General features: G+C 38.4%; 49 protein-coding genes (2 of these 49 cut by a window edge). 14 read left to right on the top strand and 35 right to left on the bottom strand.

Going from position 1 to position 57671, the window contains the following annotated elements; translation table 11 throughout:
* Window positions 1–837 carry the 5' portion of a diacylglycerol/lipid kinase family protein gene (locus VZD24_RS09285; RefSeq protein ID WP_342687461.1) on the bottom strand. Its footprint begins 84 nt before the window's first position, so the window shows 837 of its 921 coding nt (coding positions 1–837); its start codon is at window positions 835–837; the stop codon falls past the left edge of the window.
* Window positions 838–902: 65 nt separating this feature from the next.
* Here VZD24_RS09285 and VZD24_RS09280 point away from each other — a divergent pair, with 65 nt between their 5' ends.
* Window positions 903–1868, top strand: coding sequence for an App1 family protein phosphatidate phosphatase (locus tag VZD24_RS09280; RefSeq protein WP_342687462.1), 966 nt, complete (start codon window positions 903–905; stop codon window positions 1866–1868).
* Window positions 1869–1872: 4 nt separating this feature from the next.
* Here VZD24_RS09280 and VZD24_RS09275 read toward each other — a convergent pair whose 3' ends face one another.
* Window positions 1873–3813 (bottom strand): S9 family peptidase, encoded by a 1941-nt coding sequence (locus VZD24_RS09275; RefSeq protein ID WP_342687463.1) that lies wholly within the window; start codon window positions 3811–3813, stop codon window positions 1873–1875.
* A 159-nt stretch (window positions 3814–3972) separates the two neighbouring features.
* Here VZD24_RS09275 and VZD24_RS09270 point away from each other — a divergent pair, with 159 nt between their 5' ends.
* The 3 genes from VZD24_RS09270 to VZD24_RS09260 all read left to right on the top strand — a co-directional run bounded on the left by VZD24_RS09270 (window position 3973) and on the right by VZD24_RS09260 (window position 7061).
* Entirely contained in the window at window positions 3973–5094 is a 1122-nt protein-coding gene (locus tag VZD24_RS09270; RefSeq protein WP_279448295.1) for a vWA domain-containing protein, read from the top strand.
* A gap of 102 nt (window positions 5095–5196) precedes the next feature.
* On the top strand, window positions 5197–5553 hold the full coding sequence (locus VZD24_RS09265; protein ID WP_279448293.1) for a four helix bundle protein: 357 nt from the start codon (window positions 5197–5199) through the stop codon (window positions 5551–5553).
* A gap of 44 nt (window positions 5554–5597) precedes the next feature.
* Window positions 5598–7061 (top strand): MoxR family ATPase, encoded by a 1464-nt coding sequence (locus VZD24_RS09260; RefSeq protein WP_279448292.1) that lies wholly within the window; start codon window positions 5598–5600, stop codon window positions 7059–7061.
* 69 nt (window positions 7062–7130) lie between these two features.
* On the opposite strand, the gene VZD24_RS09255 is transcribed toward VZD24_RS09260, so the two are convergent.
* Window positions 7131–7508, bottom strand: a complete 378-nt coding sequence (locus VZD24_RS09255) for a LysM peptidoglycan-binding domain-containing protein (protein WP_279448290.1) — start codon at window positions 7506–7508, stop codon at window positions 7131–7133.
* Window positions 7509–7716: 208 nt separating this feature from the next.
* Between VZD24_RS09255 and VZD24_RS09250 the strand changes: the two genes are divergently transcribed.
* A complete protein-coding gene (locus tag VZD24_RS09250; RefSeq protein ID WP_279448288.1) occupies window positions 7717–8349 on the top strand; it encodes a fasciclin domain-containing protein in 633 nt (210 codons plus the stop codon).
* Window positions 8350–8397: 48 nt separating this feature from the next.
* Here the strand turns inward: VZD24_RS09250 and VZD24_RS09245 are convergent, their stop codons facing one another.
* From VZD24_RS09245 to VZD24_RS09175, 15 genes are all read right to left on the bottom strand, one after another.
* Complete coding sequence (locus VZD24_RS09245) at window positions 8398–11688, bottom strand: amidohydrolase family protein (protein ID WP_342687465.1); 3291 nt, start codon at window positions 11686–11688, stop codon at window positions 8398–8400.
* A 35-nt stretch (window positions 11689–11723) separates the two neighbouring features.
* Window positions 11724–13346 carry a M1 family metallopeptidase gene (locus VZD24_RS09240; RefSeq protein ID WP_342687522.1) on the bottom strand — a complete coding sequence of 541 codons (1623 nt, stop codon included), beginning with the start codon at window positions 13344–13346 and terminating at the stop codon, window positions 11724–11726.
* A gap of 116 nt (window positions 13347–13462) precedes the next feature.
* Window positions 13463–14812 (bottom strand): M28 family peptidase, encoded by a 1350-nt coding sequence (locus tag VZD24_RS09235; RefSeq protein ID WP_342687466.1) that lies wholly within the window; start codon window positions 14810–14812, stop codon window positions 13463–13465.
* A 131-nt stretch (window positions 14813–14943) separates the two neighbouring features.
* A complete protein-coding gene (locus tag VZD24_RS09230) occupies window positions 14944–15807 on the bottom strand; it encodes a TolB-like translocation protein (protein WP_342687467.1) in 864 nt (287 codons plus the stop codon).
* A 121-nt stretch (window positions 15808–15928) separates the two neighbouring features.
* Window positions 15929–17740 carry an acyl-CoA dehydrogenase FadE gene (locus VZD24_RS09225; RefSeq protein ID WP_279448281.1) on the bottom strand — a complete coding sequence of 604 codons (1812 nt, stop codon included), beginning with the start codon at window positions 17738–17740 and terminating at the stop codon, window positions 15929–15931.
* A gap of 184 nt (window positions 17741–17924) precedes the next feature.
* Complete coding sequence (locus VZD24_RS09220; protein ID WP_279448280.1) at window positions 17925–18284, bottom strand: four helix bundle protein; 360 nt, start codon at window positions 18282–18284, stop codon at window positions 17925–17927.
* 66 nt (window positions 18285–18350) lie between these two features.
* Window positions 18351–19547 (bottom strand): acetyl-CoA C-acyltransferase, encoded by a 1197-nt coding sequence (locus VZD24_RS09215; protein ID WP_342687468.1) that lies wholly within the window; start codon window positions 19545–19547, stop codon window positions 18351–18353.
* 84 nt (window positions 19548–19631) lie between these two features.
* Window positions 19632–20018: a four helix bundle protein gene (locus VZD24_RS09210; RefSeq protein WP_342688792.1), complete on the bottom strand. Its 387-nt coding sequence runs from the start codon at window positions 20016–20018 to the stop codon at window positions 19632–19634.
* 63 nt (window positions 20019–20081) lie between these two features.
* Window positions 20082–22490 carry a 3-hydroxyacyl-CoA dehydrogenase/enoyl-CoA hydratase family protein gene (locus VZD24_RS09205; RefSeq protein ID WP_342687469.1) on the bottom strand — a complete coding sequence of 803 codons (2409 nt, stop codon included), beginning with the start codon at window positions 22488–22490 and terminating at the stop codon, window positions 20082–20084.
* 53 nt (window positions 22491–22543) lie between these two features.
* Window positions 22544–22996, bottom strand: a complete 453-nt coding sequence (locus VZD24_RS09200) for a MarR family winged helix-turn-helix transcriptional regulator (protein ID WP_279448276.1) — start codon at window positions 22994–22996, stop codon at window positions 22544–22546.
* Window positions 22997–23177: 181 nt separating this feature from the next.
* On the bottom strand, window positions 23178–23711 hold the full coding sequence (locus tag VZD24_RS09195) for a DUF488 domain-containing protein (RefSeq protein WP_342687470.1): 534 nt from the start codon (window positions 23709–23711) through the stop codon (window positions 23178–23180).
* Between the two features lie 69 nt (window positions 23712–23780).
* Window positions 23781–24107, bottom strand: coding sequence for a DMT family transporter (locus VZD24_RS09190; RefSeq protein WP_279448274.1), 327 nt, complete (start codon window positions 24105–24107; stop codon window positions 23781–23783).
* A gap of 6 nt (window positions 24108–24113) precedes the next feature.
* On the bottom strand, window positions 24114–25895 hold the full coding sequence (locus tag VZD24_RS09185; protein ID WP_279448273.1) for an AMP-dependent synthetase/ligase: 1782 nt from the start codon (window positions 25893–25895) through the stop codon (window positions 24114–24116).
* Between the two features lie 133 nt (window positions 25896–26028).
* A complete protein-coding gene (purL, locus tag VZD24_RS09180) occupies window positions 26029–29709 on the bottom strand; it encodes a phosphoribosylformylglycinamidine synthase (RefSeq protein WP_373693824.1) in 3681 nt (1226 codons plus the stop codon).
* 217 nt (window positions 29710–29926) lie between these two features.
* Complete coding sequence (locus tag VZD24_RS09175) at window positions 29927–31138, bottom strand: RsmB/NOP family class I SAM-dependent RNA methyltransferase (protein WP_279448272.1); 1212 nt, start codon at window positions 31136–31138, stop codon at window positions 29927–29929.
* 223 nt (window positions 31139–31361) lie between these two features.
* Here VZD24_RS09175 and VZD24_RS09170 point away from each other — a divergent pair, with 223 nt between their 5' ends.
* Window positions 31362–32405, top strand: a complete 1044-nt coding sequence (locus VZD24_RS09170) for a WD40/YVTN/BNR-like repeat-containing protein (RefSeq protein ID WP_279448271.1) — start codon at window positions 31362–31364, stop codon at window positions 32403–32405.
* Between the two features lie 73 nt (window positions 32406–32478).
* Window positions 32479–33099 (top strand): hypothetical protein, encoded by a 621-nt coding sequence (locus tag VZD24_RS09165; protein WP_279448270.1) that lies wholly within the window; start codon window positions 32479–32481, stop codon window positions 33097–33099.
* 21 nt (window positions 33100–33120) lie between these two features.
* On the opposite strand, the gene VZD24_RS09160 is transcribed toward VZD24_RS09165, so the two are convergent.
* Window positions 33121–33687, bottom strand: a complete 567-nt coding sequence (locus VZD24_RS09160) for a GNAT family acetyltransferase (RefSeq protein ID WP_279448269.1) — start codon at window positions 33685–33687, stop codon at window positions 33121–33123.
* A 175-nt stretch (window positions 33688–33862) separates the two neighbouring features.
* Between VZD24_RS09160 and VZD24_RS09155 the strand changes: the two genes are divergently transcribed.
* The gene (locus VZD24_RS09155) at window positions 33863–34786 is read left to right on the top strand and encodes a mechanosensitive ion channel family protein (protein ID WP_279448268.1); all 924 of its coding nucleotides are present in this window, start codon (window positions 33863–33865) and stop codon (window positions 34784–34786) included.
* Between the two features lie 199 nt (window positions 34787–34985).
* Here VZD24_RS09155 and VZD24_RS09150 read toward each other — a convergent pair whose 3' ends face one another.
* The 10 genes from VZD24_RS09150 to VZD24_RS09105 form a co-directional block, all read right to left on the bottom strand.
* Complete coding sequence (locus tag VZD24_RS09150; RefSeq protein WP_342687471.1) at window positions 34986–36689, bottom strand: sodium:solute symporter family protein; 1704 nt, start codon at window positions 36687–36689, stop codon at window positions 34986–34988.
* A 122-nt stretch (window positions 36690–36811) separates the two neighbouring features.
* On the bottom strand, window positions 36812–39304 hold the full coding sequence (locus VZD24_RS09145) for a PIG-L family deacetylase (RefSeq protein WP_342687472.1): 2493 nt from the start codon (window positions 39302–39304) through the stop codon (window positions 36812–36814).
* A gap of 55 nt (window positions 39305–39359) precedes the next feature.
* Window positions 39360–39923 (bottom strand): mechanosensitive ion channel domain-containing protein, encoded by a 564-nt coding sequence (locus VZD24_RS09140; protein ID WP_279448265.1) that lies wholly within the window; start codon window positions 39921–39923, stop codon window positions 39360–39362.
* 12 nt (window positions 39924–39935) lie between these two features.
* The gene (locus VZD24_RS09135; RefSeq protein WP_342687473.1) at window positions 39936–40871 is read right to left on the bottom strand and encodes a septum formation inhibitor Maf; all 936 of its coding nucleotides are present in this window, start codon (window positions 40869–40871) and stop codon (window positions 39936–39938) included.
* A gap of 31 nt (window positions 40872–40902) precedes the next feature.
* Complete coding sequence (locus VZD24_RS09130) at window positions 40903–41490, bottom strand: Maf-like protein (protein ID WP_342687474.1); 588 nt, start codon at window positions 41488–41490, stop codon at window positions 40903–40905.
* A 93-nt stretch (window positions 41491–41583) separates the two neighbouring features.
* Window positions 41584–42255, bottom strand: coding sequence for a VOC family protein (locus tag VZD24_RS09125; RefSeq protein ID WP_342687475.1), 672 nt, complete (start codon window positions 42253–42255; stop codon window positions 41584–41586).
* Window positions 42256–42309: 54 nt separating this feature from the next.
* Window positions 42310–43224: a geranylgeranylglycerol-phosphate geranylgeranyltransferase gene (locus VZD24_RS09120; RefSeq protein ID WP_342687476.1), complete on the bottom strand. Its 915-nt coding sequence runs from the start codon at window positions 43222–43224 to the stop codon at window positions 42310–42312.
* Window positions 43225–43266: 42 nt separating this feature from the next.
* Entirely contained in the window at window positions 43267–43794 is a 528-nt protein-coding gene (locus VZD24_RS09115; protein WP_342687477.1) for a KdsC family phosphatase, read from the bottom strand.
* Between the two features lie 109 nt (window positions 43795–43903).
* Window positions 43904–44653, bottom strand: a complete 750-nt coding sequence (locus VZD24_RS09110) for a Rossmann-like and DUF2520 domain-containing protein (RefSeq protein ID WP_342687478.1) — start codon at window positions 44651–44653, stop codon at window positions 43904–43906.
* Between the two features lie 107 nt (window positions 44654–44760).
* Window positions 44761–45348, bottom strand: coding sequence for a Crp/Fnr family transcriptional regulator (locus VZD24_RS09105; RefSeq protein WP_342687479.1), 588 nt, complete (start codon window positions 45346–45348; stop codon window positions 44761–44763).
* 81 nt (window positions 45349–45429) lie between these two features.
* Between VZD24_RS09105 and VZD24_RS09100 the strand changes: the two genes are divergently transcribed.
* From VZD24_RS09100 to VZD24_RS09090, 3 genes are all read left to right on the top strand, one after another.
* Window positions 45430–45717: a hypothetical protein gene (locus tag VZD24_RS09100; protein ID WP_279448257.1), complete on the top strand. Its 288-nt coding sequence runs from the start codon at window positions 45430–45432 to the stop codon at window positions 45715–45717.
* A 2-nt stretch (window positions 45718–45719) separates the two neighbouring features.
* Window positions 45720–46124 carry a group III truncated hemoglobin gene (locus VZD24_RS09095; RefSeq protein ID WP_279448256.1) on the top strand — a complete coding sequence of 135 codons (405 nt, stop codon included), beginning with the start codon at window positions 45720–45722 and terminating at the stop codon, window positions 46122–46124.
* A gap of 65 nt (window positions 46125–46189) precedes the next feature.
* The gene (locus tag VZD24_RS09090) at window positions 46190–49381 is read left to right on the top strand and encodes a cytochrome c biogenesis protein CcsA (protein WP_342687480.1); all 3192 of its coding nucleotides are present in this window, start codon (window positions 46190–46192) and stop codon (window positions 49379–49381) included.
* A 153-nt stretch (window positions 49382–49534) separates the two neighbouring features.
* Here the strand turns inward: VZD24_RS09090 and fumC are convergent, their stop codons facing one another.
* A complete protein-coding gene (gene fumC / locus VZD24_RS09085; RefSeq protein ID WP_342687481.1) occupies window positions 49535–50920 on the bottom strand; it encodes a class II fumarate hydratase in 1386 nt (461 codons plus the stop codon).
* A 226-nt stretch (window positions 50921–51146) separates the two neighbouring features.
* Here fumC and VZD24_RS09080 point away from each other — a divergent pair, with 226 nt between their 5' ends.
* A complete protein-coding gene (locus VZD24_RS09080) occupies window positions 51147–51317 on the top strand; it encodes a hypothetical protein (protein WP_279448253.1) in 171 nt (56 codons plus the stop codon).
* Window positions 51318–51392: 75 nt separating this feature from the next.
* On the opposite strand, the gene VZD24_RS09075 is transcribed toward VZD24_RS09080, so the two are convergent.
* The 5 genes from VZD24_RS09075 to VZD24_RS09055 all read right to left on the bottom strand — a co-directional run bounded on the left by VZD24_RS09075 (window position 51393) and on the right by VZD24_RS09055 (window position 55901).
* Window positions 51393–53885: a TonB-dependent receptor gene (locus VZD24_RS09075; RefSeq protein ID WP_342687482.1), complete on the bottom strand. Its 2493-nt coding sequence runs from the start codon at window positions 53883–53885 to the stop codon at window positions 51393–51395.
* Window positions 53886–53969: 84 nt separating this feature from the next.
* A complete protein-coding gene (arsC, locus tag VZD24_RS09070) occupies window positions 53970–54311 on the bottom strand; it encodes an arsenate reductase (glutaredoxin) (protein ID WP_279448251.1) in 342 nt (113 codons plus the stop codon).
* A 69-nt stretch (window positions 54312–54380) separates the two neighbouring features.
* A complete protein-coding gene (locus VZD24_RS09065) occupies window positions 54381–54860 on the bottom strand; it encodes a hypothetical protein (RefSeq protein WP_279448250.1) in 480 nt (159 codons plus the stop codon).
* 142 nt (window positions 54861–55002) lie between these two features.
* Window positions 55003–55365, bottom strand: coding sequence for a plastocyanin/azurin family copper-binding protein (locus VZD24_RS09060; protein ID WP_342687484.1), 363 nt, complete (start codon window positions 55363–55365; stop codon window positions 55003–55005).
* Window positions 55365–55901 carry a DUF4142 domain-containing protein gene (locus VZD24_RS09055; RefSeq protein WP_279448248.1) on the bottom strand — a complete coding sequence of 179 codons (537 nt, stop codon included), beginning with the start codon at window positions 55899–55901 and terminating at the stop codon, window positions 55365–55367. Before VZD24_RS09055 ends, VZD24_RS09060 begins: the two co-directional genes overlap by 1 nt.
* Window positions 55902–56123: 222 nt before the next feature.
* Between VZD24_RS09055 and VZD24_RS09050 the strand changes: the two genes are divergently transcribed.
* Window positions 56124–56846: a hypothetical protein gene (locus VZD24_RS09050; protein ID WP_342687485.1), complete on the top strand. Its 723-nt coding sequence runs from the start codon at window positions 56124–56126 to the stop codon at window positions 56844–56846.
* A 27-nt stretch (window positions 56847–56873) separates the two neighbouring features.
* On the top strand, window positions 56874–57671 hold the 5' portion of the coding sequence (locus VZD24_RS09045) for a carboxypeptidase-like regulatory domain-containing protein (protein ID WP_342688790.1). The gene runs 1962 nt beyond the window's last position; 798 of the gene's 2760 nt are visible here — the first part of the coding sequence; it begins with the start codon at window positions 56874–56876; the stop codon falls past the right edge of the window.

The following is a 57671-nucleotide window of genomic DNA, read 5'->3' as shown; positions in this document are numbered from 1 at the left end:
TGCCGTTACTGATGTAATTTCTTCTAAAAATTCACCATCAATTTGGAACGGAATTTTTTTCTTGCAACTAATTTTTGCGGCTTTGGTAGAAATTACGCGAACAAAATCGGAAGACATTTCTGGCTTTTCCTGAATGGTTTTAACTATTTCAAAAAAATCTAGATTTTTAAAAATTAACACTTCAAATTTACCGTCGTTTATTTTGCCGTGGGGATTAATCGTGGCGCCGGTACCAAATTTATTGGCATTGGCAATAGCCAGTAAAATACCGCTTTCTTCTATAATTCCTTCTTCGGTTTCTATTGAAAAATAAAAGGGGTGTTCCGAATTTATAAGCGTAGGTATTGATTGTAAAAAATATCCCAGCTTTCCTCGTATTCCCGAGTTTTCGTAATTTTTAATCAATTCCGCATTAATACCTAAATCGGCAATGTGCAGGCAAATTCTTTCATTGATAATTAAAATATCTATTGCGAGTGCAATATCTGAAAATGCAATCTCAATTTGTTGGGAAAGGGTTTGTGGAAGTTCAAAATTTGCCGCCATGCCATTCGCAGATCCGGCGGGGATAATTCCTAAAATTATGTCTTTTTTAAGTACGCAATCTGCCACCATTGAAATGGTTCCGTCGCCACCGGCAACCAAAACACGCGTTGGTTTTAATTTTTCGATTAAAGCGTTAATAGCTTTTTTATCTGCCTTTCCCGAGGTTTTGTATAGTTGAAAACTATAGTTTCTTTTTATAGCTTCGCTTTCAACAGCTGCAATTATTGTGTCCTTTTCTGAATCGCCAGCTATCGGGTTAACAACCAGCAAAATATAATTTTCTGATTTCATTAGTAAAGATTGATTTTAAAAATACCTATTTTGGAAATACAAAACCGTTAACGAAATCTCAATAAGTGAAACTAGATTTAAAATTGTATCGAGGCTACGCCAATGCCGATGAATTGGTGGTATTCGGGCATGTTTTTAAGTCGTGGGCACCAGATAAGTATCGATTGGATCGGAAGGGAATTAGGCACGCAGCATCGGTTATACATATGTTTAGAATAAAACCTTTGGAAAATGTTGAGGTAAAATTAAAATTTAAAAACCTAGAAGTTACCACCAAAACCTTAGCCGACGGTTATTTTCGATTTACAATTCCGTATACCGAAAAGCTCAAAAGCGGTTGGCATCCGTATGAAGTTGTTTGTAAATATTACGATTACGGCATCGTAGAAAATTCAGAATTATTGAAACCTTTTGAAAGCAAGGTTGGGGTTATTTCAGACATTGACGATACTTTTTTAGTTTCGCACAGCGGAAATTTTTTAAAAAAACTCTATGTTCTTCTTCTTAAAAATATCAATAAACGCAAGGTTTTTGAAGACGTGGTGCCGCACTACCAAGCATTGAGTCGGGCAGGACAGGAAAACGAAACGGCTTCCAATTCATTCTTTTATGTTTCTAGCAGCGAATGGAATTTATATGAATTTATAGATGCTTTCGCACGTTTGCACGAACTTCCAAAAGCAGTGATAAAACTAAAAAAAATTAAAACCGGAATCTCCGATTTTCTATTTACCGGTAGGGGAAGCCACGACCATAAATTTGAAAAAATTAAGGATATTATAATGTTTTACCCCAATCTACTCTATGTATTATTGGGCGACGATTCGCAAAAAGATCCCTATTTATATGAAAGGATCGTAAAAATATTTCCTCAGAATATAAAGGCTATTTACATTCGGCAGACTGCAAAACACAAAAAGTCCTCAACCCAAAAAATTTTAAATAACATTGAATCTATGAATGTGGCAACATGCTACTTTAGCACCAGTGAAAAGGCCATTGCTCATTCCGAAAAAATAGGAATTGCATAACCGTTTAATTTACTTCGGTCGAATCCGCTTTTTCAGCTTCCGAATTCAATTTGTTTTCACCTTTTAAATATTTGTCCAAAAACTTTAAAATTCTTCCGTAGGCAACTATTTCATTTTCCTTTTTTACAAAGCCATGGCCTTCATCGTCAAATACAACATATTCTACGGGAACACCATTCTTTTTAACGCCTTCCACAATTTCATCCGATTCAATTTTAAGCACCCGTGGATCCTGTGCCCCCTGCAATACCATTAAAGGTTTGGTAACATTTTCGGTATGGAATAAGGGTGAAATTTGCTTTAAACGCACGGAATCTGCAGTATTTGGATCGCCCATTTCTAAGTAAAGTGCATCTTTGAATGATTCCCACCACGGCGGAATACTGTTTAACGTTCTAATCCAGTTGGTAACCCCAAAAATATTTACGCCTACTTCAAACTCCTCGGGGGCATAGGTAAGTGCTGCCATCGTCATATAGCCTCCGTAAGAGCCACCTATAATTCCTATTTTATCTTTATCAATATAGTCTTGGCTTGCCAACCAATCTTTTCCGGCAATGCAATCCTTTAAATCCTTATCGCCGTGGTTTTGATCGTCCATCTGGAAAAATGTTTTTCCGTAACCGCTACTGCCACGATTGTTTACAGCCAAAATTGCATAACCGTGATTTACAAGATATTGAATAAAAGAGCTAAAACCTTGTCGAGATTGACCGCCCGGCCCCCCGTGAACCCAAACCAACGCCGGAACTTTATTAGTTGCACTCGCTTGTTTTGGCTGGTAGTAAATTGCTGGAATTTCCAATCCATCAAACGATTTATAACGAACAACCGTAGCTTCTACCAAATCGTCTGGATTTATTTCATTGTTTAAAACATCGGTAAGTTTGTGATATTCTCCCGAAGCAATATTGTACGAATACGTATTTGTTGGAAGCTGGGAGCTGCCCACGGTCAAAAGTGCCATCGTTTCGTCCCTCGAAAAACTTGCTCCATTTATTGCCTGTCCGTCTATTTCAGGGAAATCCACTTCTTTTCCCGTGGCAACTTCGGTTACGTACATTTTAGTTTTGGCATCTTCGTTGGTAAACATAACTTGATATTTGCCGTTATGGGTGAAATAGAAAGCATTGATGTCCCAATCTTTCTCCAAAACTTTTTCTTTGCTGCCATCTTCAATGTTGTATTTCATTAAATAACTGAATTCAGCATCGGCATCGGTAGTGTAGTAAAATGATTTATTATTTGGCGAAAAATCGGCGGGCGAATTCTTACTCACCGTTTCATTAATCTTAGTTTTTTCGTTCGTTTTTAGATTCAAAAGAAACAAATCACTATCGTTTGTATTGATGGATTTAGAAAGCAACATATAATTTTTATCGGCTGAAATCCCGCCAAAATCCATTGCATCCACATTCTTGAAAATTAGCTTCGTATTAAAGGAGGCAACGTCCATTTCAAATATATCCATCGCCTGTGGATCGCGCTCGTTGCTACTGTAGTAAAAACTTTTTCCGTCTTTTGCCCAACCCTGAAATAGTGCTCTAACATTTTTCTCCGGCGTCAACCTTTTAATTCCACTGCTGTCTTTCAGAAAGATTTTAAAAATTTCATCGCCATTGCCATCCATTCTAAAGAGAATTCTTTCATCTTCCGGAAAGTACGAGATTCCATAAACCGATGCACTATCAGATTGGGTTACGGGCAAAAACTCGCCACCTTCGGTAGGCACGGTGTACATATTGTAAATTCCAGATCGGTTGCTGGTCATTAAAACCCGCGATTTATCTGGCGAAAACCCATTTGCGAACGCATTTTCATTCGCCATAAATTGGTTAATGGTGTAGGTTTTTACTTCAGCAGTTTCTTTAATGTCGTCTTTCGGGGTGTCCTTACACCCAACAAAAAATACAAGTGCTAACAGAATTAAACTATAATTTTTCATAATGCTGATTTTTAATAGGCATTTAGTTGATTTTCAAAACAAATCTACTGAATTTTTATTTTGCTCACATTAAATTTTTTATTTCATAAATCGCTTTTTTTGGTAGGAGTTTAACGTTTCGACTTTTTTTTTAAACAAGGATTGTTTTATTTTTAGATTATGAATAGAAAAGAGGCAAAGAGCGGATTTATTTTCACAAAACACACTCCCAAAGACCAATCGCCATTCGAGAAACTTTTTGATGTTTTTCAGGAACTAATTACCCATACCTCCGGTGATTTTGATGAAGCGATGGACTGGCTAAAGCAGTTAGATGAAGAATATAATCTTACTACAGACGATTATACTTTAGACGATTTTGTGGAAGATTTAAAAAAGAAAGGCTACCTGCGCGAAGAAATTAAAATTGATGGTAAAAGCGGTTTGGCAATCACCGAAAAAACCGAAAGAGCACTCCGGAAGCGGGCTTTGGAACAAATTTTCGGGAAACTCCGAAAAAGCGGGGCAGGCAACCACCGAACAAAACAAACGGGCAGGGGAGATGAGCAAGCCGGCGAGTTTCGCGACTACCGTTTTGGCGATTCGCTGGAACAAATTTCAATGACCGAAAGTTTTAAAAACGCACAGATAAATCACGGTTTGGGCGATTTTACACTGTCTGAAAACGATTTGGTGGTTGAAGAAACCATGTATAAAACCCAGATGAGTACAGTGCTGATGATTGATATAAGCCACAGCATGATTCTTTACGGCGAAGACCGCATAACGCCCGCAAAAAAAGTGGCGATGGCACTTTCAGAATTTATTACCACGCGCTACCCAAAAGATACGTTGGATATTTTAGTCTTCGGAAACAATGCCTGGCCCATTAAAATTAAGGATTTGCCGTATTTAAATGTGGGGCCGTATCACACAAATACGGTTGCGGGACTTCAATTGGCAATGGATTTATTGCGAAGAAAACGAAACACCAATAAACAGATTTTTATGATAACCGATGGCAAGCCAAGTTGTGTAAGGCTTCCCAATGGGCGCTATTATAAAAACAGCAATGGTCTGGACAGTTATATTGTGAATAAATGTTACTCCATGGCTGCGCAAGCGCGAAAACTCCATATTCCGATTACAACTTTTATGATTGCTGAAGACCCTTATTTAATGCAGTTTGTAGAAGAATTTACCGCAGCCAATAAAGGCAAAGCTTTTTACACAGGATTAAAAGGTTTGGGCGAAATGATTTTTAGTGATTATGAAACCAACAGAACAAAACGATTGCGTTGAAAAATAAAGGAGAAAGAATAAAGAGGAAAGAATAAAGAAGAAAGAATAAAGAGGAAAGAAAAAGTGAAAAACAGATTTATTTAATTCTAAAATATGCATCCTATGAAAATCAAACACAATTATAAAAATTTAAAAATATGGCAGAAGGCCTTGAATATTGCTTTTGATACATCGGATATCTTAGAAGCTTTTCCGCAGAAAGAACAGTATAACTTGACTTCTCAAATGAGTCGATGTTCAATCTCAATTCCAAGTAATATCGCAGAGGGATCTTCCCGAACCGATAAATCTTTTAATCATTTTCTAGATATTTCTTTGGGATCATCTTATGAATTAAGTACTCAATTATTAATCGCACATCACAAAAAATATATTAATGATGCAGAATTGGAAAAGTTGGAAAATAATATAACAGAATTGCAAATGATGACCTCAGGTTTTCAAAAAACATTGCGTTAGTAGTCTTTTATCTTTCTTCTTTTCTCTTATATCTAATAAAACTTATGAAAATAGAAAAAATTAAAACCTTCGGCGACCTAAAAAAAGCAGGTTACGAATCAAAATCAATCAAAGAAGAATTGCGTAGGAATCTACTTCAAAAAATAATGAAGAAAGAAACGCCCTTCGTAGGTATTCACGGCTACGAACTTACCGTAATCCCTGAGTTGGAGCGCGCAATCCTTTCAAAACACAACATCAATCTATTAGGACTTCGCGGGCAAGCAAAAACCCGGTTGGCACGCCAAATGGTTGGGCTTTTGGACGAGTATATTCCCGTTGTTGAAGGCAGTGAGATTAACGACGATCCTTTTAACCCAATTTCGCGTTATGCCAAAAATTTAATGCAAGAAAAGGGAGACGATACGCCAATTAGTTGGCTTCACCGCAACGATCGTTTTTCAGAAAAACTTGCAACGCCAGATGTAACAGTTGCCGATATTATTGGCGATGTTGACCCCATAAAAGCGGCAAATCTAAAACTGACTTACGCTGATGATCGTGTGATTCATTTTGGAATGATTCCGCGAAGTAATCGTTGCATTTTCGTAATTAATGAATTGCCCGATTTACAACCGCGAATTCAAGTGGCACTTTTTAATATTTTGCAGGAAGGCGACGTTCAGATTCGCGGTTTTGCCGTACGCTTGCCGCTGGATATTCAATTTGTTTTTACCGCCAATCCAGAAGATTATACCAATCGCGGAAGTATTGTTACACCGCTAAAAGATAGAATTGGCTCCCAGATTTTAACGCATTATCCCGAGGATATTGAAACAGCCCGAACGATTACGGAACAGGAAACTGCCGAGGCCATTAAAGCTAAAGAAAATGTTTATGTGCCCGATTTGGCCAAGGATATTTTAGAACAGATAAGTTTTGAGGCCCGCGAAAATGATTTTATAGATGCCAAAAGTGGGGTAAGTGCCCGATTAAGTATTACCGCCTTTGAGAATCTATTGAGCACGGCGGAAAGACGAGCCCTTCACAATGGCGAAGAAAATACCAGCGTGCGGTTAGGCGATTTTGTAGGTATTATTCCATCCATCACCGGGAAGATTGAATTGGTTTATGAAGGAGAGCAGGAAGGCGTTTCGCAGGTTGCACAACAGTTAATTGCCGATGCCGTGGATACTATTTTTAAGAATAAGTTTCCAAAAATTGAAAAGCTAACCAAGGAAAATGATCCAGACCCGTATACCGAAATAGTTGCTTGGTTTTTTGAGGAGAATGATTTTGAATTGCTAGATTCCTATTCCGATGAGGAATATAAGAATGAACTGGACCGAATTATTCCATTGCAACAATTGATAGAAAAATACCAGCCCGAGACCTCAAAAAATGATAGTTATTTTTTAAAAGAAGTTGTTTTGTGGGCATTGGCCGAAAATAAAAAACTGAGCAAATTCAGTGTAGGCAATGGTTTGCACTTCAAGGATTTATACGGAAGTTATATAAGCAAACTTTAATTGAAAATTTCAATAAATAAAAAACCGCCAGAACTATACAAAGCTGGCGGTTTTTTATAGTAAGAAATATTAAATATTCGGAATAACCAACTCGTCTCCAGGATGAATTAAATCTGCAGACTTCAACTTTCCTTTGTTGGCTTCAAAAATAGCATTGTATTTATTGGCATTGCCGTAATACTGTTTTGCAATTTTACTAAGCGATTCACCGCTTTTTACGGTATGGTGGGCAAAGGCAGAAGTATCGGCAACTTTAATATCTGCCATTATATCGGTTGGATTTTCGCCACCCACACGTTTAATTTCATCCCAAAGAAGATTTTTTTCGTATTGATTTTTAGCTGTACCCCAAACTTTTAGTTGGCCGTTTTCTTCTTTTACATCGCCATTTTGGATGTTCAGTTTTTCTCCTAAATCGAGAACACTTTGGTATTTTGATTTGATCATTTTGTAAAAAATTTAAAAATTAATTATTAAAGATAGTATTTTATGGCTTCCAATTTCTGAATTAGCAAAACTTTAGTAATAGGGGTGTTATATTGAACTTCTTCTTGAAAATTTACAAAATATTTAACTAAAGATTAATCTCAATTGTGAAAAAGTTACCGGCACTTGAAATATCTTTGATGCAAACTTTAAATCAACAAAAACTATTATGAAACTAAAAACAATTGTAATGTCTCTTGCAGTAGTAACAATGCTTTTTGCAAGCTGTGAAGACTCGAAAAAGAAAGAAGCTGAAGCGCAAGCACAAGCAGAACAGATGCGTATGGAGCGCGAAAAGGATTCATTAATGCAAATTGAAGCCGATAACCAAGCTAAAATGGCAGAAATGGAAGCCAATTCAATTGCTGCAAAAGCGATGGGTAATTCAGATTTATCAACATTGGTTAGCGCACTTCAAGCAGCCGATTTGGCACAGACGTTAAAATCTGAAGGCGAGTACACCGTATTTGCTCCAACTAATGAAGCTTTTAATAAAGTACCCAAGGCAACTATGGATAATTTAATGATGCCAGAAAACAAAGAGCAGCTTCAAGGTTTATTAAAGTACCACGTACTTCAAGGTAAATTGCCTGCTGCCGACGTATTGGCGAAAATTAAGGAAGCTAATAACAAGTTAGAGGTTACTACTTTAAACGGTGAAGTTTTAACTTTATCCGAAAAAGGAGGTAAAGTGATGATTAAAGATGCCAAAGGAAATACAGCTACAGTAACAAGTGCTGATATGGAAGCGTCTAACGGTACAGTACACGTAATTGATAAAGTGCTAATGCCAAAAATGTAACTCAATATTATATATAAATTAAAAAGCCCCAGTTTGGGGCTTTTTTTATTAATGACAGCTACAACCACCATCCATAAAACCGTGCGTTTCTTGATGCCACGGAAATGCTTGGTTGTAATTGTCCATTTCCCAGAAAAATGGCAAACGTTCTTTAGGATTGTTGCCTATTTCATTCATGGTCGCGGCATCGTACAATCTGCCGTTTATCATTACCATTTTTATAGATTCGGTGTTTTCTATATCTTCCAACGGATTTTTGTCCATTACAATTAAATCGGCAAGCTTGCCAACCTTCAACGATCCAATATCGTTACCTGCTCCAATGTATTCGGCCGAATTAATGGTGGCAGCCTTTAATGCTTCCAAGTTGCTCATTCCGCCTTGTTGCAACATCCACGTTTCCCAGTGTGCACCCAAACCTTGCAACTGTCCGTGTGCGCCCATATTTACTTTTACTCCCGCATCACTCAAGCTTTTCACGGTTTCAGAGACTAAAATATGACCGTTTTTATATTCCTCCTGCGGGGTTTTCATTCGGTGGCGAGAGCGACTATCTATAATACTACGTGGACTAAACGTAAGTAGCTTTTTATTTTCCCAAACGTTATCGCGTTCATAATAGTAAAATTCGCCATTCATTCCGCCGTAATTTACAATTAGGGTTGGTGTGTAGCCAGTGCCACTTTCACCCCAAATTTCCAGAATATCCTTATAAACAGGAGCTACCGGAATGTTGTGTTCAATACCGGAATGGCCATCAATTACCTGGGTAATATTGTGATAAAATGTTGACCCACCTTCTGGAACCACGTTAATTCCTAATTCACGGGCGGCCTGCAATACTTGCTGGCGTTGATCCCTGCGGGGTTGATTGTAACTTTTTACACTTTTTGCACCAAATGCTTTTGTACGGCGAATACTGCTACGCGCATCTTCCAAATTATTGATTACCGCTTTAAAATCGCCATCGGCACCGTAAAGAATAAAACCTGTTGAAAACAAACGCGGCCCCACTAATTGTCCGCTCTTTTGAAGCTCGGAGAGTGTAAATACCGTTTCAGTATTTGCCGAAGGATCGTGCGAGGTAGTTACTCCAAAAGCTAAATTTGCCATAAACGGCCAGTATTGTTGCGATGGCAACCCATAACGGAAAGCGCCCACGTGTGCGTGTGCATCTACCATTCCGGGCATAATGGTTTGCCCTTCTGCGGAATATACCTTGGTGCCCGCGGGAACAGAAACTTTATCGGCTGCACCAATAGCTTCAATGATATTACCATTAATTACAATGGTTCCATTCTCAATTACATTATCGCCTTCCATAGTAATGATGCGCGCATTGGTAAAGGCTATTTTTCCACTGGGTTTGTCAACTTTGGCTTGCAGACCAATTTTTGTTCCTTCTAACGTTATTTCGGGTACTTTTTCAGGCGAACCAGATAAAAAAGTAAAGCGGTTTTTGAGTTCATTGCTAAAATATTCATCACCCAACGTCCACATTATTTTTTTGCTCGTTGGCGACCAATGAATATTTATTCCCGCGTCTTTCGCAAGCTGGGAAACTGGAAGTGCTTTTGTTTTATCGTCCAAATCTATTGTATGCCCATTTAGCAACAATGGTGCAACAAACAACTTGTGAAGGTTGGTAAATGCGATCCACTCATTATCGGGGCTGGGTATTAATCTATTTGCATATTTAGAGGTAAGGTGTGTTTTTTCATCATTACCATTTAAATTTACACTAATTAGTTTTTTTTCAATATCTCCAAAATAGGTTCCGCCGGTTTGTAGAAAAATTCGTTTTCCATCCTTCGTAAACATTGGGTATTCGCCTTTGTCTATTACAAATTTTATATCACTGCCATTGGCATTCATGGTGTAAATACCGGGATTTTTGGTGTAAGTAAAACCTTGGTCCGTGTTACCTTTTTCTTTTCGGAAAACTATTTGCGTACCGTTTTGCGAAAACGACGGCGTTCTGTAAATTCCTTTTTCTGAAGTCAATTTTACCGGGGTCCCGCCATTTGCCGAAATTTTATTTATGGCTCCTTTTTCCAAATCGCTCCAACTAACGTAAACTATATCAGTTCCGTTGGGGGAGAAGGTGGGCTCAAATTCAAAGTGGGTACTTTGCGTTAATCGTATTGGCTCACCATTTGGCAAGGTTTTTTTATAAAGATGACCCAATGCGCTGAAAACAATAAATTCGCCATCTGGCGACGTTACAGCATGGCGAATCATTTTAGGCGTAAAAGTTTCGGTTTCAATTTTATTGTTGAAATGAACTGTTTCCGCTAAATCAATGTTTACTTCGGCGGTAAACGGAATAGCTGTTACCGCCAAAGTGGTAACATCAATTTTATTGATTTTTCCACCGCTCCAAAAAATAATTTCTTGGTCGTTGGGCGTCCAACTAAAATTTGGATATACTCCGAAAAGAGCCCAAGCTTCCTGCTGATCTTTATTCAATTTATCATAAATAGGATATTCTTCCCCTGTTTCTAAATCGTGGAGAAACAATACACTTTTGGTACGTACTCTTTTTATAAATGCCAATTTTTTGCCGTCGTGGGAAATTGTTGGTCGCACGGCGCCTCCGGGACCTCCGGTAATAGTTTTGGTTTCGCCGGTTTCAAATTCGTACCTCTTTATAACATATATCTGACTGTTTGGGTCTTTGTTGTACTGAAAATAGCCGCCCGGGTACATATCTTCACTGTAATACAGATATTTTCCGTCTGGCGATACAAAAGGTTCATTTACATCCTGTTGGTCGTTTTTTCGTTTTGTTAGTTGTAAGCCTGTGCCGCCAGTTTTGTGATATTGCCACATTTCGCCTGCACCCAGGCTTCTACTTGAAGAAAAATGCTTTCGGGCAATTAAATACTTGCCATCTGCGCTCCAAACGGCGTTGTTTAAAAGCCTAAAATCTTCCTTGGTAATTTGCTTTGCATCGCTTCCATCGGCGTTCATTACCCAAATATTGTCTCCGCCACCGGCATCGCTTGTAAAGGAAATTTTAGTGCCATCGGGACTAAATCTGGGCTGGATTTCAAAGGGAATTCCAGTTCTAATGGCTTTGGCCGTGCCGCCCGAGATAGGCAAAGTGTAAATATCGCCCACCATATCAAAAACGATGGTTTGCCCATCTGGGCTCACGTCTAGGTTCATCCACGTACCTTCGTTTGTAGTGAAAGTATGTGTTTTGTAATTAAAATCTTTCCCGGGATTGGCCACTTCCCATTTGGTGGTTTCCTTTTCTGGGTCCTTTTTGTTTTTCTTTTGTGCGGTTAATGTTAACGAACAGGCAAGAAGGGCAATAGTTGTAAGTAATTTCATTGTTTTTCGGATTCTATATTCTGGACAATTGGGTTTTATTTTTTCACGTGTATGGTATTTACATAAAAATCTTTTTTAATCTGAAATGTTTTAATTGTAGTAGGAAGTTCCTTGGTTTGCCATTGGACGGTAGGGGTAATCCAAGTTTCAGTTTCATTGACTAGTGCAATTATAGGCATTTTGAAGTTTTCTACCGTTTCAACATAGCGAAATTTCAAGGTATTTCCATCTATTAAATATTCTACCGTGGGAATCATCGTGGTGCGTAAATATTGATTCCAATAGGTTGATAAGTCAATTCCACTTTTGTCACTGATATAATTTTCAACTTGCTGGGTAGTTACATTTTGATGGTAAAACTCTTTATTTAATCCCCTTAAAATCTGCCGCCATTTTTCATCGTCTGCAATCAATTGCCGCACTGTATGCAGCACATTTGCACCTTTGTAATACATATCGCTACTGCCAGATTTATTTACGTTGTAATAACGACCAACGATGGGAGTGTCGTTAACCACATTATTGCGAACACCAATTACATATTCCGAAGAAGCTTTTTTTCCGAAGTGATAATCTAAATAAATATTCTCCGAATAACTGGTAAAACCTTCATGCACCCACATATCGGCTACGTCTTTATTGGTGATGTTATTTGCAAACCATTCGTGCCCACTTTCGTGAATTATAATAAAATCAAATTTCATTCCCCAGCCACTACCAGACACATCACTGCCTAAATAACCGTTTTTAAAATTGTTGCCATAAGTTACGCTACTTTGGTGTTCCATTCCCAAATAGGGCGCTTCCACGAGTTTGTAGCCGTCTTCGTAAAAAGGGTAAGGCCCAAACCAGTGTTCAAAAGCTTCCATCATCATTGGGGCTTGTTTAAATTGCTCACGTGCTTTAGCTTCATTTTCACGAAGTACGTAATAATCCATGTCCAGCATTCCTTTTTCGCCTTTATACTTTTCGCCAAAATGTATATAATCGCCTATATTTATATTTACGCCATAGCTATTTATAGGGTTTACAACTTCCCATACCCACGTTTTGGAATCGTTGTTTTCAATTACATTCTTTAAGCGGCCATTACTAACATCCATTAGGTTTTTAGGTGTTGTAACTGCAATTGTAACTCCGTTATCGGCTTCTTCGGAAGGGTGATCTTTTAGCGGCCACCAAACACTGGCACCAATACCTTGGTTAGACGTTGCAATAAAATGTTTGCCGGTGCTGTCTTTGCTCCAAGTGAAACCGCCATCCCACGGTGGGCGCTCGGCTTCTCTCGGCTTCCCTGAAAAATAGATGGTTATTTCGTTTTCCTCGCCTGGTTCTTGCTTTTGTTGCAGTTTTAAAAAATGTGCATCTCCTTCGGAAGTAACTGGAATTTCCTTTTTATTTTGAAGTACTTTGTCAATCGTCATCGGGCTTTGCAGGTCTATTTGCATAAGGTCGTTTTCGTCTAAAACTTTATACGTAATCGTATTACTGCCTTTAATGGTTTTTTCGGAAGGGTTTACAGTTACCTTTAAATCATAATGGGTAACGTCCCACCACGCACGTTCGGGGGTTATACTACCGCGGAGGGTGTCGGCATGGGTTAATTCTTGGGCAATGGAAATAGTGGAAATTAGGAGTAGGGTCACTAGTGTGCACATCCCCCTTAATCCTCCTTCAAAGGGGGAAATGGTTCGTGCTTTGATTAAAATTTTTGTCATATTTGTTTTGCATTTCTATTTTAATTTCGTGAGGTAAATAGCGCACGTTGTTCATTTCACCTAAAAACCGAATTAGGGAAAACAACCACACTTTCAAACCCATTTTCTCCAATGGCTGCAACCCCAAAAAAGTAGTTGTCTATTACAATTCCTTCCAACGTAAATTCTGAAACATTACCTACGTAACGGCTGTGGTCCCAAGTGGGGCTGGTGGTGTCCCGCCAATAGATTTTATAGCCAATGGCACCGTCAACTTTGTCCCATTTCAATTTTGCTGAAGGTTCTACAACACCACCAATGGCCACATTTTTTGGTGCAGGTGGTGCCCAGGCAAGGCTTGCTAAATTTATAGCATTTACTGCGGTTAGTTTTGCGGCGTAATCAAAGTTTACGAATTTTAGTTTATCGCCGTATTCAATGCCGTTTTCGGTGCGTATGTCCTGATGTTGCTGATTGTAGTTTTCGTGGGCCTCCATAATTCTGATTCCTGCCCAACCCAAATCGTTAAACGGGCGGTGGTGCCCGCCACGGCCAAAACGATCTAAACGATAGACCATCATCGGATTCATTTCTGGCATAAACTTTTTGGTGGTTTTATACACATAGCGCGCTAATTGCCGCGAAACTCCATCCACCTCGCCGCCGTAAAAACGTCGCATTTGCCGCTCCCGCTCTGTTTCCGTTGGAGGGACGGGTTCGCTAAAAATTCTAAAATCGCGATTGCTAATTACCCCGTCAACGCCTTTAATGTTTCCAATCATATCATTATTAAAAACGCCTATGATTTCCCAGCCTTGGGCTTTTGCATAGTCTGCGAAACCTTTGCCGCCAAAAAGTCCCTGTTCCTCGCCGCTCAATCCTAAATAAATAATACTGCTTTCAAATTTATATTTTGAAAGTACGCGGGCAGCCTCAATAGTACCCGCCATTCCGCTGGCATTGTCGTTGGCGCCGGGTGCATCTTTGGTAAAATCGCTGCCGTCGCTGTTTCGGGAGTCTATATCGCCGCTCATGATGATGTAACGGTTTGGATATTTACTTCCTTTTTGAACAGCGGCCACGTTTACAATCCAAGTATCTTGGGGAACACGGTCATTGCCTTCAGCTTTTACGAAATCTTTTTGATAAAAAACATTTAAACAGTTATTGCAATCTTTTGAAATAGTTTCAAATTCATTTTTTATAAATCTTCGGGCTGCGCCTATTCCGCGAGTATTGCTTACGGTGTCACTAAACGTATTTCGGGTGCCAAAGTTGGCAAGCGTGGTTATATCGGCTTCAATTCTCTCTGAAGAAACTGAATTTATTATATCGTACAATTTTCCGTCTGAAAGTGTTCTCTGACTGGTTTGTGAAAAAGAAGCAAAAGAGAGCATTAATAAAAGAAGTAAACAGAGTATTTTCATAGGGAAGAAAATTTTGGCTAAAAATAGCAAAAAGAAAATAAAGACCTGCGTGGTTAAAATAAAACCTAACAGGTTTTAAAAACCTGTTAGGTTTGCAATATCGAGCATATTGAAATTATATAAACTTACATCTATTCTTCCCCCACGACGGCCAGTATTTTTCCGTTAGGGCTGATCGCCATTCGCGAAATATTTTTCAATCCATATTCTTCAAGGGATGCGACTCGAGCCCATTCAGAATTACCCAAAGTATCGTACATGTAAAGTTTGTTGCCACTGCCAATAAGTATTTGCGTGTCGTTTAACCATACGTAATCTTGAATTCCGATGGGAAGCTGGGTAACGAAATAATTTTCTGAACTGTTCATATCTAGCAGGTATAAATCTAAATTACCCTCTTCATTTACCAATGTATAGCTCATCGATTCGGTTTTGGGAACCTTTTGAAGGGACCTTCCAGCCTTTTGAAATAATGTATCGGCAGTTTTTGATTTCAAGTTAATTAGCACCAAATCTAGATTGTCGCCATTGAGAACGGTGGCTACTATTTTCTGCTCGTCATAAAACGCAAAATAAGCAATTTGTAAATCTTCAATTATTTCAGAAGAAGCACCCGTTTTAGCATTGTAACGGTATAAACGCTGTAAACCGTCCTCGTCTAATCTAACGGCAGCAAAATCTTCGCTGGTGGGGAATTTCTGCGGTGAATATTCGCCGCCTTCGGTTTTGTTATTAACCCACTTTTGAAGTTTTGACGTTAAGTTGTATTCCGAAATATCTGTTTGCCCATCATTATTCCCCGCAAAAACGAGTGTTTCGTTCGATATAAATGACGGCTGATTGTCATAACCTTCGTTGTTAGAAATATTTCGGGCATTGCGCAATTCTAATCCTTCGTATGCAGGAGCAATATCGAATACATAAATTTCGGTGTTGGTTTGCGTGAAAGCGAATTGGGTTACGAATATAAAAAGTAATAAAAGGAGCTTTTTCATTATTATTCAGTTTTTCTTCAAAAATAGCAAACTCTGCGCCATAAAAAAGGAAACCACGAATTCACAATAACTTTAAAGTTTATTTGTGAATTCGCGGCTTAAACATTTAGGAGCCGGTTATTTAAAACGGATACTTGTTTTCTGCAATTACCTTGGCGGCAATCGTTCTTCTCAATTCGCCAATATTTGGCATGTTTTGATATTTAGTGAATCGTTTTAAGCCCATTAACATAGCGCGTTGTTCGTCGCCTTCTGCAAATGAGAGGATAGATTCCTTGGCCTTAACCGTAATGATATCTACAGCGTGGTATAAGTATAATTTAGACATTGCAATTTGCTCTACCTGCGACTCTTCACCAAAGCGTTTTGCGTTCTTTTCAGTTCGTAAAATTGTACTTTCAGCCATATAGATTTCAATTAAAATATCTGCAGCGGCCAATAATGTTTGTTGGTGCTCTTCAAGCTCAGTACCATATTTTTGAACAGCGCTTCCGGCAACCATTAGAAAAACTTTTTTCAGTTTGGCAATCATTGCTTTTTCTTCGGAAAGTAATTCGGAGAAATCGGGAGTTTCAAAAGAAGGAATTCCCATCAATTCTGAAGCTACGGCTTGTGCAGGTCCTAAAAGATCTACGTGGCCTTTCATTGCTTTTTTAACAAGCATGCCAACGGAAAGCATCCGGTTAATTTCGTTTGTGCCTTCGTAAATACGTGTAATTCGCGCATCTCTCCAAGCAGACTCCATGGGGGCTTCGGCACTGTAACCCATTCCGCCATAAATCTGGATTCCTTCATCTGTACAATGTTGAATGTCTTCTGAAACAGCTACTTTTAAAATTGAACATTCAATAGCGTATTCCTCTACGCCTTTTAGCTCGGCTTCTTGATGACTATTACCAGCTTTAATACGAAGAGCGATTCTGTCTTCAATATTTTTAGCGGCTCTATACGAAGCACTTTCATCTACATAGGCATTGGTTGCCATCTCGGCCAACTTGAGTTTAATGGCACCAAAGGATGAAATTGGCACATCAAATTGAATTCTTTCGTTCGCGTATTCCACCGCTTTTGAAATTACTCTACGTTGCCCGTCAAGACCTGCAGCAGCAAGTTTAATACGACCAACGTTAAGTGCATTCATCGCTATTTTAAAGCCTTCACCACGTTCCCCTAACATATTTTCTGTGGGAACTTTAGTATCGTTAAAGAAAACCTGACGGGTAGAGGAGGAGTGAATACCTAATTTCTTTTCTTCCTCGCCAAATGTAATTCCGTTTGAAGCGTCGTTTTCTACAATAAATCCGGTTATGTTTTTGTCGTCTTCAATTCTGGCAAAAACGATGAAAGTATTACAAAAGCCTGCATTAGAAATCCACATTTTTTGACCGTTAATGGAATATGTTTTTCCATCTTCCGAAAGCACGGCTTTTGTTTTTCCGCTATTGGCATCGCTTCCTGCTCCCGGTTCGGTTAGGGCATATGCTCCAAACCATTCGCCTGTTGCAAGTTTTGGCACGTATTTTTTCTTTTGTTCTTCGGTACCGTATAGGGTTATTGGCAATGTTCCAATACCGGTGTGCGCGCCAAAAGCTGTTGCCACCGAACCGCTTGCTCCCGAAATATAGTCGCAAACCAACATTGTTGTTACGAAACTCATTCCAAGGCCGCCATATTCTTCAGGAACGGCAACCCCCAAAAGGCCCATTTCTCCAGCCTTTCGCATAATTTCTTCGGTTAGGGCGTAATCGTGTTGTTCAAAACGTTCCTTATTTGGCCAGATTTCGCGATCTACAAATTCCTTTACAGAGTCGCGCATCATTTTTTGTTCTTCGGAAAAATCTTCTGGTGTGAAGATGTCTTCGGCTTTTGTTTCTTTTACTAGAAATTGTCCGCCGCGGAGAAGTTCGTTATTTTTTGTTTCAGTTGTGCTCATATTTTTTATTTGATTCGGGAATCAGGACTCAAGAAACAGGACAGATTGTGCTGTTATTAAACTGATTCGGGTTATTTAATATTTTTACCTTTTCATTTAGACTCAGGGCTCAGTACGTTTTACACTAATTTTGTGGCTGTTTTCTTTGCCTTGTTTCTAGCTTCACTTATGTCTTGATTCTTTTTTAGATATCAAGACTTTCTATGAATTTTGAAATTTTCTTTTGCAATATGTTTATTTCTTTTTCTAATTCTTTAAAAAGTTCTTCGGAAATATAATTCTGTCGATATGCAACTATCAACTGTGTTTCCCATTCAAAAGCTGAACCTAAACTATCATCTAAATATTTAGCGAAATGAGTGTCGGTTCTCTTGCTACTTCCTTCGGAAATATTTGAAGCCATTGAAACTGAACATCTGTTCATTTGAGTACGCAATCCGAATCTTTCAAAATCTGGAAAACTACAAGTAAACTTATAGGTACGATCAATAATTGACATACTATCATTCCAAATTTGAAGTTTTTTAAAATTATGCCGTTTCATTTATTCACTTTTAGTCTTATTTGTACTTTAGTCTTGGTTCCTGTTTCCCTTTATTCCTGAGTCAAATTACTTCAGAAACTCGTAAACTCCCGCAGCCCCTTGCCCGGTTCCCACACACATTGTAACCATTCCGTATTTGCCTTGCATATCTCGTTTTCGCATTTCATCGAATAATTGAACGGACAGCTTGGCGCCGGTACAGCCTAGCGGATGCCCCATGGCGATTGCGCCTCCGTTTACATTTACAATTTCTTTGTCTAAACCAAGTCCGCGAATAACGGCTAAGGATTGCGAAGCGAAAGCTTCATTTAATTCAATTAAATCTAATTGATCCTGTTTTAAACCTGCTTGCTTTAATGCTTTTGGAATTGCATAAAGCGGCCCGATTCCCATTATACTGGGTTCTACACCCACAGCTGCATAACTCACTAAACGAGCTATAGGTTCTAAGTTTAGCTCCTTTACCATTTCTTCACTCATAATAACGGCGAAAGCTGCACCATCGCTCATTTGAGAGGAATTACCCGCGGTTACACTTCCGCCTTGGGCGAAAACAGGACGCAGTTTTGAAAGCGCTTCAATATTGGTTCCTTTTCGAGGACCTTCGTCTTTGGTTACCGTATATTTTCTGGTTTCTTTTTTACCTGAATCATTCACAAAAGTTTCTTCAATCTCTATAGGAACTATCTGATCTTGAAAACGATCTTCATCTTGCGCTTTTAAAGCACGCATCTGACTTGTATAGGCAAATTCGTCTTGGTCTTCACGAGAAACATTGTACTTTTTTGCAACAGCTTCGGCGGTTAACCCCATATTCCAGTAATAGTCTTCATTACCTTCTTTGGCAACTTTATAGTCGGGAACAGGTTTGTACCCACCCATAGGAATAAAGCTCATGCTTTCTGCACCACCGGCAATTATACAATCTGCCATTCCACTTTGAATTTTTGCTGTTGCAATTGAAATTGTCTCCAATCCCGATGCGCAATAGCGGTTTACCGTCATTCCGGGGATATCAACAATATCAAGCCCCATCAACGAAATCAACCTACCCATATTCAGACCTTGCTCGGCTTCGGGCATTGCATTGCCCACGATTACGTCGTCAATTCGTTTTTTGTCGAGTTGCGGCAATTCGTTCATTATATATTTAATAGTTTCCGCAGCCAGTTCGTCTGGTCTTTTAAAACGGAAAACTCCGCGGGGTGCTTTACCCACTGCGGTTCTGTATGCTTTAACAATATAAGCAGTTCTTTGTTTCATAGTTTTAATTTTTGACTTAAGACGGTAAGACGTAGGACGTAAGACTAAACTATACAATCCTTTGTTTTAAGTCTTAAATTTATATTAGTGATTTGACAGACTTTCCATAAAACGCGTTAACATTCCTTGGATTTTCTGAATTTTAGTTTCTAAATGTGTAAACGTTTCCTCCGAAATATATCCTATTTCATAAGATATAATTAGTTGTGTTTCCCATTCAAAGGCTGAGCCCAAAGCTGTTTCTAAATATTGAAGAAAATGTTTATCGGAGCTTTTAGCAGTTCCTTCTGCAATATTTGAAGGTACAGATACTGCGCATCGCTGCATCTGATTAGACAATCCATAAGTTTCAGATTTTGGAAATATTTTAGTGGTGGCATATGTTTCTTTCGCCAATTCAATACCTTCATTCCAAATAGTAAGTTTTCTAAAATTATGTTTTGCAGCCATATCTTCTATATTTATTAACAAATTAAACCTCAGTTTTAAAGGGTTTTAAGTCCTATATCTTACGTCATATAGTCTTAAGTCTTTTTAATTACGCAACGGTTTCCCTTTCTGAATCATATGTTGTAATCTTTCCAAAGTCTTTCTTTCACCCGTAAGGCTCAAGAACGCTTCTCTTTCAAGATCTAGCAAATATTGCTCGCTTACGTAACTTGCTTCGCTTAAATCGCCACCCGCCATCACGTAGGCAAGCTTATTTGCAATTTTCTTGTCGTGCTCGCTAATGTAATTACCGGCAACCATTTGGTCGGTCCCTACGAGGAACATTCCCAAGGCCTGTTTTCCGAGTACTTTTACATCGGTTCTTTGTATTGGTTTCGTATATCCTTGATCTGCCATAAAACGCGCTACTTCCTTCGCTGCGGCTATTTGTCTGTTTTGATTAACAATTACGATATCTTTTCCTTTTTTAAGAATTCCCGTATCGTAAGCTTCGTAAGCCGAAGTGGAAACTTTTGCCATTGCAATGGTCAGGAAATATTCCTGAAGTCTGTTTAACTCCACATCGTCTTTCATAAATGTATCGCTCGCACGCATTGCCATTTCTTTAGAACCGCCTCCGCCGGGAATAACCCCAACGCCAAACTCAACCAATCCAATGTAACTTTCGGCTGCTGCAACCACACGATCTGCGTGTAATGTAAACTCACAACCTCCGCCCAATGTCATTCCGTGCGGCGCAACCACAACGGGAATCGACGAATAACGAAGTCGCATGCTTGTATCCTGAAAGTATTTTACCGCAGCGTTCAATTCATCATATTCCTGCTCTACGGCCATCATAAATATCATTCCAATATTGGCGCCAACTGAAAAGTTTTTGCCGTTATTGGCAATTACCAAACCGTCGTAATCTTTTTCGGCCAAATCAATTGCTTTATTTATTCCAGCCAAAACGTCGCCACCTACGGCGTTCATCTTACTTATAAATTCTACGTTTAAGATACCGTCGCCCAGATCCTCAACTATAACCCCGTTATTTCTAAAAACTTCGGAAGTTTTACGGATGTTGTCTAAAATTATAAACGAATCCTGTCCGGGAACTTTTACATGTTTTTTCTGTGGAATATCGTAATAATAGGTGTTTCCGTCTTTTACGGTATAGAATGACTCTACGCCAGCGTCAAGCATTTCATTAACCCAAGCGGCTGGTTCTTTCCCTAAATCTTTTATTAATTCAATTCCCTTTTTAACGCCAACGGCATCCCAGATTTCAAATGGACCGTTATCCCAGCCAAAACCTGCTTTCATGGCATCATCAATCTTGTAAAGCTCGTCGGTTATTTCAGGAATTCGTTTTGAAACATAGGCGAACATTGCGCCGAAGTTTTTTCGGTAAAATTCGCCAGCTTTATCTTCACCTTTAATAAGAATTGGAAAACGGTCTGTAACTTTATCAACCGATTTTGTTTTTTCCAAAGTGCCGAAAGATGCTTTTTTGCTTTTTCGATATTCCATGGTATCGAGATCAAGCGATAGAATTTCGCTACTTCCGTCGTCATTTTTTACCTTTTTGTAGAAACCTTGTCCGCTTTTGCTACCCAACCATTTTTTTTCCATCATGGTATCGATAAAACCGGGAATTTGGAAAATGCCGTGCTCCTCGTCATCGGGTACGTTGTCATAAATACCTTTTGCAACGTGTACCAATGTGTCTAAACCTACAACGTCTACCGTACGGAAAGTTGCGGATTTTGGACGACCAATTACCGGGCCGGTTAATTTATCTACTTCTTCAATGGTGAGCCCCATTTCCTTCACTTGATGAAACAGACTTTGGATTCCGAAGATTCCAATTCTGTTTCCTATAAATGCAGGGGTGTCTTTTGCGACAACGGAAGTTTTTCCGAGAAATTTTTCACCGTAACCATTTAGGAATTCCAACACTTCGGGTGAAGTTTTTGGACCTGGAATAATTTCAAATAATTTTAAATATCTCGGTGGATTAAAAAAGTGTGTTCCGCAGAAGTGTTTCTGGAAATCCTCACTTCGCCCTTCACTCATAAATTTTATAGGAATACCGGAAGTATTGGAAGTAATTAGCGTGCCCGGCTTTCTGTGTTTGTCTAGATTTTCAAAAACTTGTTTTTTGATATCCAAACGTTCAATTACCACTTCAATTATCCAATCGGCAGTTTTTACTTTCGATATATCGTCTTCTAAATTTCCGGTGGAAATTCGTTTTGCAAAATCCTTGTGATAGAGTGGAGCAGGGTTGCTTTTTATTGCTTTCTGCAAATCGTCGTTTACAATACGGTTGCGCACCACTTTATCTTCCAGGGTTAGCCCTTTCTTTTTTTCGGCATCTGTAAGTTCGCGTGGAACAATGTCTAGTAAAAGCACTTCCACACCAATATTGGCGAAATGGCAAGCTATGCCGCTTCCCATTATTCCGGAACCGATTACCGCTACTTTGTTAATTCTTCTTTTTGACATTTTTTCTAGTTATATATTATGAGTTCAGTGCGTAAAATACTGCCCTCCAGTTCCTAATCTTGTTCGTATATTTTTTTTGAATTTATCAATTCGTTTATTGTATTTGCTACTTTTTTAAAGGTTTCCAGTTCTTCGGTCGATACGTTTTTTTGAACCGCTTCATCAAAACCTAAAACAACACCTTTAGAAAATTCGCGCATTTCTTTTCCGAATGGCGTTAAATGTATGAGCACGCCGCGTCCATCATCTGGATTGGGTTTGCGTGTTATCAATCCCTTTTGCTCCATAGATTTTAGGGTGCGCGAAAGGCTGGTGGCCTCCATCCCCATTTTGGGTCCGAGCGCGGTAGAAGGTGTTCCTGCTTCCGGATCTATACTTATTAATGCAAAACCCGTGGCCATGGTGCTTCCTTTTTTTCCTGCTTCTTCATTGTACATTTTTGAAACATTTATCCAAGTAGAACGCAGTATATAATCTATGGTTTTCTCTTTATGTTTTTCTTGCATTTAATATTCCTGAAAAAAGTGGAAAACCAAAGATACAAAATTTTATTATGCACGCATAGTATATGTGAAAAATGTTTGACTTAAAACTGTAGGACTTAGGACGTAGGACTAATTATTAAATATATAAGAAGTAAACTTTATCTGATACGTACACGAGTCTCACGTCTTACATCATCGCGTCTCACGTCTTTATTTCTTTTTCCTTCGAATAATCTAACTTCCCATTTATCACTTTTGCGGGGGCGGTGTAGGGGTGCTCTGTTGCATTATTTTCACCCATAATGTGCAAAACTTTCCAACCGTCTGCTTTTAAAATATCTGCAATTAAAGAGCGATGGCAGCTCCACCAAACCGCTTCGGCACACATTATTGAGGTTTGTTTTACTGTGGCAATTTCCTTTAATGATTTTAACGCTTGCTTAAACTGTTCGGTTTCCATATAATCTGCATAGCCTTTAAACGAATCTAATCGCCAGGCATCGTTGTTTGAGTCTGGCATCGGTTTTCTACGACCCCCTAAATCTACCAAATGTTCATACTCAACACCGTTTTCAGGAAGTGATATTTCTAAACTGTCTTTGTTGTACTGCGGAAATTTTCTGGAACCGGGATAATGGCGTACGTCAACGAGTGTCTTAATATTGAAGGTGGTCAATAATTTTAAAAACTCGTCGATGCTACGGGTGGAATGGCCTATGGTCCAAATGGTTTTCATTTTAAAAAGAAAGCTTTTCTTTTAAAGATATAAAAATGTGTAGAGGTAAGAAAATAGTTTAACGGAACTTTAATTGGCTACAAATTTCAATCCCACTATGGAAGCAATTAGCGTAGTAAGAAAGAAAACCCGCCAGAAAGTTGCTGGTTCGTTAAAATAGAAAATTCCTACTAAAACAGTTCCCACAGCACCAATGCCGGTCCAGACTGCATAGGCGGTACCAATGGGAAGTGTTTTTGATGCTTTTATAAGAAAAGCCATACTTATGGCGAGACAAATCAGGAACCCAAGGAACCAAAATTTAGCTTCCCAGCCTGTGGTTTCCTTTACTTTACCGAGGCAAGCTGCAAAGCCAACTTCAAAGAGGCCGCCGATAATTAGGAGGAGCCAATTCACTTTAAATTATGAGGTGTGTTCGTAAATCTTGTTATACAAATCTATATAATCCGCTTTAATTATTTTGCGTTTCATTTTCATCGTTGGGGTTAATTGTCCGCCCTCGATGCTCCAAACCTCGGGAGTTAATTCAAACTTTTTCACTTTTTCCCAATGCCCGAACTTTTCGTTGTAATGGTCTACTTCTTCTTGTATGCGGGCAATTACTTCTTTGTTCTTTACCAATTCCTTTGGGTCTGAAGGTAGGTTGTGGTTTTTTAGTGCGCCCCATTCTTTTACAAACTCAAAATCGGGCTGGATGAGGGCGGCAGGCATTTTTTCGCCTTCGCCAATTACCATTATTTGTTCTATAAAACGCGATTGTTTCATCACGTTCTCAATTACTTGTGGAGCCACGTATTTTCCCCCGCTGGTTTTAAACATTTCTTTTTTACGATCGGTGATCTTTAAAAAGCCGTCGCTGTCAATTTCACCAATATCACCCGTATGGAAATAACCGCCTTCCATTACTTTTTCGGTTTCCTCCTCATTCTTATAATAGCCAACCATTACTTGTGGGCCTTTTACCAAAATCTCGCCATCTTCGGCAATTTTAACCTCCGTTTCCCTTAGAGGCCTGCCCACGGTTCCAATTTTAAAACCTTTGTTACGCATATCGTTTACCGATACCACGGGAGAAGTTTCTGTTAGCCCATAACCTTCCATTACCGGAATTTGCGCTGCATTAAATACGCGTGCCAATCGCGGTTGCAACGGTGCACTACCCGAAGCTATGGCTTTTAAATTTCCACCTAAAGCTTCGCGCCATTTGCTAAAAATAAGCTTGTTGGCCAATTTAAGCTGACTTTCGTACCACCAGCCGTTTTCGTTGTAGGGTTCGTATTTAAGTCCGAGATCTACTGCCCAAAAGAAGAGTTTTTTCTTAATTCCTGTAAGTTCGGCGCCTTTGGCGTAGATTTTATCGTACACTTTTTCCAAAAGTCTGGGTACGGCCGTCATTACTTCGGGTTTTACTTCTTTTAGGTTGTCGCTAATTGTTTCAAGCGATTCGGCAAAATGTAGTTCCACCCCACAATATTGGTACATATAATGCAACATGCGTTCGTAAACGTGGCAAACGGGCAGAAAACTCAAAGCCGACGATTTTCCTAATTCTATGGGCAATCTTTCGGCACTAAACTTTGCATTGCTCGCTATATTTTTATGTGAGAGCATAACGCCCTTTGGCTTGCCAGTGGTACCAGAGGTATATATTAAGGTAGCTACATCGTCTTCGTTAATAGCTTCTTTTCTTTTCTCTACTTCGTCTTGGTTAGACTCGTCTTTACCCTTCTCCAAAACCTCGGCCCAGTTTTTTGCACCTTCAATTTCATCAAATGTATAAACCTCTTTTAAGGTGGGCACGTTGGCCTTAATAGCCATTAATTTGTCGTAAACTTCTTTATCGGAAACAAAACAATACATAGCTTCACTGTGGTTAAGCACATATTCGTATTCAGTTTCCGAAATGGTTGGATAAATAGGTACGTCCTGTGCACCGGTTTGCATAATACCAATATCGCAAATGTTCCATTCGGTGCGGTTGGTGGTGGAGATTAACGCAACTTTATCGTTGGGTTTTACGCCCATCTGTATCAAAGCTCGGCTTATGGCATTGGCTTTATCTATATATTCTTGAGTAGAAGTAGCAACCCAAGTACCGTTGTATTTAGTAACTAGGGCCTTTTCCTGTGGATAATTTTCAAGTTGATAATATGGAAAGTCGAAGAGTCTTTTTGGTTCTGTCATGATAGTAATGTTGAGGAAGTGAAAATAACAAAATTATTTTAGTTTCGCTTTTAAAATAAAAAAGGAATGGCTCATAGCGCCATTCCTTAAAGATACTGAATATTCTAGCAGTTTTTAAAATCTTTCTCGAATTTTACTTTCTCTCAATCCACTCCCGCGCATTCACCAAAGCTTGAACCCAAGGTGAAACCTCGTCGTTCATTCTGTCTTTTGGATAGGTTGCCCAGTTCCAAGGAAAGGTAGAACGCTCTAAATGCGGCATCATTACCAAATGGCGTCCGGTTTTATCGGTCATCATTGCAGTGTTAAAATCACTGCCATTGGGGTTTGCTGGTAATGCATCGTAACCGTATTTTGCTACTATATTATAATGGTTTTCATCCTTGGGAAAACTAAATTTCCCTTCCCCGTGCGCAGACCAAATTCCCAAAGTACTTCCCGCCATGGATGACAGCATTACCGAATTGTTCTCCTGAATTTTTACTGAAGTAAAAACACATTCAAACTTACCAGTGTCATTGTGAAGCATTTTTGGTTTTTCTTCGTCTTCGGGGTTTAATAACCCCAACTCCACAAAAAGTTGACAACCATTACAAATCCCTAGGGAAAGTGTATCGTCTTTTGCGAAGAAATTCTTTAAAGTTGTATTGGCTTTTTCGTTGTATAAAAATGCGCCAGCCCAACCTTTGGCGCTGCCTAAAACATCGCTATTGCTAAAACCACCAACGGCAACGAGCAATTTTATGTCTTCCAAAGTTTCGCGGCCTTCAATAAGGTCGGTCATATGCACATCTTTTACATCAAAACCTGCGAGATGCATCATATACGCCATTTCGCGCTCGCTGTTACTTCCTTTTTCGCGAATAACGGCTGCTTTCGGACGCTTCCCTCCTTTGGATGGGTTGGGGGAGGACTTTCCGGTGAAATTCTTCGGAAACTCAAAATTTAACGGTTGGTTTTTATAATTGCTGAAGCGCTCTTTCGCAAGTTTTTCCCCGCTTTGGTTTCTATCTAATAAATACGAAGTTTTATACCAAGTATCGCGCATTTCAGGAATGCTGAAACTAAGCTCTTCGGAATTATTTTTTAATTGAAGCATTTCATTTTTTGAAACCGTTCCAATCTTTTTAAAATCTATATTTTTTGAAGCAAGTATTTTTTCAACTGAGGCATCTTCCGAAGCTTGAATTACAACTCCTGCATTTTCAGCAAAAAGTAATTTTACCAAATCGCTTTCACCTAAGCCTGAAAGATCTAAATTGGCGCCCAAATTCACATCTGCAAAACACATTTCCAATAAAGTGGTAATCAATCCACCCGAAGCCACATCGTGTCCGGCAAGTATTTTTTTATCGCGAATTAACTGCTGTAATGTGTTAAAAACCGTTTTTACATATTGTGCACTTTTTACTGTTGGAGCTTCATTTCCGATGGAATTCAAAACCTGGCCAAAAGATGAACCGCCCAATTTAAACGTGTCCTGTGAAATATTAATGTAATAAATGCTGCCCCCGTTTCTTTGCAGTACTGGCTCAACAACTTTTTGAATGTCGTTACAATTTCCTGCTGCCGAAATAATTACTGTACCGGGAGAAATTACTTCGCCATCCTTGTATTTTTGCTTCATGGAAAGTGAATCCTTTCCAGTGGGAACGTTGATGCCTAACTCTATTGAAAAGTCTGAAACTGCCTTTACCGCCTCATACAAACGAGCGTCTTCACCTTCATTGTTACAAGGCCACATCCAGTTTGCAGAAAGTGAAATACTTTTCAAACCATCTTTTAATGGTGCCCAAACAATATTGGTCAAAGATTCAGTAATTGCATTGCGCGAACCTGCTGCAGGATTAATCAAGGCGGTTAATGGCGAGTGACCTATTGAAGTGGCAACGCCTTCTTTTCCGTGATAATCCAACGCCATGACGCCGCAATTGTTTAACGGTAATTGCAACGGCCCGGCAGTTTGTTGTTTGGCAACTCGTCCGGTAACGCAGCGATCTACTTTATTGGTAAGCCAATCTTTGCAAGCCACTGCCTCCAATTGAAGCACTTGTGCAACGTATTCTTTTATTTTTGAAACATCGTAAGCCGCGTTTTTATAATTTCTATTAATGGTTTTATCAACCATTACAGTTTTTGGTGAGCTGCCAAACATATCTTCCAAAGCGAAATCCATTGGTTTTTCACCCTTTTCGTTCTCAAAACAGAAACGTTGATCGCCAGTTACTTGTCCCACCTCGTACATTGGAGAACGTTCGCGTTCTGCCACCTTTTGCAGTTGTTGAATATGCGCGTCATTAATAATCAAGCCCATACGCTCTTGGCTCTCGTTGCCCATAATTTCCTTTGCAGATAGGGTTGGGTCGCCAATGGGGAGTTTGTCCAGTTCAATACGCCCGCCGGTGTCCTCAACTAATTCGCTTAAGCAATTTAAATGCCCACCAGCACCGTGGTCGTGAATAGAAACTATCGGATTTACCTCACTTTCCACCATAGCACGGATTGCGTTTGCGGCGCGTTTTTGCATTTCGGGATTGCTTCGTTGTATTGCGTTTAGCTCAATACCACTGTGAAATTCACCCGTATCTGCCGAAGAAACCGCGGCGCCACCCATTCCAATTCGGTAATTATCACCGCCTAAAACAACAATTTTATCGCCTTCTTTAGGCTTATCTTTTATGGCTTGGCTCGCTTTGCCGTAGCCAATTCCACCCGCAAGCATTATAACTTTATCGAAGCCTAATCTTCGAGCATCTTCTTCGTGCTCAAAAGTGAGTACCGAACCGGCAATTAATGGCTGTCCAAATTTATTTCCAAAATCTGATGCGCCGTTACTGGCTTTTATCAAAATATCGAGCGGCGTTTGGTAAAGCCAATCGCGTTCTTTCATTCCCGTTTCCCAAGGGCGCTCTTCATTTAAACGCGAGTAGGAGGTCATATAAACTGCAGTTCCCGCCAATGGCAACGAACCTTTTCCTCCGGCCAGTCGGTCACGAATTTCGCCCCCACTGCCCGTAGCGGCACCGTTAAAAGGCTCTACAGTAGTTGGAAAATTGTGCGTTTCGGCTTTAAGTGAAATAACACTCTCAAAATCCTTTTCTTCGTACCAATCGGGTTTGTCTGCGCTTTTTGGCGCCCATTGCTTTACATTGGGGCCTTTTACAAAAGCCACGTTATCTTTATATGCCGAAACAATATCGTTCGGGTTTTCAGCCGAAGTTTTTTTAATTAATTTAAATAGGGAAGAGGGCATTTCCTTGCCGTCAATTTCAAAAACACCATTAAAAATCTTGTGGCGGCAATGCTCGCTATTAACTTGACTAAACCCGAAAACTTCACTATCGGTTAAATTTCTTTCTAATTTTTTTGAAAGGTTTTCAAGGTATTCAACTTCTTCGGCATTTAATGCCAAGCCTTCTTTTTCGTTGTATTCCGAAATATTTTCAATTTCCAAAACAGGCTCGGGCTGCAAATGGATATCAAAAATATCTTGGTCCAATTGCTTAAATTTCTGCGACAGCATAGGGTCAAAAGTATCTTTCTCTATCGTGCTGTTGTGAAATTCTTCAATTCTAATTATTCCGGGAATACCCATATTCTGGGTAATTTCCACGGCATTGGTGCTCCAGGGAGTAACCATTGCGGCACGCGGGCCAATAAAAAAATCCGTCGCGTTTATAAACAGGACGGATTGCGCTATTTTGGGTTGGTTGCCAAAAAGCCACACTAACTTTTTAGTGTTTTCTTCTGAAATATTGCCGTGGGTTTGGACTGCAAAAACCGTGGTTTCAACGTTCCCAAAAAAGTGAATCATTCTTTTTAATATTTGGTGATTTTTGAAGGTGCAAAAGTAAACAATTCTGAAGGAATTTTAATCATAAAAAATACAGACCCTGTTATTTATATGTATAAAATAATCAGTTCAATTTCTTTACTAGCAAATACAAAACGATGGTTATCTTCTAATTTTGCAGAAATAAAAAAGGAGCAGGTATTTTCCCGCTCCTTTAAAACATTCTGTTTTTAATGGGTTACTCCTTTCGCTGTAAAAGCGAGATATAAAATCCGTCAAAACCGCTTTTGCTCGGCATTATTTTCTCTTCTCTAAAAAGGGTGAAATCTTTTCCCTCGTCTCGTTTAAGAAATGCCTTTACCTGCAATTCATTTTCGGAGGGAAGTATAGAACAGGTCGCGTAAACCAATTGTCCGCCAGGTTTTACCATTCGCGAGTAGCTATCGAGCAGCTCTTTTTGGGTATCGCGGATTTTATCCATAAATTCAGGTTGAAGTTTCCATTTTGCATCGGGATTTCTTCGCAATACCCCTAAGCCCGAGCACGGCGCATCTATTAAAACCTTATCGGCTTTTTCAATTAATTTTTTAATCACTTTTGTAGAATCAATCACCCGGGTTTCAATATTAAAAATATCGTTTCTTCGCGCTCTACGTTTTAATTCGTTCAGCTTATTTTCATAAATATCCATTGCAATTAACTGGCCTTTGTTCTCCATCATTGTAGCGATATGAAGACTTTTACCGCCAGCCCCTGCACACGCATCAATTACGCGTTGTCCTGGTTGCGGATCAAGTATTTCTGCCACCTTTTGCGAAGAGGCATCCTGTACTTCAAAAAGACCATTTTTAAAGGCATCTGTGGTAAATACATTGGCGCGTTCCTTTAGTTTTAAGGCGTGCGGATATTCCTTTAAAATTTCGGTTTCAATTTCTAAGTCGGCTAATTCATTTTTTAGAGCTTCTACGGTGGTTTTTAAGGTATTTACACGCAAAACCACATCGGCTTGTTTGTTTAAAGCGGCTATTTCTTTGTCCCATTTTTTGCCCAATTCTTTTTCGCCCAATTCGTCCAACCAATCTGGGATAGATTCGCGCATTTTTCTTGTTTTTAAAAGCTCGTCGAACCTACCTTTAATTCGGCGTGTTGGGGTATCTTCAAATTGTTTCCAATCTGGGATTGCAATACCATTTAAAGTGGCCCAAACGGTAAACAGCCTAAAAAGATTTGAACGGTCAAAGGGTTCGCGAACTTCAGCAATTTCGGCATATAGGCGTTTCCAGCGCACTATGTCGTAAGTGGTTTCGGCTATAAAGGCACGATCGCGCGCACCCCATCGTTTATCGCGTTTTAGGGTGTTTTTAAGTACTTTATCGGCCTGCTTGTTTTCGTTAAAAATCAAGTGAAGTGAATCTATGGTGGCGAATACCAAATTTCTGTGTAGTTTCATTATGTGCGTTTTGCGGTTGCAAAGGTATCTTTTTAAATCGAAATTGAAATCGAATTTAAAATCGAAAACGTTTTCTAAATCGATAATCATGCAATCCACCGCTGTTTTTTCACGACCCAATCGGAATTAACCGAATTATCCAAGAGCGAATTACCAATCAACGAATCACAAATTAACCTTCCCAAATTTAAAGTTATTGTTACTTTTGGCAAAAAATGAAACTATGCGTCTTTTACTTGTATTTTTAGCCCTCTTGGGCTTTATTTCCTGTACGAATAAATCTAAAGTTGAAATTAATTCAGTTGAAATAACCCCTGTTTTTATTGATAGTTTAAGCATTCGCGCTATTGAGCCGTTAGACGAAAATAGGGTGTGGTTTGCAGCAGATAAAGGTAAAGTAGGACTAATTGACGGCGATACTCCCAAACTGGCAAATATTAAATACGGCGATTCCTTGTTGCATTTTCGTTCAATTGCAGCTACTAATGAAGCCGTTTTTGTATTGAGCATTTCTAATCCTGCAGTGTTATATAAAATAGGTTTTAACGGTACCGAAGCCACCAATATTGAAGAAGTTTACACGGAAAAAGGAGAACGGGTTTTTTACGATTCCATGAAATTTTGGAACGATACCGATGGCATTGCCATTGGCGATCCTGTTGAAAATTGTATGTCGGTAATTATAACCCGCGATGGCGGTAATTCATGGCAAAAAATTTCATGCGAAACCCTCCCAAGAGTTGAAAATGGCGAAGCAGCTTTTGCAGCGAGTAATAGCAATATTGCTATTTTTGGCGACCACGCTTGGGTAGCCACTGGTGGAAAAAAATCGCGCGTAATGCACACTGCCGACAAAGGGAAAACCTGGGAAATTTTTAATACACCTATTGTTCAGGGAAGAACAATGACCGGTATTTACAGTATTGATTTCTTAGACGAAAAAAACGGTATTATTTTCGGCGGAAACTGGGAAGATAAAGCCTTTAACGAGGGCAACAAAGCCATAACCAAAAACGGTGGTAAAACCTGGAAGTTGATTGCCAACGGCAAGGAACCTGGATATCGTTCTGCCGTTAAATATATTCCCGGTACGGAAGGGCAGGGGATTGTTGCCGTAGGTTCGCCCGGAATTTCTTTTAGCGGCAATGGCGGAAAAAGTTGGAAACAACTTTCGAAAGAAGGATTTTTTGCAATTGAATTTGTAAATGATACCCTAGCTTTTGCATCTGGTAACAATCGGATTTCTAAATTAATTTTTAAAAAATAACATTATCGTTTTTAAAAAAAATCCTCTACTTTAGCAACTTTCTAAAAAGAGCCTCAATACAAAATCCTAACCTATGAAATTCTTAAAAATTACCTTACTCCTTCTTGTGGTAATTTCACTTACCAGTTGCGCATCAGGGTACAAAACAATTCAACCCAAAACTATAAACTTTCTTTCCAATACTGTTGAAAAAGGGGTGAAATTGGAATATAAATACGATCTTCTTTATAAAAAATATGAAAAGAACGAAGTAAAGAAGGGAGTAAAATTGGTCGCAATAAAAGTTACCAACGAATCTGATAAAAGTTTAATGTTTGGGAGAGATGTAAAATTGGTTTACGCCAATGGCACCGAAGTACCTGTAATGGAAAACGACCGAGTGTTTAAAAAACTGAAACAGAGTCCCGCTTCCTATTTGCTGTTTTTATTGCTTACCCCTTTAAACTTGTACACTACAGAAACGAACCCTTACGGAGTTCAAGAAACTAATTGGTCCTTTCCGGTAGGGGTGGTTTTGGGCCCTGGCTTAGCAGCAGGAAACTTATTGGCAGCCAGTTCTGCCAATTCAAATTTTAAATCTGAACTAATGATTTACGATTTAAATGGCATGCTTATAAACCCAGGAGAAACAAAGTACGGCCTAATAGGAATAAAAACCGATTCGCCTGAAGCACTAAGATTAAAGGTTGAATAATTTTCTGTACTTCTGTACTTTTTACGTAAGCACGGAGTTTTTCATATTAAAGGCTAAGCCTATATAGTTGTTGTTATTAAACTGAAACTCGTCTATTATTTCCCAGCCTAATTTTAAGGTGTGCGCTTTTTCCGAAATTGTATTTACTTTGTTTATAAAGGTAATGGAAATGGGGTATTTTTTATAAAACTCAATCCGCATTTCTTCAAAAATCTTATTTAACAATCCGCTTCCTCTATATTTTTCAGCAATACAAATGGGGCCGTATTGAAAACTGTTTTCGGTAGTAATTGCAACGCCTTGAAAGGAAAGCTCGGGGAAACGCGAAATCATAAATCTAAAAATTTCCCATTGTTTAAAATACGTCCAGCTTCCTGCGAAAACGTAGGAAACAATGCATTTGCTTGCGTTTTCGGCTACAAAAATTCCATTTTGTTTGCAAATTTCTTCTAATTGAAGCCTCGTAAAAGGCGTTGTTACAAAACCGTTTTTTCGTTCGCTCTCACTTAAATTGCCAAACAGATATTTTTGCTGAAGTGCCAAAATACCATCAAAATCGTTGCTGTTTGCTATTCTCGTTTTTATCATCAAATTATTTATTAAACACAGATTGATTTTTTAAAAGAAGTTGGATTTTAAAATGAAAAAATTAAATTGAAACTTTCAAATACCTAAATTAACCAATAAAATTTTATGTTGAAGATATGCTATTAATTTAAATTGCTGTATTTTTTAAACTTTATAAATATAGCACTTAAGTATTATGAAAAAGAGGAATGATAATCAATGGATTGCAATTTATGGAATAATGACCGTACTGCTAATTGCCATTCATTATTTATTGGATTTAGATTTTTTTGACGCTTATGACGAGTATATTCCCTTTCTAAAAAAACTGAGTTTAAGTTTATTTTTAATTGGTTTAATCTTTTTAATAAGTAGAATTATTTCGAAGGTTGTAAACAATAAAACACATCTAGAAGGCGACAGGTATAATTTATTGCGAATTATTAGATTTCTGTCTATTGTATTCAGTTTTACCGTTGTAATTTCATTTTTATTCGAAAGTTTTTACGCGTCCATAGTAAGCTTCGGATTGTTTTCATTAGTGGTGGGTTTTGCATTGCAAGCTCCCATAACCTCATTTATTGCATGGGTTTATTTAATATTTAGGCGCTCATATTTAGTGGGCGATCGAATTCAAATTAAGGGGTTTCGAGGCGATGTAGTAGAAATTAGTTATTTAGATACCTCGATTTTGGAATGTAGTGGCGATTATTTGGTAAACGATAGACGAAGTGGTAGGATAATTCGATTTCCCAATAGTTTAATCTTAAGAGAAGAAGTAATTAATTATTCGGGTTCTGAAGTACCATTTATTTGGAATGAAACGCCTGTTCAGGTTGCATACACTAGCGATTTGCAATTTGTGGAAGATTCATTATTAACGGCTGCACGTACCGATTTTAAGAATCGTTACCCCCAGTTGGAAGCTCAAAAATATGAAAAATGGCAGCCAGCGGTTTATTTTAGAATAAATGCAAATGCTTGGATGGAAGCAGTTATTTCCTATCCTGTGGAGCCCGAAGATACAACTGGTCGTAGAAACCGTATTTTAAAACATGCCTTGCCAGTATTAAACGCATCTCCCGATAAGGTTCAATTCCCTGAAGGCGCAAAACGATAATTTTGTATATATACGTGTATTAGCGCTTTACGGGTAAGTCTTTTATTACTTATTTATTCTTGGATGCAGTTATACAGACTTTAAAAATTCAACGAAAATCATTAGGGTTATTTAAGGTGGATTTAAATTACATCTACTACCGCTCCCAATTAAGAAAATATAAATTTCTGCGACGCGGTTTATATTTCAGACAGTTAATTTAAACTTCCTGTGCCACAACTGTATCGCCATTGTTTTTTGGCAGCATAATTTGCAATAGTACTGCAATACCCATAACCAAGGCACAACCCACTAAATTGAGCCATAAATAGGGCATCAGGTCTATATACCAAAAATAAATTATGATAATTTGTGTTATTAAGGCCGCAATAAAAACGGCTTTACTGCGTACGTATTTTATAAAAAAGGCCAGAAGGAAAATACCCAAAACATTACCGTAAAATATGGAGCCAATAATATTCACCAACTGAATTAGATTGTCGAATAAATTTGCAGTACAGGCTACACCTATGGCAATAATACCCCATAAAAGAGTAAAACCCCGTGAGGCGGCAACATAATGTTTTTCTCGTTTGCCGGGAACGTTTCTTTTATATAAATCTATGGTGGTAGTACTTCCCAAGGCATTTAGCTCGGAGGCGGTTGATGACATAGCCGCACTTAGTATTACCGCCAAAAGCAAGCCAATTAAACCACGGGGTAAATTTTCTAAAATAAAATGAATAAAAACGTAATCCTTGTCGTTGGTTTCGGCATTTGGATTGGCTTTTTTTATTAACGATACAGAGGTGTCTCGTAGTTGCTGTTCACTTTGGTTTAAACGTTTTATTTCTTCTGCAATAGTCTGCTTTTCAACAGCAGATTGCGCTCTTGAATAATCTATTTGCGACGCAGCCAGCTGTTGGTCCAGAGCATCTTTTTTTAGCTCTAAAGCTTTGTATTCGCCTGCGTATTCTGAACTCTTCACATCCTTTACCGCAGAAGGATTAAAGTGGAGCGGAGAGCTGTTAAACTGATAAAATACAAATACCATTATTCCCACTAATAAAATAAAGAATTGCATTGGCACTTTTAATAAGCCATTCATTATCAACCCCATCTGGCTTTGCTTTACACTTCTGCCCGAAAGATAACGTTGAACTTGACTTTGATCGGTGCCGAAATAGGAAAGGGCTAAAAATGTTCCACCAATTATTCCACTCCAAAAGGTGTAGCGATTATCAAAATCGAATGAAAAATCCAAGATGTCCATTTTGCCATTGGCACCCGCTATTTCCAACGCCTTGGTAAAAGTTATATCGAGCGGTAAATAATTTAGAATTAAAAGAAAAGCTACAAACATCCCGAAAAATATTACCGCCATTTGCTGCTTTTGAGTAACGCTTACAGCTTTTGTGCCGCCACTTACTGTGTAAATAATTACGAGCACGCCAATGATGATATTCAAATAAATCAAATTCCAGCCCAATACGGCCGAAAGGATAATTGAGGGTGCAAAAATGGTAATGCCACAAGCAAGCCCTCGCTGAATTAAAAACAATATAGCTGTGAGGGTACGGGTTTTTTTATCGAACCTACTTTCAAGATATTCGTAGGCAGTGTAAACATTTAATTTGTGATAAATTGGTATAAAAACCAAACAAATAATAACCATGGCAATGGGCAATCCAAAGTAAAATTGCACAAACCCCATCCCGTCGTGGAAAGCCTGACCGGGCGTTGATAGAAAGGTGATGGCGCTGGCTTGGGTGGCCATTACGCTTAACCCGATGGTCCACCAATGCGCAGTATTGCCCCCTTTTAAATAGTCGCCAACGTCCTTTTGTTGCCGCGATTTCCATGTGCCGTAAAGCACAATAAAGAGTAGTGTTCCTATTAAAACAATCCAGTCTATCTGCTGCATTTATGCGAAGTTTTGCATTAGTAAATAAAACAGATAAATATATACTGTATTAAATAGGAGTACAAGGGTATAGCTCCATTTCCAGACAAATTTTTGTTTTTCTTCAGTCACCATTTTATAAATTATTTTCCAATTGAAAGCAAATTTGCAAACAACCTATAGGCTCCGGGTACACCCGCTGGAAGTTCGCGAAAAAAACTCAAGCCCGTATAAATATAATATCCTTTGCCGTACTTTGCCACTAATAGCGAGCCCTTTGTTTGAACTTCACCTGTATCATTCATCCCTAAAATTGGCGTAAATTCCTTTGCCCACTTATCGGGAAAATATAAGCCGCGTTCCTGTACCCATCCTTCAAAATCTTTTTGAGTGATTTTATTGGGTGTGTTTAGTAACGGATTTTCTGGCGCTAGTATTTCAACTTCCGAAAATTCATCGGTTACTCGGTCCCGTGAAAGTTGTAGTGAATAGGGTGCAAAACTTTCAGAAACCAAGCCGCGGCTTGTATTGTACTGAACTACAATAGTTCCCCCGTTTTCTACGTAATTATTTAAGGCAGTTTGCGCAAACGCGAGCTCGGGAACAGTGTTGTAAGCACGAATTCCTATTACAATTGCATCAAATGGTTGCAGGTTTTCTGCCGAAATATTCAACGGATCAATAGTAGAAACCGAATAGCCAATTTGCTTTAAGCTTTCAGGAATGGCATCACCGGCGCCGTTTATATAGCCTATATTTTCTCCCTTTTTCTGAATATCTATTTTTGCAACCTTGGCTTCTGAAGGCAACAACACACTTTGGTACGGAATATGTTCATAATCAATAACCGCTAATTCTTTATTAAAAGTTTTGCCTTCGGCAAGTACATTCGTTTTTAAATAACCTTCGCTTTGTCCCTGTGGTGGAGTAACCTTAAATTTAAAAGTTTTTGTTTCGCCGGCTCGTGTTAGTTGAAAGCTTTGCTGCAACGGTTCAACAATCCATCCGTCGGGGTGTTGTAAACGCACATTTCCAGAAATTGCATCCTTCCCCGCGCGAACAATTACCGAAACATCTTCCGGTTCATTGCTGGCAAAAATCAACACTTTTTCGGGTAGGGAAGCGGTAACTTCTGGTAGAACCTCTAACGGTCTATAGACTTCGCCCTTTACAGGGTCGTTATATTTGTAGATTACATTTTTTGTAAAAGGAACTGTAATATTTTCAAATTGAAGTTCAAAAACAACTTTTTCCAAAGCAGGGGTTTCGGGCAGGCCTATTAAAGCTTCCGGAGCAGCGTACATACCAACTGAACCTTTCTCGTTTAGCCAATAGGGTGAGGAATAAAGTGGAGTGTTATTCCCAGAATTTACTGTTATTTCAAAATTTTTCTTTTCGTTGAAGGGAAGATTTTCAGCAGTATCCCATAGTGTTTTACCTTTCGTATTTTTCACGGATTGTATGGAAACAATACCATCTCCGCGATTAATAGCTTCAATGTTTACTTTAAAATCTTCATTCGGGTTTATTGCATTTTTTTCAGCAACGGCTTCAATAAAAATACCGCCACAATCTAAAATTAGTTGCTTTAATTGTTTTAATTTAATATTTCGCCAATGCGCATCTTTCAAATTTGAAACCAACGGATAGGCTTTAAGCAATTGCGGCAACATTTGCGACGGATCTTTAAAACTGAAATTTTCTTCCAACGGATTTAATATCTCCCCAATTTTTTCTCCGCCTTCAAGTCTGGTCCAACTGGTGTTAATACTTTCAAATAAATTGTTGTCAGCGGGTTTGCTGCCTTTTAAAATTTCTAAATATTCTGTTTCGCTTCCGCGGGATCCGGTGCTGCCAAATCCTTGCGATTTGTGCATACTACGGCTTAGTGAAGCTATCTCGCCATTTGAAAGTCCGAGCGCAGGAAAAAAGTTGCCCGTTTCTACAGAAACGTGATTGGTTTTGTCGGCCTTCTCAAATTTTTCTTGGCTTCCGTAAAACCACCAAGAGGTATTAAAAAATAATCTTTTGGGTTTCCAAACGCCGAAGTTTTCGGCAGATTTGGTAAATTTTGAAGCATCGCCAACCACGTCAAAAGCTTCAACACTTAACATCGCCGAAGCCGTGTGATGGCCGTGTGTACTGCCCGGACTGCGATGGTCAAAACGGTTAACTATAATATCTGGCTTAAACTTTCTAATGGTCATTACCACATCGCTCAGCACTTCGTTCTTCGTCCAAAATTCAAAAGTTTCTTCGGGGTTTTTGCTATACCCAAAATCGTTTGCCCGGGTAAAGAATTGCTCACCGCCGTCTGTTTTACGAGCGGCAAGTAACTCTTGGGTGCGGATTACACCCAACAATTCGCGTAATTCAGGTCCAATTAAATTTTGGCCACCGTCGCCTCGCGTAATGGAAAGATATGCTGTATTTGCGTGAACATCATTGACCAGATAAGAAATAAGTCGCGTATTTTCGTCATCGGGATGTGCCGCAATATAAAGTGCCGACCCAATAAAATTAAGTTTCTGAAGATTGTGGTAAATTTCGGAAGCAGTAGGTTTTTTGGGTGCTTGCGCGCTAATAGATACGGTGATAAATAAAAGTAAAAAGCGAAGGAAAACTAGTTTATGCATACAACAATAGGACTAAATTACTCAAAAACCCTTCAAAGATACTTATTTGTAAAAATTAATCGTGGGGCAGCACTTCCTTATTTTTATCGAGTTCGTGTTGTTGCTCGTAGAATTCTTCAACTTTAATAATACTCACACCTTTTTGCAGCATCATACTATTTGGGTAGGTTACTATTTCGTTGTCTTTAGTGTGCAATATTACGTGGAATGTTTTAATGTCCTCAATTAGACCTTCCAAGGGCGCTTCTTTATCGTGTATTTTAATATAATCGCCAATTTTATACGGAAAGGTAAAAAACATAATTACCCCGCTGGTAATGTTGCTAAGAATAGACCATTGTGCAAAGAATGCAATCCCTATTACCGCAAAAACCGACGACATAACAATCCCGAGATTTTCAAAATCCAGCCCCCAGATTATAATAAAGCCCAGAACAATTAAAAAGAATACGGCAAAATCTACGTGTTTCATGATAAGACCGGTGCGATGCTCCAGTCTTTCTATTTTTTTTGCAAAGTTGCGCACGGTGCGTTTTAGTATTAAGCGCAATAGCATTAATGCCGCTATTAGGATTGCAGACTCTAGCAGCTCTGGGTAAAATTCTTTTAAATTTATCATTTCAAGTTTTTCTTATTTCAATTTAAGTGTGTCGCGAAGACCAAGGTGCTCGTTGCCATTTTTGGTCCAATAATCAATTTTAATACGCTTTAATTTTGTAGCTGTGGTTTTGAGTCGTAAAGTATCGTTTTGGTCGGCGGCGTTTATCTCTTCCCATTTTTCAATTTCATACGGAAAAGTACTGTTAAAAAACACCATCAATTGCCGTTGTAAATCGGGGTAATTTAAGGTGTAACTGGTTAATGAGTCGCCCTGTTTTAAACTGGCAAAAGCATTGTGCTGTTTTATTTCTTTATGTCGAAGTCGTAAATATTCAAACGAAGGTATAATCATAACATCACCCGTTGGTAATTCTTCAGGATTTATTCGTATCAGGTTCCAAAGTTCGTTCTCTAAATACGTTTTTGGCAAGGTTATTTTTTGGTCTGCTTCGCCTTGAAAATACGAATGACTTTCAATTTCAAAATTATCTCGGTTGTTGAGTTGCATATACACTTGGCCGCACCATTCCTGCACGCTATTTGTAATTTTTAACGCGTGTTCCTTTTCCGAAATAGGGTTAAAAGTGCTGGTCATGATAGCGTAGGGATAAATGCCGGTGTTAAAACGCTTCATTTGATTTAGTTTTAAAACTGAAACATTTTTATCTGAATAATTGTTTGCTTTTACCTGAGCATCGGGTAGAAAATCTTCAGAAACAAAAATGTTTACCGCTGTGCCTTCGCGAATTTCGCCGTAGCGCTCTTGCATTAAACTATACGAAGTAATTTCGGCCGTACCGCTAAACCAATAGGTTTTAAAATCTTTGGAAACCGAACGTGGCTCTATTGTTTTCGATTTCGCTTTTTTGAGAACATTCTTTTTTGTATCGCCTTTTTCTTCGGAAAAATTACAGCCAATTAACAAAATTAGAAAAGCAATATAAGGTAGAATCCTAAAAAAATTCATAGTGATGCATTTTATACAAAAATACACAAATTCAACGGGCGGCAATTTCGGTTAACGTTTTGTAAACAAGTCGGGTGGGCAACCCCATTACATTAAAATAACAACCTTCAATTTTTTCGATGCCAATGTAGCCAATCCATTCCTGAATACCGTAGCTTCCCGCTTTGTCAAAGGGTTTATAGGTTTTTATATAGAAGTTGATTTCTGCTTCCGAAAGCGGTTTAAACCAAACCTTAGTTATATCGTTTACCGTTGTCTGAAAATTTTTTGAAGTAAAAGAAACAGATGTAATTACTTCGTGCATTTGGCCACTCAAATTTTGAAGCATTTGCTTGGCTTCTTCAAAATTTTTTGGTTTTCCGAGGGCAATTTTATCTTTCCAAACAATAGTGTCGCTGGTGATTAAAATATCGTTTTCACGTAAATTCAAAAAAGCCGAAGCCTTCAGTCTTGAAAGGAAATCAGTAATGTCCGAACGTTGTAAAGCCGGTGGATATGTTTCGTTTACTTCTTTTACACAAATGGTAAAATCAATACTTAACTCCTTAAAAAAAGCCTGTCTGCGCGGCGATCCGGAAGCGAGGATGATGTTGTAATTTTTTAATTTTTCGCGAAGCATTTCAATAATTTAAATTTTATATTTCCTTAAATAGCACACTTCTGCAAAGATGCGAATTCTGAAAGTTGTGGCAGTTGTTTTTGCAAGCTAAGGCTATAAATATTCGTAAGTAATTGTGTCGTTTTTAAATGTTAAACGTATGGTTTTTTGCTCCACTTCAAAAATTGTTTGAAAATCTGCCGAAAAAGCCTTGTCGTTTGTAGGAAACCAATCTTTTTGCAATTTGTCTATTAAAATAAAAAGGCCCCGTTCAGATCCAATGGCGCTAAAAATGGCTTCACCGCCGCCAAATTTTCGCAACCCCAGTTCTGAAGTTAAATGAGTAAATTTTTCTTTAAATTGGTTAGTTGCAATGCCTATTTCTGAAATTTCCAGCAAGGCCTCCGCGCTAAACGGTTGCACCGTTTTATTGACTAAATTTTTTCGGGCAATAAATTCGAGTATGTTTTTATCGGCATCGTAAAAGTAGATAGATTTTGCGTTCCAGGCGGGAAAATCAACAATTTCGGCTTGGCCGTCTTTTTGAATTTCCACTCGCTTTTTTAACCATTCTAAAGCTTCATTAGTTTTGTTTGACGGAATATTAAACGCGAAGTGATAGGGGTGCGAGGAGTTGCATTTTACGAATTTAATATGGGTGTTTCTCACTTTAAAAGAAATTATATTTTTAGTGTCCGTGATATTTTTTAATCCCAGTACTTCGGTATAAAACGTGTTTTGAAGCTCAATTTGAGATGTGTAAAGCGTGACTTCCTTAAATTTCATCGTACTGTATTTTTTTTCCAACGTGTCCAAGTTAATGCACTATTGGATGTGTTGTTATTTCAAAATTACAAATTGATACAACGGAATGGAACATATTCCCAAAAACATAATAACTTTTAAAAGCGCCGACAGAAAAGCATAGTTACTGGTAGTTTTGGCATCCCACGCTTTAATGCAGAAATAAAGCAATGGTCCCACAATGGCAAAAAGAAAATACAATAAAATGGCTTGCGAATTATACAAGTTTTCATACATATAAAATACCACGCCAAAGACCAAAATTACCCCTAAAACAAAAACAATTGTTACTGTTCGCTTTCTGCCAATAGCAATAGCTAATGTGTTTTTACCGCCTTTTTTATCGCCGTTAATATCTTGTAGATCTTTTACTATTTCGCGAATTAAATTACTGAAAAATGCAAACAGGGCATAGTGCAAAACAATTGTAAAAACAGTAGCTTGTGTAGTTTGGTTTTGCTGTGTTACTGCTGGAAGCAAATCGAAAATAGGAACGATTATCAAGCTCATAGCCACCAAGATTGAAATGGTAAAATTTCCCAAGAGCAATATCCCTTTTAAATAGGAAGCATATAAATAAAGAAGTGCAGAAATTGCGACGAAAAGCGCTGCAAAACTTGGCTTTAGAATACTGTTCGCGAGATAAAAACCAATTGCCACGCCAAGTATATTTAAAACTATAAAAAGTCTATTGGCGTTCTTTTCAGAAACTTTTTCGCCAATCAGCACCTTATTAGGTTTGTTGATTTTATCAATTTCCACATCGTATAGGTCGTTGATAATATTTCCTGCCGCGGCAATACAAAGGGTTGCAAAAACTAGGAAGGCAAAATGCAGATTGTCTAAAACAGTGGTAGCGCCAAAAGGAATAAAAAGGCCAAATTTTATAAAAATCTGCACTAATGCAATAAATAGCAGATTTTGATAGCGAATAAGGTTTAAATATTTCAAGGTGATAATTTCAATTTTGCAGCACTTCTTTTTAGAATTGGCTTAATCGTATTTGGCACTAACGCCTTTACTTATCTGCCATTTGTTTTGTACTTTCAGCACTTGTTCAATTACGTCGCGAACGCAACCTTTTCCACCTTTTTTGTGCGAAACGTATTTTGAAATGGTTTTAATTTCAGGTACCGCATCTTGCGGACAGGTGGGTAAACCAACTTCCTGCATAATTTCAAAATCTGGCAGATCGTCGCCCATGTACAAAGTGTTTTCGCGTTTTATATTATTGTTTTTTAGGTATGTCTCTAAAATTTCGGTTTTTTGATGCGCACCTAAAAAAATATCTTTTATTCCTAGATTTTGAAGTCTAATCCGAACGCCCTCATTCGTGCCACCCGAAATTATACAAACGTTAAAGCCTTGCTCCACAGCGGTTTTTAAACCGTAACCATCTTTAATATTCATAGTTCGGAACATTTCGCCTTGGGTGTTTACTTGTATAGTGCCATCGGTTAATACGCCGTCTATATCAAAAATAAAGGTTGTAATGTGATTTAAATATTCTTTGTAGCTCATGGGTGCGTTTTTAGACTATTATTTTACAAAATGGATTATGCTTCCAATTTTATTTCGCGCTATTTAGCAATTACAGTTTAAAGGATTTTTGTGAGTTTGCGACAACTTTTTATCTCTCTCGTAATGCTTTTGTAAATAATTTATAAAAATCTTTAAAGTCATTATCTTCCAGTAAATGTAAATGTTTTTCAATTGTTTTGTTGTCGTTTCTTTTTGCGGGTCCGGTTTGGGCCTCTTTGGGAGAAAGGGTTTCAATTTTAAGGGCGGTTTCAGCAATAAGAGGTTTTAAAAGTTCAAATGGCAAATCTTCTTTTGTTACAATTTCACTTCCAATTTGGTATAAATAGTTTACAAAATTATTCACAAAAACTGCCGCAAGGTGCAATTTTGTTCTTTTTTCAGAAGAAATAATTTTCACATTTTTTGAAATAACACTTCCCAACTGTTGCAACAAATCTAAATCTTGTGGGTTTTCAGCCTCAATACAAATAGGAATATTTGTAAAATCTACACTGCGTTGTTTTGAAAATGTTTGCAACGGATAAAATATGCCGCGCCTATTTTTAGACGAAAGTACATCCATAGCCGCGCCGCCGGAAGTATGCACAACCAATTTGTTTTTAAAGTGTAAGCTTGCAGAAAAGTTAGAAATTGCATCGTCCGGAATGCCGATGATATAAATATCGGCATTGGCAATTTCTGAAATTGAATCGGTAAATGAGATAGCTGAAAATGGCGAAATCATTTTAATGTAATTTCTATTAAAAATCTGAACCACAGATATTTCATCACTTTTATTAAAAGCTTTAAGCAAATGGCTATTTACGTTTCCGAAGCCTAATAAAACCACTTTTATCATAGTGCGAAGTTAGATTTTTTAGTAGAAAGATAAGAGCGAAATAACAATCTAATTAATTTGAAATTAGTTATTTTTTAATGTTTTGTTCCTATATTGTTTGGACATTTTTAACGGAAAACTTTGTGTTTAATAAGTTTTAATTCGCCATCCTGTTCCAGTTGTTTTATAGCGCGAATCACCGTCTCAACGCGAAGCCCGGTTAAATCTGCAATTTGCTGCCGCGTTAATTCTACTTGAAAGAGTGTCTCGTCGCCGTATTTCTTTTTTAATAAATCTATTAGCGCCAAAATGCGATGTTCTGGTGTATGTACCGAGATTTCCTTTAAAATAGTTGCTTTATAAAATAGCCGTTTGGCCATGGCCTTGGTAAATTTTAGATGTATTTCTGGATTGTGGGTTAGGAGTTCAAAAAGGTTGGTTTTGCTGAGCTTATACAGTTCGGTTTTTTTAACTGCCGCTGCTGAAGCCGGATATTTAAAATCGCCGAATAAAGGTGGTTCGCCAAAACTTTCACCTTTATAGAAAATGCCTTGCACAAATTCCTTTCCCTGATCGTTGAGGTTGTACATTTTTACCTCTCCCGATTTCACCTGAAAATAGTGGTCGGCGCGTTTTTTTTCGTGTAGAATTACTTCTGAAGCATCAATAGTTTCAAGGGTTGCATTGTAGTCTAAAAGTAAATTTTCTGGAATCATAGCTTTATGATTAGCCTCATAAAATAGGGCCTGTTTCGCGTTGTAAATTTACGCTTTAAAAATCAAAACCCTATTTATAGTATGAAAACTCTTTCTTTAAAACATTGGCAAGCACAATTTGAGCATGACTATTATATGTATATTCCCTTAAGTATTATTTTAAACAGTTGTATTGGTTCTGTGGCGGCAATGACCGTTTTGGCCCAAGGTACATCGCTACTATCAGGAATAGAATTAACTATTTGCGTTTCATTGTGTATGGGATACAATGCGGCTTTGTTGGCAGGTACAAATAGAAAATTTGCTTTCTGGCTACTTATTGTTAGTTTAGTGGCGAATTTGCTATTAATATTAATAACCTTACTCTAAAGATGAGCAAAAAAGAAATAGAATCCCGCGAAGATGTGTCTTTGCTAGTAAATACGTTTTATTCAAAAGTTAGGAAAGACGCACTTCTCGGGCCTATTTTCAATGGAATTATAGATGATTGGGAAACGCATCTGGAACTACTTACAGATTTCTGGGAAACCAATTTGCTCTATGCCCGTAAATACTATGGAAATCCACTTCACGCGCATATTGAAGTAGACAAAAAAGTGGGGGGAACCATTAACGAACTTCACTTTGGAACCTGGATTAACCTTTGGTTAGAAACCATAAATGAACTTTTTGAAGGTGAAACGGCGCAGATTGCAATAAATCGTGCACGAAACATGGGTACGTTTATCCATTTAAATATTTTTAATGCCAGAAATCAAGAAGTAAAAAAGGGGTAATAGTTAACACATTTCAGTAGTCCAAATGGGTCTAATTCCTTATTTTTGCGCCAAAATTTCCTGTAATGCAAAAAAAGATTGCTTCCGTTCTTTTCTCTACTAGACTTACCGCTGTTTTATTCATTGTTTATGCTGCTGCCATGGCGGCGGGAACATTTATGGATGCAGACTCCCAGAGTCCGCCAACGCCCTACACCAGAGAATTAATCTACAACGCTTGGTGGTTCGAAGCCATAATGGCGCTTTTTGTAATTAATTTTATCGGTAATATTTTTAGATACAACCTTCACAAACGCAAAATGTGGGCATCCCTAATGCTGCATTTGGCTTTTATTTTAGTAATATTTGGAGCCTTCGTTACCCGATATATTGGTTTTGAAGGAGTAATGCACATTCGCGAAGGACAAACCGAAAACTCAATTCTTTCAGAGCAAACCTATCTTGATGTTTTTATTGATGGCGATTATATGATCGATGGCGTTGCACAACGAAGAAAGGTGAAACCTAAAAAACTGCGACTTTCTGAAAAACTAAACAATCACTTTACAGTCGAAACCGATTATAATGGCCAGCCCGTTACAATTGAATATAAAGATTTTATTAGTGGCGCAACCGAAGGATTAACTCCTGATGAAAACGGAGAAGAATACCTTAAAATAGTAGAAGCAGGTGAAGGTGAACGTCACGATCATTGGGTTAAAGTGGGGGAAGTATCAAATATTCACAATATTCTTTTCGCGATTAATAAGCCAACAGAAGGTGCAATTAACATTACATATTCTAACGATGGCGATTACACAATTTCCAGTCCCTTTGAAGGAAACTTTTTAAGGATGGCAGACCAATTGGAGGGCGCAGTTCTATCAGATAGCGTGCAGCCTTTCAATCTGCGCTCGTTGTATAGAATGGCTGGTATTTCATTTGTTGCGCCAGAGCCAATTACAAAAGGTAAATTTGGTGTGGTAAAAGCCGCTGCCGACCAACCGAGCCATCAAGACGCACTTGTTGTGGAAATTAGCGCGGGTGGCGAAACAAAAACAGTATCCCTGCTTGGTGGAAAAGGAACGGCTCCAAACCCAGTAGAAACTGAAATTGGAGGTTTAAAGGTTTATACCAGCTATGGCTCTGAAAGTATTGAGCTTCCTTTTAGTATTACGTTAAACGATTTTATTGCCGAAAAATATCCTGGCACCGAAAAGGGTTATTCTTCCTTTAAAAGTAAAGTTACCGTGATTGATGAAGATAAATCCCACTTCGATGCCGAAATTTTTATGAACAACGTGCTGGACCATCAAGGTTACAGGTTTTTTCAGTCTGGTTTTGACCCCGATGAAGGCGGTACAATTCTTTCGGTAAATCACGACTGGTGGGGTACTTGGATTACTTACATAGGGTACTTTTTATTGTATCTTGGTATGATGGCTATTCTTTTTAGTAAACATAGTCGCTTTGGAAAATTAGAAGAAATTTTAAACAGGATTAAACGTAAAAAGAAAAATATGATAACCATTTTGGTGTTTCTTTTTTCTTTTTCAGGTTTCGCACAGCAGCACGATCCTTCAGCGCATACGGTTGTTCCAAAACAGAAAATAGACTCGTTGATTGTAGCCAATGCAGTAAGCAAGGAACACGCGGCTAAATTCGGGCATTTAATTATTCAAGATAACGGGCGAATGAAGCCCGTAAATACTTTTGCCAGCGAACTTTTAAGAAAAATTAGCCGACACGATACCTACCAAGGCTTAGATGCAAACCAAGCTTTTATTTCAATGACGGAGTTTCCGCGACTTTGGGTTGAAGTGCCGTTAATTGCTCTTAAACGCGGTAATGATAGTATTCGCCACGTAGCAGGTGTACCCGAAGGACAAAAGGATATTGCGTTGTTGGATCTTTTTGATGAAAAGGGAAATTACAAGTTGGAACCCTATTTGGCCGCAGCAACCCGCACCAATACACCCAATCAATTTCAAAAGGACTTTATTAGAGCTCATGAAAATTTTTCGCTATTAAATGCAGCGTTAAGTGGAAGTATTCTAAAAATATTTCCAATTCCCGAAGATCCTGGAAATAAATGGGTTTCGTATCCAGAATTGGGAGAAGCCAACTTACAGGGAATGGACTCATTATATGCCAAAAATATACTTCCGCTGTATTTTGACAGTCTAAAAAAAGCGCGGCAAACTGGCGATTATAAGCAGGCGGATGACTTTCTGGAAAGTATAACCAATTTTCAGAAAAAATACGGAGCCGAAGTAATGCCTTCAGAAAACAAACTTCGCGCTGAAACAATTTACAACCAAGCCGATATCTTTAATAGACTTTATAAATACTTTGCAGTATTCGGAATTTTAATGATGGTTTTCATCGTTATGCAGCTCTTTAAGGATAGAAAAATTCTCCGAACCCTAATAAGTGGTTCCAAAATTATAATGTGGATTTTCTTTGCTCTAATGACACTTGGGCTGGCATTGCGTTGGTATGTTAGTGGGCACGCCCCTTGGAGCGATGCGTACGAATCTGTAATTTATGTGGCGTGGGCAACCATTTTCTTTGGCTTGGCCTTTGGCCGACGAAGCGATTTAACCGTTGCAGCCACGGCTTTTGCAGGCGCAATTATTTTGTGGGTTGCACATGAAAACTGGTTAGATCCATCCATCGCAACATTACAGCCGGTACTAGATAGTTATTGGTTAATGATACATGTGGCGGTAATTGTTATGAGCTACGGCCCCTTCACCTTAGGGATGATTTTGGCAGCTGTATCTCTCTTTTTGATGATCTTTACCAATAAGCGCAATTATAAAAATATGGAAATCAACATAAGCGAACTTACCGTAGTAACCGAAATGGCACTAACCGTAGGTTTGGTTCTCCTTACCATTGGTAACTTTTTAGGAGGCCAATGGGCTAACGAGAGTTGGGGGCGCTATTGGGGTTGGGATCCAAAAGAAACATGGGCTCTTATTAGCATAATGATCTACGCTTTTGTAATTCACGCTAGATTGGTGCCTGGGCTTCGCGGAAGATGGACCTTTAATGTTTTGGCAATGTTTGCGTATGCTTCAATTATGATGACGTACTTTGGGGTTAATTTTTATTTAAGCGGCTTGCATAGTTACGCAAGTGGCGATGCGCCAGCCACTCCAACATTTGTTTGGTGGATTACCTTATTCGGAGTTATTTTAAGTGTTGTGTCTTATTTTAGATATAAGAAGTATTACGGAAAGAAAAAAAAGCCCAAAACACTTAAAAAATAAACCTGCCATTCCAAGTGTTCAAAATACCAATCTGGTTGTAAAAACATAGCGGAATTTAAAATACTTATAAAATAAAAGCCCCGTAATACGAATAAATACTCGTAGTACGGGGCTTTAAAAATTTACCGTATAAAACTTCTAATTACTGTTTCATTATACCATAGCCTCAGGTTTTACCCATTCGTCAAATTCTTTGGCGGTTAAATATCCAAGGTTTACTGCTTCTTCCTTTAAGGTTGTTCCGTTTTTGTGAGCTGTATTTGCAATTTCAGCAGCTTTATAATATCCAATTTTTGGATTTAAGGCAGTTACTAACATTAAGCTGTTATTCAATTGCTTTTTAATTACTTCGTAATTTGGCTCAATTCCCTGTGCACAGTGAACATCAAATGATACACAAGCATCGCCCAATAATTGTGCAGACTGAAGGAAGTTGGCTGCCATTACGGGTTTAAAAACATTCAATTCAAACTGCCCCTGCATACCCCCAACAGCTACGGCCATATCGTTCCCGATAACTTGTGCACAAACCATGGTTAAAGCTTCACATTGCGTAGGGTTTACCTTTCCGGGCATAATAGACGAACCCGGTTCGTTTGCCGGAATATTTATTTCACCAATACCGCTGCGGGGTCCGCTGGCAAGCATACGCACGTCGTTTGCTATCTTGTTTAATGAAACGGCCAATTGTTTAAGGGCACCGTGGCTTTCTACAAAAGCATCGTGTGCGGCAAGTGCTTCAAACTTATTTTTTGCGGTAACAAATGGTAAATCGGTAAACTTTGCGATGTATTCGGCTACTTTTACGTCGTAGCCTTTTGGGGTGTTTAGGCCCGTTCCTACGGCTGTACCACCCAAAGCCAGTTCGGCTAAATGAGGCAAGGTACTTTTTAATGCTTTAAGGCCATGCTCCAATTGTGCCGCGTAACCTCCAAATTCCTGCCCAAGAGTTAGGGGCGTAGCATCCATAAAATGGGTGCGGCCTATTTTTACAATATCTTTAAATTCTTCGGCTTTTTTAGCAAGTGTTTTTTGAAGTTGGGCAACACCCGGCAACGTAGTTTCAATTAATTTTTTATACGCCGCAATATGCATACCTGTTGGAAAGGTATCGTTAGACGATTGCGATTTATTAACATCGTCATTGGGCTGTAATGTTTTTTCACCTTCTCCTATAGTTTTTCCAACAAGTTGGTGCGCGCGGTTTGCAATAACTTCATTTACATTCATATTGCTTTGGGTACCACTACCTGTTTGCCAGATTACCAACGGAAATTGATCGTCGTGCTTTCCGTCCAAAATCTCATCGCAAACTTTTGCAATTAAATCTCTTTTGTTTTCGGGAAGTACGCCTAATTCGCAGTTGGTGTAAGCGGCAGCTTTTTTAAGATACGCAAAGCCGTAAATTATTTCCAAGGGCATGGAAGCTTTCGGACCTATTTTAAAGTTTTCAAAGGAGCGTTCGGTTTGTGCCCCCCATAGTTTGTCGGCAGGTACTTTTACCTCGCCCATAGTGTCTTTTTCTATTCTATATTGCATTGTGAAAGTATTAATTATGAATTGATATGGCTCTAAACCCACATTTAGAAACTTTTAAAAAAACCCCTTCGCCTTAGCTTTGGAAGCTTTAATGCAAAGGTAACGAAAAGCCAAAAGTTGTTCAACCCGCGCGGCTGTTTATTTGTTGTGAATAAATCGGATTGTTTTATTGTTGTTTTTCAAAAAATCCTATTATCTTTGGGGCATCAATTAAAAACGCTGCAACATGTTTACATTCGAACAATATTTAGGTTTTCTTGTTTTCCTTACAATCCTTACTATGGGGTTTTGGTTAATGATATTTTTGGTGAGTATTCTGCCTTATTGGATTGGTGGACAGCTTTATGAAACTTGGAAACTAAAGCGTGATGCAAAACGTAAAAAGGAAATAGAGTAAAATTTTTAGAAAATATATATTAAAAAAGGGAACCAAAATTGGCTCCCTTTTTTATTTGCAATTAATCACGTTGAGTTAACCTTCAAATCCGCCTTCGTCAAAATTTCCTTCTCTATCCGGACGCTGACGTTGTTTTTTCTGATTAAATCTGTACGTAAATGTGAGCGTTACCTGACGACGTCTCCACTGAAATTCGCTTTCACTGGTAAACGTATCGGTAGTAGTAAGGCTGTTTCTTTTTCTAGTATTAAACAAATCGCTTACGTTTAAAGCCAAAGTTCCGTTGTCGTTTATAATATCTTTACTCATTGCCATATTTACTGACAAAATTGGGTCGCTTTCGGTTTGTGAGTTATTGGACGGACCTCTGTAAAAGGCACTGGTTTGCCATTCAACTTTCCAAGGAAGTTTTACTTTACTGCTAAAACGCCCGAAGTAACTTGTGTTTTCGGCACCGTAATCTACACCGTTGTAAAAACCTTCGGTTTCAAACTGAAAGTAGTTGAAACTTCCGTTTAAATTAAGCCATTTTGTAGGATTGTAGAGCAATCCCAATTCAAAACCGTACCGTTTGTTGGTTGAAAGGTTTATGGGCAGGGTGCGAATAATTGGTATTCCGTTGCTTGTTACCTCGCCAGTTTCTTCCTGCACTCTTTCAAAGGCATCGGTTTCGTGCTGGTAGTAAATTGAAGTGGTTAGCGTAAATTTTTTCCAACGTTTTAAGTATCCTAAATCGAAAGCGCTGGCATAGGCCGGGTCTAAATTTGGGTTACCTTGAAATACGTTTGCCTCACTTGAACGCGATGGAAACGGGTTAATAAACCAGTGGCGTGGCCTGTTAATTCTTCTGTTGTAACCTAAAGTAATGTTTTCGTTGTCTTTTATTTCAAATGTAAGATTTACCGTGGGAAAAAGACCCGTGTAGTTTTTGTCAAAATTTAAATTTAGCGGGGTATTTTCTGAAACATTTTCGGCATCTACCTTTCCTTTTAGTTGTGTGTTCTCAAGTCGAAGTCCGAGTAAAAAGGAAAATTTTCCAAATTTATTGCCGTATTGCGAATACAAAGCGTGTACGTTTTCATTGTAGTTAAATACGTTTGAAAGGCTATCGTTTCTTACAAAAATCCCGCTTGTTCCTGTTTCTTCGAAAAGGGTGTAATCTGTTTTAGATTCTTCAAATTTACCGCGATAACCAGCTTCAAACTGTGCGTTTTCACCAATAGGCAATACATAATCTGCCTGTGCTAAATACTCGGTTTGGTTTTGTTTTTCAATAATTTCTTCGGCAGAAAGTGCTGTATTATTTGGAAATATTCTTTCCTCAGAAATCAATGAACGCTCGTCGTCTTTTCCACGATCGTATTGTAAATCGGCCGTGAGTTTATGGCCGTGGTCATTAAAATTGTTCACATAATTTAGCGAAAATTGATAATTACTATCGTCTTCATCTTCATTTTCAACCCGCAAAATGCTTTCCGCTATGGTATTATCGTTATAGTTGGAAGTATTGTTTGTAGTTACGTCCCTACCGCCACCTTTGCGATAAAAGCCACTCGCAGTGATAGATGATTTATCGGTTAAAAAATATTCAATTCCTAAGTTAGTATTAAAACCGTCGCCCTGTCTGTTATAATCTCTGCGCTCTATAACCTGATCGTACTGCGGATCTACCGTTACTGGGTCGCCATTATCGTCTAAAAATGTACGCGGAAAATAATTGTTGTTAAAAAACGCTCTTCCCGGTCCGCTGCGATAGTAAACCCCGGTAGTGTTAAAAATATTAAACTTATCTGTGCGAATATTAATATTTCCAGAAGCGTTGCTATTTAGCGGCACCCCAATACTCGTACTAATAGAACCGTTAAGGCCCAAGGTTTTTTCCTTCTTAAGAATAATATTTAAAATTCCGGCGGTTCCTTCGGCATCGTATCGGGCAGATGGCGAGGTAATAACCTCTACACGCTCAATGGCTTCAGCAGGAAGTTGGCGAAGGGCATCGGTAGAACCAAAACCGGCGATTGCAGATGGTTTTCCGTTAATTAAAATACGCACGTTTTCATTGCCGCGAAGTGCAATTGCACCGTCTATATCTACGGTTACCGATGGTACGTTGTTAAGTGCATCGCTAACGGTGGCACCACCTGCGGTTAGGTCTTTCCCTATGTTGTATATTTTTTTATCGAGTCTTACCTGTACCTCTGTAGTTTCTGCACGTACCACAACCTCGTCCAGGCTTGCAGCGTCCATAGCAAGCTTTATTGTAGGCAAGGTGGTGTTTTTTGTAAGATTTTGATTTGGGACCTCCTTCGTTTTATATGAAATAAATTCATAGCGCACTGTATATACTCCTTCTGGTACATCGATGCTGTATTTTCCTTCCTCAGTGGTAATTCCTCCCGTTACGGTTTTTCCTTCTTTATTGATAAAGGAAACAGTAGAGTATTCTAAGGGATAGTCAGTACCGTCTTCTAAAATAAGGCCTTTAACGGTAACTTGATTGTTTGTAGTGTTTTGAGCCAAGAGCAGTGTCGTGGCTAAAAGAAATAATAGGGAAAGGTAGCGTTTCATGTAGTCTTTAGCAATTTTGACCTGCGAAAATAGCGGTGGTTTAATTGGCAATTGCTAAATTTCTGTTAAATATCGAAAGGCAATTTATAAAATTTCCAATACTTTTTCGGGCGGTCTGCCGATAACGGCATCGGTCCCTCTAATGGCAATAGGGCGCTCTATTAATTTTGGGTGTTTCACCATGGCCTCAATAAGTGCTTCGTCTGTTAATTTTTTGCCTTTGTAATTTTCTTTCCATTCGGCTTCGTTCGTTCTAATTAAAGCCATAGGGTTTATGCCCAACAATTCAATTACCTGTTTTAATTCTTGGTGCGATGGTGGGGTTTCAAGATATTTTATAATTTCTATAGTTTCACCTTCTGCTTCCAAAAGTTGAAGGGCTTGGCGCGATTTACTGCAACGTGGATTGTGATAAAGGGTGGTCATAGTTTTTAAATTTAAATTGAAGTAATGAATACAAGTGTTTTAGAGCATAGCGATAAAATTACAGGAATATTACTTTTGCGATAATTTTTCCAGCTCTAACTTATAGTCGTATTGCAGATCTTCGTGCAAGGTTTCTACTTTTTTTGAAATATAATCAATTTGTCTATTGTATAAATTGGTAAGGGTTGTATTTCGTTTTATCGAGGGTTGAAAGTCCTTTAATTTTTCACAAAAATAGAGCAAAAGCTCAACTTCGGTTTCTTTTTTTTGTGAATAGCGGATAAATTTTTTAAGCTCCCTCAAAATCTTTCGAACACTCTTTTTAATGTAAAAATAGGTTTTGGTGTTTATGTTTTCAAAATCCGCATCTACCTTTTCTTTGATACTTAAAACAAAGCCTTCTTCATTTGCAGATTCAAACAATAAATAGGTTAGAAGTTCCTTATTTTCTTTTTTAAATTTTGATAACCGCAGGCAAAGCTCCAGCAATTCTTGGGTGGAACGATGGTTTAGTTCGGTTTTAATTTCTTTTAAGGAGGCTGCTTTCATCTTCGGTAAAGGTACAAGTGTTTTTCAGAATTTAAAACGCTACGGTCTGCCAATTTTCAATTATAGATATTAAAAAATCCACTGTTAAAATGAAGTATCATAATAACGGTGGATTTTTACAACAACTAAAAAAAATGGGGAATCAATGGTTTTTTACGGTAACCGAACCTTTCATTATAACGTGTAAACTACAGAAGTAATTTAAATTTTCTGTTATTACTTTTTTATATTTGGCATCTTTTTCAAGAATTTTCGATGTCCATTTTTTATTTATTTCTGTAACGTCATGGGGCACGATATCTTTGTTTACCCACTGTACAATATCTCCTTTTTTTACCACGAGGTTTTCTGGGTCAAACTTCATTTGATGGATTGTAACCACATGGGTAACCGGTGCTTCGGTATTTGGGGTTTCAGGTTTAAACCCTGTTGAAACCAAAAATACACCAAGTAATACTACGAGGAAGCAAGAAAATAGTGTAGCCGATTTGTAAAATAAACTCATTATTTCGAAATTTTACTTTGAGCCATTTTTGCGTGCCCCAAATGGGTTTCTAAAATTGGCAATGCAACTTTTAGCAACGCTTTTAATTCGGCATTTTGCGACTGCGGAATTAACACCCCTTTCACGGCGTCTATTACCGCTTGGTGGTATGCTACCTCGTTATCTACATACGCCTTGTCGAACGCAGCTCCTTTAGCGGCTTTTAACATTTTAGTGGTTGCCTCGGCTTGCTTTAATAGCGATTGGCTCACGGCATTATCTTGTGGCTCAACGCCAAGTTTGGTGACCAAGGCTACGGCCTGTTCAATAATTGCGTTATGGTCTGCAATCATTGTTTGGGCAAATTCGCGTACCTCGGGATTTTTAGATCGGTCCATGGCAATTTTGGCATAATCTATATCTATTTGGTTGGCAACAACAGCTACGTGGGCTATTTCGGCGTCATTGAGCTGCGGCGCTTGCTGTGCAAACCCTATGGCAGCAATCAAGAGCATAACTATTGATGCCCATACTTTACTTTTTAAAATTGTTTTCATAATACATCTGTTTTAATGGTTTATCATTTGTTTATTGGATGACACCAATTTTAAACGGTTACAAAAAATCTCACTTTAATAATTTTTTGCATTTACTAGGCGTTAACTGCGGTGCTTCCTAAACCTTAATTATAGCTTCAGTTTTAAAATTTTATTTTAGAAACAACCAATGAAACGTGATTTTTTAATTACTTTTAAATAAATTTTTACACAGAAATAATTTTGAAAATAACTAGCTACCTTTTTGCCTTTCTCCTTTTACTTTCATTTTTCTCCACTGCGCAAAATAATTTAGACCACAGCGTGTACAAAAGTTATGATGCGCTCGTAGGTCTGGGCAATACCGGTTTGTATAACGGTACAGAATTTACAGACCTTTTTTTAAACACCAATGGAACGTATCGGTATTTTAATGGGTTTGATTATACCAAGGGCAGCCTTACCTACAATGGACAATTTTACGTGGCTGTTTTTTTGAAATACGATCTATTGGAAGACAATCTGCTAACGCGATCTAACGATAACCTAAGTGTTTTTAATGTGAAGCTAATTCCCGAATTTGTTACATCTTTTTCAATTTACAATCGCAACTTTGTGCGGCTCACCAATACCAATTTAAATGTATCCGGCAATGGGTATTTTGAAGTAGCCGTGTTGGGAAATGAACTGGAACTTTATATAAAACACACCAAAAAGAAAAAAGACAAAGCCTTAAATAACGGGATTCAGTATCGGTTTTCCGAAGCCGATTATTACGTCCTTAAAACCGAAGGAAAATACAGCATTATTAATGCACCAAAAGATTTGCGCAAATTACTTCCGCAGAAAGAGGATGCCATAAAAATGTATTATAAAAGCTATAAAAAGCACTACAAATCTAATCCCAACGATTTTATGGTAAATCTGGTGAAATATCTCGATGGCACTAAAACGGAAATAAATTAAATTATAATTTTGAAGTCGAAATTACCCATGCAAAAAAGATTTTTTGTACTTGTATTATTTTCAATTGTTTGCGCTGTAACTGTTGCGCAAAACACGCAAAATATAACCGTAAGTTTTAACAATACCCCCTTAAAGGAAGCCGTTTTAAAAGTTGAAACACTTTCAGATAAAACATTTTATTTTGAAGATTCTTGGTTGCAGGGTTATTCCGTAACGAAAAGCTTTAAAAATGAAACGCTGCGAACTGTGTTGGATGGGCTTTTCAGCAATACAAACATCAATTATGTTTTACACGAAGGCAAGGTAATTTTATTGAACAATACCTATGTATATACCGAACTGCCAACCAATTATTTTAACGATGCAAAACCCGAAGAGAAGCAGCCCGAAACAATCGACAACGCCCCGATATTTCAGGAAGAATACGCCTCTCAATCTGTTGAAACTAGAAAACTGGTAACCATTGGCAAACAAACGCCCAACGCTTCAAATAAAACCTATATACTTTCGGGATCATTTAAAAATGCAAAAACTGGCGAACCCCTACAAAACCTTTCTATTTCTACTACAGATAGAAGTAAATATGATGTAACCGATGCAGATGGACGTTTTAGTATTCGGTTGCCCTATGGCTTAAACAAACTGGAAACAAACCTGTTGGGATTTGAACGTATTCGTCAAGACGTAATTATGTACGGCGACGGCAGTTTAAATATTCAATTGCGCGAAAATACCGAGTCGCTCGATGAAGTGATTGTTAAATCGAACAAAGACGCCAATGTACGCGATGCGGTCGTTGGCGTAACAAATATAAATATTGAAGCT

It is taken from the genome of Aequorivita flava (assembly GCF_038742595.1).
Classification (GTDB): domain Bacteria; phylum Bacteroidota; class Bacteroidia; order Flavobacteriales; family Flavobacteriaceae; genus Aequorivita; species Aequorivita marisscotiae.
The sequence above is the reverse complement of the archived record's forward strand: the minus strand, read 5'-3'. Positions and strand labels throughout refer to the sequence as shown.

Bases quoted from the DNA above. Each gene is read 5' to 3' on its own strand.
- VZD24_RS09275 (WP_342687463.1), bottom strand. From the start codon at position 3,813: ATGAAAAATTATAGTTTAATTCTGTTAGCACTTGTATTTTTTGTTGGG.
- VZD24_RS09270 (WP_279448295.1), top strand. From the start codon at position 3,973: ATGAATAGAAAAGAGGCAAAGAGCGGATTTATTTTCACAAAACACACT.
- VZD24_RS09265 (WP_279448293.1), top strand. From the start codon at position 5,197: ATGAAAATCAAACACAATTATAAAAATTTAAAAATATGGCAGAAGGCC.
- VZD24_RS09260 (WP_279448292.1), top strand. From the start codon at position 5,598: ATGAAAATAGAAAAAATTAAAACCTTCGGCGACCTAAAAAAAGCAGGT.
- VZD24_RS09255 (WP_279448290.1), bottom strand. From the start codon at position 7,508: ATGATCAAATCAAAATACCAAAGTGTTCTCGATTTAGGAGAAAAACTG.
- VZD24_RS09250 (WP_279448288.1), top strand. From the start codon at position 7,717: ATGAAACTAAAAACAATTGTAATGTCTCTTGCAGTAGTAACAATGCTT.
- VZD24_RS09245 (WP_342687465.1), bottom strand. From the start codon at position 11,688: ATGAAATTACTTACAACTATTGCCCTTCTTGCCTGTTCGTTAACATTA.
- VZD24_RS09240 (WP_342687522.1), bottom strand. From the start codon at position 13,346: ATGTGCACACTAGTGACCCTACTCCTAATTTCCACTATTTCCATTGCC.
- VZD24_RS09235 (WP_342687466.1), bottom strand. From the start codon at position 14,812: ATGAAAATACTCTGTTTACTTCTTTTATTAATGCTCTCTTTTGCTTCT.
- VZD24_RS09230 (WP_342687467.1), bottom strand. From the start codon at position 15,807: ATGAAAAAGCTCCTTTTATTACTTTTTATATTCGTAACCCAATTCGCT.
- VZD24_RS09225 (WP_279448281.1), bottom strand. From the start codon at position 17,740: ATGAGCACAACTGAAACAAAAAATAACGAACTTCTCCGCGGCGGACAA.
- VZD24_RS09220 (WP_279448280.1), bottom strand. From the start codon at position 18,284: ATGAAACGGCATAATTTTAAAAAACTTCAAATTTGGAATGATAGTATG.
- VZD24_RS09215 (WP_342687468.1), bottom strand. From the start codon at position 19,547: ATGAAACAAAGAACTGCTTATATTGTTAAAGCATACAGAACCGCAGTG.
- VZD24_RS09205 (WP_342687469.1), bottom strand. From the start codon at position 22,490: ATGTCAAAAAGAAGAATTAACAAAGTAGCGGTAATCGGTTCCGGAATA.
- VZD24_RS09200 (WP_279448276.1), bottom strand. From the start codon at position 22,996: ATGCAAGAAAAACATAAAGAGAAAACCATAGATTATATACTGCGTTCT.
- VZD24_RS09195 (WP_342687470.1), bottom strand. From the start codon at position 23,711: ATGAAAACCATTTGGACCATAGGCCATTCCACCCGTAGCATCGACGAG.
- VZD24_RS09185 (WP_279448273.1), bottom strand. From the start codon at position 25,895: ATGACAGAACCAAAAAGACTCTTCGACTTTCCATATTATCAACTTGAA.
- purL (WP_373693824.1), bottom strand. From the start codon at position 29,709: ATGATTCACTTTTTTGGGAACGTTGAAACCACGGTTTTTGCAGTCCAA.
- VZD24_RS09175 (WP_279448272.1), bottom strand. From the start codon at position 31,138: ATGAAACTACACAGAAATTTGGTATTCGCCACCATAGATTCACTTCAC.
- VZD24_RS09170 (WP_279448271.1), top strand. From the start codon at position 31,362: ATGCGTCTTTTACTTGTATTTTTAGCCCTCTTGGGCTTTATTTCCTGT.
- VZD24_RS09165 (WP_279448270.1), top strand. From the start codon at position 32,479: ATGAAATTCTTAAAAATTACCTTACTCCTTCTTGTGGTAATTTCACTT.
- VZD24_RS09160 (WP_279448269.1), bottom strand. From the start codon at position 33,687: ATGATAAAAACGAGAATAGCAAACAGCAACGATTTTGATGGTATTTTG.
- VZD24_RS09155 (WP_279448268.1), top strand. From the start codon at position 33,863: ATGAAAAAGAGGAATGATAATCAATGGATTGCAATTTATGGAATAATG.
- VZD24_RS09150 (WP_342687471.1), bottom strand. From the start codon at position 36,689: ATGCAGCAGATAGACTGGATTGTTTTAATAGGAACACTACTCTTTATT.
- VZD24_RS09145 (WP_342687472.1), bottom strand. From the start codon at position 39,304: ATGCATAAACTAGTTTTCCTTCGCTTTTTACTTTTATTTATCACCGTA.
- VZD24_RS09140 (WP_279448265.1), bottom strand. From the start codon at position 39,923: ATGATAAATTTAAAAGAATTTTACCCAGAGCTGCTAGAGTCTGCAATC.
- VZD24_RS09135 (WP_342687473.1), bottom strand. From the start codon at position 40,871: ATGAATTTTTTTAGGATTCTACCTTATATTGCTTTTCTAATTTTGTTA.
- VZD24_RS09130 (WP_342687474.1), bottom strand. From the start codon at position 41,490: ATGCTTCGCGAAAAATTAAAAAATTACAACATCATCCTCGCTTCCGGA.
- VZD24_RS09125 (WP_342687475.1), bottom strand. From the start codon at position 42,255: ATGAAATTTAAGGAAGTCACGCTTTACACATCTCAAATTGAGCTTCAA.
- VZD24_RS09115 (WP_342687477.1), bottom strand. From the start codon at position 43,794: ATGAGCTACAAAGAATATTTAAATCACATTACAACCTTTATTTTTGAT.
- VZD24_RS09110 (WP_342687478.1), bottom strand. From the start codon at position 44,653: ATGATAAAAGTGGTTTTATTAGGCTTCGGAAACGTAAATAGCCATTTG.
- VZD24_RS09105 (WP_342687479.1), bottom strand. From the start codon at position 45,348: ATGATTCCAGAAAATTTACTTTTAGACTACAATGCAACCCTTGAAACT.
- VZD24_RS09100 (WP_279448257.1), top strand. From the start codon at position 45,430: ATGAAAACTCTTTCTTTAAAACATTGGCAAGCACAATTTGAGCATGAC.
- VZD24_RS09095 (WP_279448256.1), top strand. From the start codon at position 45,720: ATGAGCAAAAAAGAAATAGAATCCCGCGAAGATGTGTCTTTGCTAGTA.
- VZD24_RS09090 (WP_342687480.1), top strand. From the start codon at position 46,190: ATGCAAAAAAAGATTGCTTCCGTTCTTTTCTCTACTAGACTTACCGCT.
- fumC (WP_342687481.1), bottom strand. From the start codon at position 50,920: ATGCAATATAGAATAGAAAAAGACACTATGGGCGAGGTAAAAGTACCT.
- VZD24_RS09080 (WP_279448253.1), top strand. From the start codon at position 51,147: ATGTTTACATTCGAACAATATTTAGGTTTTCTTGTTTTCCTTACAATC.
- VZD24_RS09075 (WP_342687482.1), bottom strand. From the start codon at position 53,885: ATGAAACGCTACCTTTCCCTATTATTTCTTTTAGCCACGACACTGCTC.
- arsC (WP_279448251.1), bottom strand. From the start codon at position 54,311: ATGACCACCCTTTATCACAATCCACGTTGCAGTAAATCGCGCCAAGCC.
- VZD24_RS09065 (WP_279448250.1), bottom strand. From the start codon at position 54,860: ATGAAAGCAGCCTCCTTAAAAGAAATTAAAACCGAACTAAACCATCGT.
- VZD24_RS09060 (WP_342687484.1), bottom strand. From the start codon at position 55,365: ATGAGTTTATTTTACAAATCGGCTACACTATTTTCTTGCTTCCTCGTA.
- VZD24_RS09055 (WP_279448248.1), bottom strand. From the start codon at position 55,901: ATGAAAACAATTTTAAAAAGTAAAGTATGGGCATCAATAGTTATGCTC.